48 protein-coding genes and 1 other annotated feature (2 of these 49 cut by a window edge) are annotated in these 57,671 nt (G+C 56.8%); of the genes, 34 read left to right on the top strand and 14 right to left on the bottom strand.

Annotated features, from left to right (window positions below; all coding sequences use genetic code 11):
- The 3 genes from radA to AC2AXP_RS16425 form a co-directional block, all read left to right on the top strand.
- A protein-coding gene (gene radA / locus AC2AXP_RS16435; protein ID WP_198773256.1) for a DNA repair protein RadA crosses the window boundary here: on the top strand, positions 1 to 594 show its 3' end. 786 nt of this gene lie to the left of the window's left edge; only the last 594 of its 1,380 coding nucleotides appear in the window; its start codon lies off the left edge, out of view; its stop codon occupies positions 592 to 594.
- A gap of 58 nt (positions 595 to 652) precedes the next feature.
- Positions 653 to 1,903 carry a multifunctional transcriptional regulator/nicotinamide-nucleotide adenylyltransferase/ribosylnicotinamide kinase NadR gene (gene nadR, locus AC2AXP_RS16430; RefSeq protein ID WP_004955524.1) on the top strand — a complete coding sequence of 417 codons (1,251 nt, stop codon included), beginning with the start codon at positions 653 to 655 and terminating at the stop codon, positions 1,901 to 1,903.
- A 147-nt stretch (positions 1,904 to 2,050) separates the two neighbouring features.
- Positions 2,051 to 3,490: a glycosyltransferase family 39 protein gene (locus AC2AXP_RS16425; RefSeq protein WP_484381809.1), complete on the top strand. Its 1,440-nt coding sequence runs from the start codon at positions 2,051 to 2,053 to the stop codon at positions 3,488 to 3,490.
- A 24-nt stretch (positions 3,491 to 3,514) separates the two neighbouring features.
- Here AC2AXP_RS16425 and AC2AXP_RS16420 read toward each other — a convergent pair whose 3' ends face one another.
- Positions 3,515 to 4,516, bottom strand: coding sequence for a zinc-binding alcohol dehydrogenase family protein (locus AC2AXP_RS16420; RefSeq protein ID WP_198773258.1), 1,002 nt, complete (start codon positions 4,514 to 4,516; stop codon positions 3,515 to 3,517).
- 101 nt (positions 4,517 to 4,617) lie between these two features.
- On the opposite strand from AC2AXP_RS16420, the gene AC2AXP_RS16415 reads away from it, so the two are divergent.
- Positions 4,618 to 5,523 (top strand): LysR family transcriptional regulator, encoded by a 906-nt coding sequence (locus AC2AXP_RS16415; RefSeq protein WP_198773259.1) that lies wholly within the window; start codon positions 4,618 to 4,620, stop codon positions 5,521 to 5,523.
- A 67-nt stretch (positions 5,524 to 5,590) separates the two neighbouring features.
- On the opposite strand, the gene ettA is transcribed toward AC2AXP_RS16415, so the two are convergent.
- The 4 genes from ettA to yfiR all read right to left on the bottom strand — a co-directional run bounded on the left by ettA (position 5,591) and on the right by yfiR (position 9,781).
- The gene (gene ettA / locus AC2AXP_RS16410) at positions 5,591 to 7,258 is read right to left on the bottom strand and encodes an energy-dependent translational throttle protein EttA (protein ID WP_039991193.1); all 1,668 of its coding nucleotides are present in this window, start codon (positions 7,256 to 7,258) and stop codon (positions 5,591 to 5,593) included.
- 141 nt (positions 7,259 to 7,399) lie between these two features.
- Positions 7,400 to 7,897 (bottom strand): outer membrane lipoprotein YfiB, encoded by a 498-nt coding sequence (gene yfiB, locus AC2AXP_RS16405; RefSeq protein WP_430299275.1) that lies wholly within the window; start codon positions 7,895 to 7,897, stop codon positions 7,400 to 7,402.
- A gap of 37 nt (positions 7,898 to 7,934) precedes the next feature.
- Complete coding sequence (gene dgcN, locus AC2AXP_RS16400) at positions 7,935 to 9,182, bottom strand: diguanylate cyclase DgcN/YfiN (protein ID WP_371901987.1); 1,248 nt, start codon at positions 9,180 to 9,182, stop codon at positions 7,935 to 7,937.
- Positions 9,179 to 9,781 carry a regulatory sequestration protein YfiR gene (yfiR, locus tag AC2AXP_RS16395; RefSeq protein ID WP_198773261.1) on the bottom strand — a complete coding sequence of 201 codons (603 nt, stop codon included), beginning with the start codon at positions 9,779 to 9,781 and terminating at the stop codon, positions 9,179 to 9,181. Before yfiR ends, dgcN begins: the two co-directional genes overlap by 4 nt.
- Before the next feature lie 524 nt (positions 9,782 to 10,305).
- On the opposite strand from yfiR, the gene sltY reads away from it, so the two are divergent.
- Positions 10,306 to 12,225, top strand: coding sequence for a murein transglycosylase (gene sltY, locus AC2AXP_RS16390; RefSeq protein WP_182646425.1), 1,920 nt, complete (start codon positions 10,306 to 10,308; stop codon positions 12,223 to 12,225).
- 54 nt (positions 12,226 to 12,279) lie between these two features.
- Entirely contained in the window at positions 12,280 to 12,609 is a 330-nt protein-coding gene (trpR, locus tag AC2AXP_RS16385) for a trp operon repressor (RefSeq protein ID WP_039991191.1), read from the top strand.
- Between the two features lie 17 nt (positions 12,610 to 12,626).
- Here trpR and yjjX read toward each other — a convergent pair whose 3' ends face one another.
- The gene (gene yjjX / locus AC2AXP_RS16380) at positions 12,627 to 13,169 is read right to left on the bottom strand and encodes an inosine/xanthosine triphosphatase (RefSeq protein ID WP_004955505.1); all 543 of its coding nucleotides are present in this window, start codon (positions 13,167 to 13,169) and stop codon (positions 12,627 to 12,629) included.
- A gap of 112 nt (positions 13,170 to 13,281) precedes the next feature.
- Here yjjX and gpmB point away from each other — a divergent pair, with 112 nt between their 5' ends.
- On the top strand, positions 13,282 to 13,929 hold the full coding sequence (gpmB, locus tag AC2AXP_RS16375; RefSeq protein WP_004955504.1) for a 2,3-diphosphoglycerate-dependent phosphoglycerate mutase GpmB: 648 nt from the start codon (positions 13,282 to 13,284) through the stop codon (positions 13,927 to 13,929).
- On the opposite strand, the gene robA is transcribed toward gpmB, so the two are convergent.
- Complete coding sequence (gene robA, locus AC2AXP_RS16370) at positions 13,926 to 14,795, bottom strand: MDR efflux pump AcrAB transcriptional activator RobA (protein ID WP_004955503.1); 870 nt, start codon at positions 14,793 to 14,795, stop codon at positions 13,926 to 13,928. The two genes, gpmB and robA, sit on opposite strands and share 4 nt — an antisense overlap.
- Before the next feature lie 343 nt (positions 14,796 to 15,138).
- Between robA and creA the strand changes: the two genes are divergently transcribed.
- Entirely contained in the window at positions 15,139 to 15,618 is a 480-nt protein-coding gene (creA, locus tag AC2AXP_RS16365) for a protein CreA (RefSeq protein WP_004955502.1), read from the top strand.
- 50 nt (positions 15,619 to 15,668) lie between these two features.
- On the opposite strand, the gene arcA is transcribed toward creA, so the two are convergent.
- Positions 15,669 to 16,385 carry a two-component system response regulator ArcA gene (gene arcA / locus AC2AXP_RS16360; RefSeq protein ID WP_004955501.1) on the bottom strand — a complete coding sequence of 239 codons (717 nt, stop codon included), beginning with the start codon at positions 16,383 to 16,385 and terminating at the stop codon, positions 15,669 to 15,671.
- Between the two features lie 628 nt (positions 16,386 to 17,013).
- Here arcA and AC2AXP_RS16355 point away from each other — a divergent pair.
- The 5 genes from AC2AXP_RS16355 (at position 17,014) to thrC (ending at position 22,748) form a co-directional block, all read left to right on the top strand.
- Entirely contained in the window at positions 17,014 to 17,700 is a 687-nt protein-coding gene (locus tag AC2AXP_RS16355) for a tRNA/rRNA methyltransferase (protein ID WP_088499865.1), read from the top strand.
- 194 nt (positions 17,701 to 17,894) lie between these two features.
- Positions 17,895 to 17,981, top strand: a complete 87-nt coding sequence (gene thrL / locus AC2AXP_RS16350; RefSeq protein WP_071586630.1) for a thr operon leader peptide — start codon at positions 17,895 to 17,897, stop codon at positions 17,979 to 17,981.
- Positions 17,920 to 18,039, top strand: a sequence feature (Thr leader region). It overlaps the preceding gene by 62 nt.
- Positions 18,040 to 18,064: 25 nt before the next feature.
- Positions 18,065 to 20,524, top strand: a complete 2,460-nt coding sequence (gene thrA, locus AC2AXP_RS16345; RefSeq protein ID WP_004955498.1) for a bifunctional aspartate kinase/homoserine dehydrogenase I — start codon at positions 18,065 to 18,067, stop codon at positions 20,522 to 20,524.
- Position 20,525: 1 nt separating this feature from the next.
- The gene (thrB, locus tag AC2AXP_RS16340; RefSeq protein ID WP_004955497.1) at positions 20,526 to 21,455 is read left to right on the top strand and encodes a homoserine kinase; all 930 of its coding nucleotides are present in this window, start codon (positions 20,526 to 20,528) and stop codon (positions 21,453 to 21,455) included.
- Between the two features lie 3 nt (positions 21,456 to 21,458).
- The gene (thrC, locus tag AC2AXP_RS16335) at positions 21,459 to 22,748 is read left to right on the top strand and encodes a threonine synthase (RefSeq protein ID WP_004955495.1); all 1,290 of its coding nucleotides are present in this window, start codon (positions 21,459 to 21,461) and stop codon (positions 22,746 to 22,748) included.
- A 45-nt stretch (positions 22,749 to 22,793) separates the two neighbouring features.
- Here thrC and yaaA read toward each other — a convergent pair whose 3' ends face one another.
- Together yaaA and AC2AXP_RS16325 are read right to left on the bottom strand one after the other, a co-directional pair.
- Positions 22,794 to 23,567, bottom strand: a complete 774-nt coding sequence (gene yaaA, locus AC2AXP_RS16330; protein WP_004955493.1) for a peroxide stress protein YaaA — start codon at positions 23,565 to 23,567, stop codon at positions 22,794 to 22,796.
- A gap of 107 nt (positions 23,568 to 23,674) precedes the next feature.
- Positions 23,675 to 25,108, bottom strand: a complete 1,434-nt coding sequence (locus tag AC2AXP_RS16325; RefSeq protein ID WP_371901988.1) for an alanine/glycine:cation symporter family protein — start codon at positions 25,106 to 25,108, stop codon at positions 23,675 to 23,677.
- Positions 25,109 to 25,492: 384 nt separating this feature from the next.
- Between AC2AXP_RS16325 and tal the strand changes: the two genes are divergently transcribed.
- From tal to AC2AXP_RS16310, 3 genes are all read left to right on the top strand, one after another.
- A complete protein-coding gene (gene tal / locus AC2AXP_RS16320; protein ID WP_004955487.1) occupies positions 25,493 to 26,446 on the top strand; it encodes a transaldolase in 954 nt (317 codons plus the stop codon).
- Positions 26,447 to 26,594: 148 nt separating this feature from the next.
- A complete protein-coding gene (mog, locus tag AC2AXP_RS16315) occupies positions 26,595 to 27,179 on the top strand; it encodes a molybdopterin adenylyltransferase (RefSeq protein WP_004955484.1) in 585 nt (194 codons plus the stop codon).
- Between the two features lie 125 nt (positions 27,180 to 27,304).
- Positions 27,305 to 28,612, top strand: coding sequence for an MFS transporter (locus tag AC2AXP_RS16310; RefSeq protein WP_004955483.1), 1,308 nt, complete (start codon positions 27,305 to 27,307; stop codon positions 28,610 to 28,612).
- Between the two features lie 44 nt (positions 28,613 to 28,656).
- On the opposite strand, the gene satP is transcribed toward AC2AXP_RS16310, so the two are convergent.
- The gene (gene satP, locus AC2AXP_RS16305; RefSeq protein WP_039992430.1) at positions 28,657 to 29,256 is read right to left on the bottom strand and encodes an acetate uptake transporter; all 600 of its coding nucleotides are present in this window, start codon (positions 29,254 to 29,256) and stop codon (positions 28,657 to 28,659) included.
- Between the two features lie 324 nt (positions 29,257 to 29,580).
- Here satP and dnaK point away from each other — a divergent pair, with 324 nt between their 5' ends.
- The 4 genes from dnaK (at position 29,581) to nhaR (ending at position 35,215) form a co-directional block, all read left to right on the top strand.
- Entirely contained in the window at positions 29,581 to 31,494 is a 1,914-nt protein-coding gene (gene dnaK, locus AC2AXP_RS16300; protein ID WP_004955479.1) for a molecular chaperone DnaK, read from the top strand.
- 107 nt (positions 31,495 to 31,601) lie between these two features.
- Positions 31,602 to 32,732 (top strand): molecular chaperone DnaJ, encoded by a 1,131-nt coding sequence (gene dnaJ / locus AC2AXP_RS16295; protein WP_039991184.1) that lies wholly within the window; start codon positions 31,602 to 31,604, stop codon positions 32,730 to 32,732.
- A 230-nt stretch (positions 32,733 to 32,962) separates the two neighbouring features.
- Positions 32,963 to 34,129, top strand: coding sequence for a Na+/H+ antiporter NhaA (nhaA, locus tag AC2AXP_RS16290; protein ID WP_039992429.1), 1,167 nt, complete (start codon positions 32,963 to 32,965; stop codon positions 34,127 to 34,129).
- Between the two features lie 189 nt (positions 34,130 to 34,318).
- Positions 34,319 to 35,215 carry a transcriptional activator NhaR gene (gene nhaR / locus AC2AXP_RS16285; RefSeq protein WP_039991182.1) on the top strand — a complete coding sequence of 299 codons (897 nt, stop codon included), beginning with the start codon at positions 34,319 to 34,321 and terminating at the stop codon, positions 35,213 to 35,215.
- A gap of 65 nt (positions 35,216 to 35,280) precedes the next feature.
- Here nhaR and rpsT read toward each other — a convergent pair whose 3' ends face one another.
- Positions 35,281 to 35,544 (bottom strand): 30S ribosomal protein S20, encoded by a 264-nt coding sequence (rpsT, locus tag AC2AXP_RS16280; protein ID WP_039991180.1) that lies wholly within the window; start codon positions 35,542 to 35,544, stop codon positions 35,281 to 35,283.
- 392 nt (positions 35,545 to 35,936) lie between these two features.
- Here rpsT and ribF point away from each other — a divergent pair, with 392 nt between their 5' ends.
- The 5 genes from ribF to ispH are packed head-to-tail and all read left to right on the top strand — an operon-like array spanning position 35,937 to position 41,665.
- Positions 35,937 to 36,875 carry a bifunctional riboflavin kinase/FAD synthetase gene (ribF, locus tag AC2AXP_RS16275; RefSeq protein WP_004955472.1) on the top strand — a complete coding sequence of 313 codons (939 nt, stop codon included), beginning with the start codon at positions 35,937 to 35,939 and terminating at the stop codon, positions 36,873 to 36,875.
- Positions 36,876 to 36,906: 31 nt separating this feature from the next.
- On the top strand, positions 36,907 to 39,723 hold the full coding sequence (gene ileS, locus AC2AXP_RS16270) for an isoleucine--tRNA ligase (RefSeq protein ID WP_004955470.1): 2,817 nt from the start codon (positions 36,907 to 36,909) through the stop codon (positions 39,721 to 39,723).
- A gap of 14 nt (positions 39,724 to 39,737) precedes the next feature.
- The gene (gene lspA, locus AC2AXP_RS16265) at positions 39,738 to 40,259 is read left to right on the top strand and encodes a signal peptidase II (protein ID WP_039992428.1); all 522 of its coding nucleotides are present in this window, start codon (positions 39,738 to 39,740) and stop codon (positions 40,257 to 40,259) included.
- A gap of 1 nt (position 40,260) precedes the next feature.
- The gene (gene fkpB, locus AC2AXP_RS16260; protein ID WP_004955466.1) at positions 40,261 to 40,731 is read left to right on the top strand and encodes an FKBP-type peptidyl-prolyl cis-trans isomerase; all 471 of its coding nucleotides are present in this window, start codon (positions 40,261 to 40,263) and stop codon (positions 40,729 to 40,731) included.
- A complete protein-coding gene (gene ispH, locus AC2AXP_RS16255) occupies positions 40,712 to 41,665 on the top strand; it encodes a 4-hydroxy-3-methylbut-2-enyl diphosphate reductase (RefSeq protein WP_004955463.1) in 954 nt (317 codons plus the stop codon). Before fkpB ends, ispH begins: the two co-directional genes overlap by 20 nt.
- Before the next feature lie 46 nt (positions 41,666 to 41,711).
- Here the strand turns inward: ispH and AC2AXP_RS16250 are convergent, their stop codons facing one another.
- Complete coding sequence (locus tag AC2AXP_RS16250) at positions 41,712 to 42,584, bottom strand: AraC family transcriptional regulator (RefSeq protein ID WP_004955461.1); 873 nt, start codon at positions 42,582 to 42,584, stop codon at positions 41,712 to 41,714.
- 221 nt (positions 42,585 to 42,805) lie between these two features.
- On the opposite strand from AC2AXP_RS16250, the gene melA reads away from it, so the two are divergent.
- The 8 genes from melA (at position 42,806) to kefC (ending at position 56,414) form a co-directional block, all read left to right on the top strand.
- Positions 42,806 to 44,113, top strand: a complete 1,308-nt coding sequence (melA, locus tag AC2AXP_RS16245) for an alpha-glucosidase/alpha-galactosidase (protein WP_004955459.1) — start codon at positions 42,806 to 42,808, stop codon at positions 44,111 to 44,113.
- Positions 44,114 to 44,191: 78 nt separating this feature from the next.
- Entirely contained in the window at positions 44,192 to 45,451 is a 1,260-nt protein-coding gene (locus tag AC2AXP_RS16240) for an MFS transporter (protein WP_088499867.1), read from the top strand.
- A 225-nt stretch (positions 45,452 to 45,676) separates the two neighbouring features.
- Positions 45,677 to 46,498, top strand: coding sequence for a 4-hydroxy-tetrahydrodipicolinate reductase (gene dapB / locus AC2AXP_RS16235; RefSeq protein WP_198773267.1), 822 nt, complete (start codon positions 45,677 to 45,679; stop codon positions 46,496 to 46,498).
- A 470-nt stretch (positions 46,499 to 46,968) separates the two neighbouring features.
- On the top strand, positions 46,969 to 48,117 hold the full coding sequence (gene carA, locus AC2AXP_RS16230) for a glutamine-hydrolyzing carbamoyl-phosphate synthase small subunit (protein ID WP_484381808.1): 1,149 nt from the start codon (positions 46,969 to 46,971) through the stop codon (positions 48,115 to 48,117).
- A 17-nt stretch (positions 48,118 to 48,134) separates the two neighbouring features.
- The gene (gene carB / locus AC2AXP_RS16225) at positions 48,135 to 51,356 is read left to right on the top strand and encodes a carbamoyl-phosphate synthase large subunit (RefSeq protein ID WP_484381807.1); all 3,222 of its coding nucleotides are present in this window, start codon (positions 48,135 to 48,137) and stop codon (positions 51,354 to 51,356) included.
- 295 nt (positions 51,357 to 51,651) lie between these two features.
- A complete protein-coding gene (fhuE, locus tag AC2AXP_RS16220; protein WP_039991175.1) occupies positions 51,652 to 53,823 on the top strand; it encodes a ferric-rhodotorulic acid/ferric-coprogen receptor FhuE in 2,172 nt (723 codons plus the stop codon).
- Positions 53,824 to 54,010: 187 nt separating this feature from the next.
- Positions 54,011 to 54,568, top strand: a complete 558-nt coding sequence (gene kefF, locus AC2AXP_RS16215) for a glutathione-regulated potassium-efflux system oxidoreductase KefF (protein ID WP_484381806.1) — start codon at positions 54,011 to 54,013, stop codon at positions 54,566 to 54,568.
- Entirely contained in the window at positions 54,561 to 56,414 is a 1,854-nt protein-coding gene (kefC, locus tag AC2AXP_RS16210) for a glutathione-regulated potassium-efflux system protein KefC (RefSeq protein ID WP_004955448.1), read from the top strand. Before kefF ends, kefC begins: the two co-directional genes overlap by 8 nt.
- Before the next feature lie 40 nt (positions 56,415 to 56,454).
- On the opposite strand, the gene AC2AXP_RS16205 is transcribed toward kefC, so the two are convergent.
- A complete protein-coding gene (locus AC2AXP_RS16205; RefSeq protein WP_039992427.1) occupies positions 56,455 to 57,069 on the bottom strand; it encodes a LysE family translocator in 615 nt (204 codons plus the stop codon).
- A 127-nt stretch (positions 57,070 to 57,196) separates the two neighbouring features.
- Between AC2AXP_RS16205 and AC2AXP_RS16200 the strand changes: the two genes are divergently transcribed.
- A protein-coding gene (locus AC2AXP_RS16200; RefSeq protein WP_004955446.1) for a threonine/serine exporter family protein crosses the window boundary here: on the top strand, positions 57,197 to 57,671 show its 5' portion. Its footprint extends 326 nt past the window's final position; the window shows 475 of its 801 coding nt (coding positions 1-475); it begins with the start codon at positions 57,197 to 57,199; its stop codon lies off the right edge, out of view.

The following is a 57,671-nucleotide window of genomic DNA, read 5'->3' as shown; positions in this document are numbered from 1 at the left end:
GCAGTGAACGAACTTGGTGTGTTTGCCATGACCGAACAGGGATTACGCGAAGTTAGCAACCCGTCGGCGATTTTCCTTAGCCGTGGCGAAGTCACCTCCGGCAGTTCGGTGATGGTGGTGTGGGAAGGTACCCGGCCGCTGCTGGTGGAGATCCAGGCGCTGGTGGATCATTCGATGATGTCCAACCCGCGTCGGGTGGCGGTCGGGCTGGAACAGAACCGACTGGCGATCCTGCTGGCGGTGCTGCACCGCCACGGCGGGTTGCAGATGGCGGATCAGGATGTGTTCGTTAACGTGGTCGGTGGCGTGAAGGTAACGGAAACCAGCGCCGATTTGGCGTTGCTGATGTCGCTGGTGTCCAGTTTACGCGATCGGCCGTTGCCGCAGGATCTGGTGGTGTTTGGCGAGGTGGGACTGGCCGGTGAGATCCGCCCGGTGCCGAGCGGCCAGGAGCGGATTTCCGAGGCGGCCAAGCACGGTTTCAAGCGCGCCATCGTGCCACATGCCAACGTGCCGAAAAAAATGCCGCCGAATATGCAGGTATTCGGCGTGAAGAAACTGGCGGACGCGCTGGCGGTGCTGGACGAGTTTTAATCTGCCATGGTTCGGCGAAATTATGCTATTTTGTTTAGCATATTAAACGGGAGGCGGTATGCCGCAATTTGATTACCTGAAAGCAGCGATCAAGCAAAAAGGCTGCACCCTGCAACAGGTGGCTGATGCCAGCAGCATGACCAAAGGCTATCTAAGCCAATTGCTCAACGACAAAATCAAAAGCCCGAGCGCGCAGAAACTGGAGGCGTTGCACCGTTATCTGGGGCTGGAATTCCCACGTCGGGTAAAAACGGTGGGGGTGGTGTTTGGTAAATTTTACCCACTGCATACCGGTCACATCTACCTGATCCAGCGCGCCTGCAGCCAGGTGGATGAGCTGCACGTCATTCTGTGCTACGACGAACCGCGCGACCGCGAGCTGTTCGAAAACAGTTCGATGTCGCAGCAACCGACGGTCAGCGACCGACTGCGCTGGCTGCTGCAAACCTTCAAGTACCAAAAGAACATCCGCATTCATGCGTTTGACGAACAGGGCATCGAGCCGTATCCGCACGGCTGGGGCGTGTGGAGCAACGGTATGAAGCAGTTTATGGATCAGCAGGGCATTGTGCCGAGTTTTATCTATTCCAGCGAAACGCAGGACGCACCGCGTTATCGCGAGTATCTTGATACCGAAACCATTCTGATCGATCCTCAGCGCTCATTTATGAACATCAGCGGCCGGCAGATTCGCCAGGATCCGTTCCGCTATTGGGAATATATTCCGACCGAGGTGAAGCCGTTTTTCGTGCGTACCGTGGCGATACTCGGCGGCGAGTCGAGCGGAAAATCGACTCTGGTCAACAAGTTGGCCAATATTTTCAATACCACCAGCGCCTGGGAGTATGGTCGCGATTACGTGTTTTCCCACCTGGGCGGCGATGAGATGGCGCTGCAATACTCCGACTACGACAAGATTGCGCTCGGCCAGGCTCAGTACGTTGATTTTGCGGTGAAATATGCTAACAAAGTGGCGTTTATCGATACCGATTTCGTCACTACCCAGGCGTTTTGCAAAAAATACGAGGGGCGCGAGCACCCGTTTGTTCAGGCGCTGATTGACGAATACCGTTTCGATTTGGTGATCCTGTTGGAAAACAACACGCCGTGGGTAGCCGACGGCTTGCGCAGTCTGGGGGCGCCGACCGACCGCAAGGCGTTCCAGCATCTGCTCGAAGAGATGCTGCACGCCAATAATATTGACTATGTGCACGTCGAATCCAGCGATTACGAAGAACGTTTCCTGCGTTGCGTCGAGCTGGTGCAACAACTGCTGGCCGCCGATGCCGAGCGCCTGCTGGCCTATTAGCCGCGCGCCGGGCCTAGCGGGTTAGCGGAAGTTGCCGTCTGGCTAACAGAAACGCCACGGCGCATGCATATTTGTCTTCTTGTTTAGCCAGGGTTCATTAAGCACTGATTAAGTTGGGCTTTTCGTCAAACTCAAGATCGTAACGCTATGACGTATCGCCCATTGATTCTCTGGCTGCTGTGCTATGCGACGGCATGGACGCTGCTGACCTACCTACTCGATCCCACCGTGCCTTATGACGCCGTCGAGGCGTTAAACTGGGGCACCAACGCCGAATGGGGTTCACCCAAAAACCCGTGGCTGGTGGGGGCGATGATGCAGCCGGTCGTTTGGCTGCCGTGGCTGTCGTTGCCGCTGTATTGGTATGCGGTGCATTTTATGGCAATCGCCATTGGCATGCTGGGAGTATGGTTGTTGGCGCTGCGTCTTGGCGGCAGTCAGCGACTGGCCTGGCTGGCGCTGCTGACGCTCAATGTCTCTGGCATTATCAATATCGATATCATCCCCTATAACGATAATTACCTGTTGGTGATGCTGTGGCCGTGGCTAATGCTGTGCTATTACCAGGCGATCACGCGCTCCGCCAACTGGTGGCCAGCGGTGGCCGTGGTGGCCGGTTTGGCGATGATGGCCAAATATTCTACCGCTGTTCTGGTTGGCGGGATGCTGCTGTCGACGCTGTGGGTAGCGCCTCTTCGCCGCTGCTATCGCCAGCCGCCATTTTACCTGGCGTTGGCTATCGGTCTGGCGTTGGTATTGCCGAATGCGCTGTGGCTATGGCAGCACGATTGGGTGGCATTCAGGTGGGTGGATTCACAGATAAAACGCCAGCTTAACCCTGGTATCCTGCTGACGCTGCTGCTGGTGTTTTACCCCGTTTCGCTCCTGTGGCTGATGCTGCGGCGGGCGGGGGCGGTTCTGTCCTGGCCCGATGAGATGGCAATGCGGGCGCTGCTGTGGATTTATCTGCTGCCGCTTTGCGCCATCATTGTATGGTTTTCGTTTAACGTCGGCGGCCGTTTGACCGAATGGCTGCAACCCTGGCTGATACTGGCTCCGCCGTTGCTGGTTGGCTGCGTGCGGCAACCGCCAAGCGGTTCATTGCGCGCGGCGATGCTGGGGTTGGGTTGTGCCGCGCTGGTGGTCTATCTGGGCTATGCGGCGGTAATGCTGGTCAACGTGCGCAACGCCGGTCAGAAGATGGTGGGTATCAAGGCGTTCAGCCTCGAGGTTGAGCAACGCTGGCGACAACGCTATCACAGTGAGCTGCGTTATGTCGGCGGCGATTATCTGTCCCAATGGCTGACGGTGTATGCCGATTCCCGACCGCAGATCGTGACGCGCTGGACGCTTGCTACGCGACCGAACATCTATAACGCCGATCTCAGCGCCACGCAGATTGCACGGCATGGCGTGGCGTTGATGGGGCGATTGGGCGAGCGCTGCGCGCAGAGTCGCTTTAACGGCGCGCTGGACAGCTGGCCGCAGCTGCGCATCGACTGGCAGCAGGAGCTGCCGTTCCAGGCCGATCCGCATGCTGAACGGCAGACGCTATGCGTGGCATTTGTCAGGCCGCAGCCGCGCTGACGCCGCCGCACCAGCCATCGTCACTCAGTAGGCGATCACCAACTTGCCCTGCATGTGGCCTTCCAGCAGTTTACGGTGTGCGGCATTCAGCGTTGCCACCGTCAGCCCTTGCAGCGTTTCGCTCAGTGTGCCGTTGAGTTTGCCTTCATCCAGCAGTTGGGCTACCTGTTGCAGGATCTCGCCCTGACGGGCAATATCCGGCGTGGTGAACATGCTGCGGGTAAACATGAACTCCCAGTGCAGTGCCGCGCTTTTTAATTTCAGCGCGTTTTGATCCAGCGGCCGTTCATTTTCGACGATCGTGCAAATGTGTCCCAATGGCGCAATCAATTCGCTCAGCGCCTGCCAATGGCCGTCGGTATCGTTCAGGCACAGGATATAGTCGACGCTTTCAATGCCTTCTTTTGCCAGGTTACCTTGCAGATCGTGATAATCCACCACCAGTTCGGCACCACGTTCACGGCACCAGGCGGCGGATTCCGGGCGCGAGGCGGTGGCGATCACCTTGAGCTTGCTGCGCAGCGCGGCCAGCGGGATCGCCAGCGAACCGACGCCGCCGGCGCCGCCGACGATCAGCAAGGTTTTACCGGCTTGCGCGTGCTGGATCTGCAAATGTTCGAACAGCGCTTCCCAGGCCGTCAGCGCGGTGAGCGGTATTGCGGCGGCTTCGGCCCAGTTCAGGCTGCGCGGCTTGTGGGCGCTGATGCGTGAATCAACCAACTGGTGGCTGGCGTTGCTGCCGGGGCGGGTGATATCACCGGCGTACCACACTTCATCGCCCGGTTTGAATCCGCTGACGCTGCTGCCTACCTCCAGCACTACGCCGCTGGCGTCCCAGCCGAGAATGCGCGGCTGTTGCAGACCGTTTTTTTGCAGGCCGGCATGCACCTTGGTATCTACCGGATTAACCGATGCGGCCTTCACCGCCACCAACAGGTCGTACTGACCCGGAACCGGTTTCTCGGTACTGATTTCGATAAAGTCGGCAGGGTTGGCGGGATCGACGGCAATTGCTTTAACAGACATGATAAGTCTCCTGTTGAATGAATAACCACAGTGTAGACCCGTGGCCGATGAATGATAATATGGACAATAACTAACTCAGAGTTCGTCTCAGGTGAACAATATTGTTTAAGCAATTGCAGGATATGGCGTTATTTGCACTGGTGGCAGAGTGCGGCAGCCTTACCGCTGCGGCGAAGCGAGCCGGACTGCCGAAATCCAGCGTCAGTCAGCGCATCAGCCAACTGGAAAGTACGCTGGGGCTACGGCTGCTCAACCGTACCACACGCCAGCTGAACCTGACATTCGCCGGCGAACGCTATCTGGTGCATTGTCAGGAGATGCTGAGCGCCGCCGAGCGCGCCGATCTGGCCTTGCAGCGGCTGCGGGATAATCCCAGCGGCCGTTTGCGCGTGTCTACCCCGGCCGGGCTTGGCGCAACCTTGCTGCCGTGGCTGGCGACCGATTTTCAGCGTCAATATCCGGACGTGTCGCTGGAAGTGTCGGTATCCGACGCCATGGTCGATCTGGTGCAAGAGGGGTTTGATGTCGCGCTGCGTACCGGCAAGCCGCAGGATTCCTCGCTTATTGGCCGCCGACTGGGCCATGCGCCACGCTATCTGCTGGCGTCACCGGCGTATCTGGCGCAGTTCCCGCCGATCGTGCATCCACAGCAGCTGTCGCTGCATCGCTGCATTGCCCATCGCGCCTGGACGGCGTTGATATTGCGACGTGAGGACGAGTATTTCCGCTGGCAGTTGCCGAGCGCACATACCACCGATAATTTGCTGTATGCGCGGGAATGTGCGCTGGCCGGAGCCGGTATTACCTTGCTGCCGGCGTTTCTCAGCCGCGAAGTGGTGGCCAGCCGGGGATTGGTGGAGGTGTTGCCGCAATGGCGGGCGGAAGGCAATGAACTGTATCTGGTGTATCCGAGTCGTAAATTGAACTCACCGGCGCTGGCCTGTTTTATCGACGTCGTCATGCAGCACCCGGCGTTTGCCGATTACGGTCAGGCGCTGTCGCCTTAACGCCACGACGCAAGCCAATAAAAAAGCCCGCACTCCAAGTTGCGGGCTTTTTGCTGCAGAAGACGGCTTATTTGGCGATCTTCTTGTACTTGATGCGGTGCGGTTCCAACGCCTCGGCGCCCAGCGTGCGCTTTTTGTATTCTTCGTATTCGGTGAAGTTACCTTCAAAGAATTCCACTTTGCCCTCATCCTGGTAGTCCAGAATGTGGGTGGCAATGCGGTCAAGGAACCAGCGGTCGTGCGAGATTACCATCGCGCAGCCCGGGAACTCCAACAGGGCGTTTTCCAGCGCGCGCAAGGTTTCGATGTCCAGGTCGTTGGTCGGTTCATCCAGCAGCAATACGTTGCCGCCCACTTGCAGCAGCTTGGCCAGATGCAGACGGCCACGTTCACCGCCGGACAGTTCGCCTACGCGCTTGCCCTGATCGACACCCTTGAAGTTGAAGCGGCCGACGTAGGCGCGGCTTGGCATTTCGGTGTTGCCGATGCGCATGATGTCCTGACCGCCGGACACTTCTTCCCATACCGTCTTGCCATTGTCCATGCTGTCGCGGAACTGATCGACGGAGGCCAGCTTGACGGTATCGCCCAGCACGATACTGCCCGAATCAGGCTGTTCCTGGCCCGACATCATGCGGAACAGGGTGGATTTACCCGCGCCGTTCGGGCCGATAATGCCGACGATGGCGCCTTTCGGTACCGAGAACGACAGATCGTCAATCAGCACGCGGTCGCCATAAGACTTGCGCAGGTTGCTGACTTCAACCACCTTGTCGCCGAGGCGTGCGCCAGGCGGAATAAACAGTTCGTTAGTTTCGTTGCGTTTTTGGTATTCGGTGCTGTTCAGTTCTTCAAAGCGAGCCAAACGGGCCTTGCCTTTGGACTGACGACCTTTGGCACCTTGACGCACCCACTCCAGCTCTTTTTCGATGGATTTGCGACGCGCCGCTTCGGCAGAGGCTTCCTGCGCCAGACGCGCATCCTTCTGCTCCAGCCAGGACGAATAGTTGCCTTCCCACGGGATGCCTTCGCCGCGGTCCAGTTCGAGGATCCAGCCGGCGACGTTATCCAGGAAGTAACGGTCGTGGGTAATCGCCACCACGGTGCCTTCGAAGTCATGCAGGAAACGCTCCAGCCAGGCCACGGATTCGGCATCCAGGTGGTTGGTCGGTTCGTCGAGCAGCAGCATGTCCGGTTTTTCCAGCAGCAGGCGGCACAGCGCGACGCGGCGGCGTTCACCACCGGAGAGGTTGGCGATTTTGGCATCCCATTCCGGCAGGCGCAGCGCATCGGCGGCACGCTCTAGCTGGGTGTTGAGGTTATGGCCGTCGTGAGCCTGAATGATCTCTTCCAGTCGGCCCTGTTCCGCGGCCAGCTTGTCAAAATCGGCGCCTTCTTCGGCATACAGCGCATACACTTCATCCAGGCGTTTCAGCGCGCCTACTACTTCTGCCAGCGCTTCTTCCACCGATTCGCGAACGGTGTGTTCCAGATTCAGCTGCGGTTCCTGCGGCAGATAGCCGATCTTGATGCCAGGCTGCGGGCGCGCTTCCCCTTCGATGTCGGTATCGATGCCGGCCATAATGCGCAGCAGGGTGGATTTACCCGCACCGTTCAGGCCCAGCACGCCGATTTTGGCGCCGGGGAAGAAGCTGAGGGAGATGTTTTTCAAAATATGACGCTTCGGCGGGACAATCTTGCCGACGCGATGCATGGTATAGACGTATTGAGCCACGGTGCTCGAGCCTCGCTATATCAGTTTTATAGGATGTCTGGGGCGGGAGTGTAGCCCGTTTTGCCGTTTGATCCCAGCCATCAGGTGACGATCGCCAAGTATAACGGGAAATGCGCCTTTGCAGGCGCATTTTGCGGTGATTTATGGGGTGACGATAATGGAAACGCGGCGGTTTTCGGCGCGGCCGCTGGCGGTGCGGTTGTCAGCCACCGGATCGCGTTTGCCGCGGCCACGGGTTTCGATGTTGGCGCGCGGAATGCCGACGCTGGCCAGCAGATCGGCCACCGCATTGGCGCGGCGCAGCGATAGCCGATCGTTATAGCTGTCTTCGCCGTAGTTATCGGTGTGGCCGTCCAGGCGGAATTTGACGATATCGACGCTGAGCAGGGCGCGGCCCATTTTCTGCACCGTTTCGGTGCTGGCAGGGTTCAGCTTGCCGATATTATTGCCAAACAGCACCTTGTCCGACATGCCGAATTCCCAGCCGTTATCGGTCAACTTGAACCCTTGCGCCTGCAGCAGTGCCACCTGCTCCGCCGTCAGTCCCTGTGGTTTGCTCTGGCAGCCCGCCAGAGCCAGCACGGCAATGAAGATCATGGCCAACAGTGCGAAAGGTGTTTTAGACAATTGCTGTTTCATAATTTTTCCCTGATTTTAATTATTTGGCTGCGGCGCTTTATTTGTGGATCGCGAGCCGCCAGCCTCCATTGTAACGATGCTTTGCCTGATACATCGCATCGTCGGCTTCATGCAATAAACCCTGAGGCGTTGCCGCATGCTCAGGATAAAGGGCAATACCAATGCTGAGCGAGAGCACCATCTGCTGCTCGTTCGGCAGCGTTACCGGCTGTGTCATGCAGTCGATAATATTGTCGGCTATCCGCGTGACGTCCTCGGTGCCGTGAACCGGAGCCAACAGCACCGCGAATTCATCGCCACCCAGGCGTGCCACCAGATCGCCATCGCGCAGCTGTGCGCGGATGCGTCCGGCGATAGTGGTCAGTACCGCGTCGCCTGCCGCATGTCCGTAACTGTCGTTCACCTCCTTAAAGCGGTCGCCGTCAATAAACAGCACCGCCAGTTTTGTTGTGGCGTCGCTGTCGCTCACTGCGCGGCTCAGCCGACCTTCGAAAAAGGCGCGGTTGGGCAAGCCGGTCAGGCTGTCGTGCGTGGCGCGATGGGTGAGGGAGTCGTTCTCCTGTTTGAGGTGCGCCTGCCAGGCTTCCAGCTCATCAAGCAAGCCATTGAAATCACTGCTCAATTCGTGTAGTTCAGCAATCGGCGCCGAGGGTACGCGCAGGCCAAAGGTACGATCGCGCCGCACCGCATGCGCCACATTGGCAATATCGTCCAGCGAGCTGACGATGCCGCGCAGCATGCGCCGCGACAGCACCAGGGCGCACAGGGTGCTGAGCGCCAGGCAGGCGAGCATGCCGATCAGGCCGCGTAACAAAAAGCGCAGCAGGCTGCCGCCGTGGCCGCTCAGCCACACGGTGCCGACCTGTTTGCCGCCGTGCACGATCGGCAGCACCACGGCTTCTGGCAGCGCCCAGCGGGCGACCATCTGCTCAAGGCCATGCAACGGCCCGTCTTTGGGGTGATGCCAACTGGCCAGCACTTTATTGTGGCTGTCGATGATACGCGCTTCCGACACTTCTTCATTGGAGGCGATCATCATCAGCGTATCGCGCACTGCGGTGCGGTCCTCGAACACCACTGCGGCCTCGACGGTATAGCTTATCGAACGGGCGATCAGGTGCAGGTTATGATCGGCATAGGCGCGCAGCGCAATCAGCGCCACCAGCGTCAGAAATACCCCGGCGGTGCCAACGGCAATCAGCGCCAATCCCAGATTCATGCGCTGCAATACCCGGCCTAGCGTCGGGCGTGACTGACCCGAACGGTTTTTGCGCAACAGGTTCATGGCGATGGCTCCTGTTTGCGCGCCAGTTGTAATACGTTCGGATGCACGCGCACGCCGCTGCGCGCCAATGCGTCCAGATTGACTTTAAACCCGACTCGATCGCTGTCCAGGTTTTGCAGACAGAAAGCGCTGCCGGCGGAACACTCGACGTCGTTTTCGCTGATGCTGAGAATCGAGTGGCCGGCGATACGGTGAATAAAGTCCTGCCGTTGTGCGTGGCTGACATCGCCAAGGTAGATCACATCGCAACTGCTGCTTAGCGCCGGGCTGTCAAACGGCAGACTGAGGGTTTTTATCGGGTGCGGCGCGCCGAGCAGCACCGGGTCGAACAGCCCGGCGGCATAACGCGTGGGGGCAGTGACACACAGGCGAATGGGGTTGGGCTCGCTCGGCCAACGCGCATAGCTGATGATACCGACCACTATGGTGGTAACGGCATGGGTGCGTGTCTGTAGCGGATCGACCGCGTTGGGGCGTGCATGGCTGCTGCATGCCATCAGCAGCAACAGAGCCACAAGATAGGGACGTGCGGCAATCAGGCTCATCAATGAACCTTGCGAACCTTTGGCCACTTTGTTGGCAAGTTGCAACATTGTCATCTGCCGATTCCGCCCATGCTTGCAGCCCCGCGACGGCAGCGAAATAATAAATAATCTGGCCCGGATGAAGGGGAAGAGATATTGCTGAAATCTATCAACTGCACAATTTAATGAACATTTTATAACCCACAATTTGCGCGGATTGTATTATAAGCCTTAGCTGATGTGCGCTTTATGTGCCGTTTTCTCGGAATTATCCTACCTGTTTTTGCACTAAAAAAAACGACAAACCGGTTTTACCCGGCTTTTTATTTGACGTTCGCACTGTAATTCAGCGTGTACGCGACGCGTTGTGCATTTTTCCGCTGTTTTTCATCTACAGTAATGAATGGATAGGCTTTTGTGCTGTCTATGATAAAGCGTCACTTCTGGCGCAACCTATTTGTTCTGGCGTGGTATCCCACGGCAGGGCGTGAGACACTCGTGGAGTGAACATCACGGCTCGTTGACTGCTGGCGCGGCGCGGCAACGGGGCGTCGGCTCCAGGCACCACAATCAGCGAGGATAGAATCAGTATGGTCAAGGTGGACAAATGGCGGTTTCTGGCGGTGGGTCTTTGCCTGACGGCCTTTTCGGGGATGGCTGCGGCGGATTCGCTGGATGCTCAACGCCAGCGCTACCAGCAAATCAAGCAGGCCTGGGACAATCAGCAAATGGATGTGGTGGCGCAATTGATGCCAACGCTGCGTGATTATCCGCTTTATCCGTATCTGGAGTACCGTCAGCTAACGCAGGATCTTGGCAGCGTCGGCTATTCGCAGGTCAGTACGTTTATTCAGCAGCACCCGACGTTACCGCCGGCCAAGTCGCTCTCCTCCCGTTTTGTCAACGAACTGGCGCGTCGCGAAGACTGGCGAACGCTGCTGACGTTCAGTCCACAGGCGCCAAAACCGGTCGCCGCCCGCTGTAATTATTACTATGCCAAATGGGCAACCGGCGATCGCCAGGCCGCCTGGGCCGGCACGGAAGAGATCTGGCTGTCTGGCAAGTCGTTGCCGGGCGCTTGCGACAAGCTGTTCAGCGTCTGGCAGGCCGCCGGCAGGCAAACGCCGCTGATCACGTTGGAACGCATGAAGCTGGCATTGAAAGAGGGTAACAGCGGGCTGGTGAACCATCTGGCGCGGCAATTGCCGTCGGATTACCAAACCATGGGTGATGCGCTGGTCAGCTTGCAAAACGATCCGGCCAGCGTCGAAGCGTTTGCCCGCAGCGTCGGCCCGACCGATTTCACCCGTGCGGCAACCGGCATCGCCTTTGCCCGTTTGGCGAGACAGGATGCCGAAAATGCCCGTCTGATGATCCCGACCCTGGCCCGTTTGCAAAAGATGAGCGAAAGCGAACGACTGGAGCTGGAGGAATCGGTCGCCTGGCGTCTGATGGGCAACGACGCCAGCGATGAACAGGCGCAGTGGCGCGACGCGGTGATCCTGCGCAGCCAGTCGCCGTCGCTGCTGGAGCGTCGGGTGCGTATGGCACTGGGCGCTGGCGATAAGACCGGGCTGAAAACCTGGCTGGCACGGTTGCCGGAGGCGTCGCGCAATAAAGATGAATGGCGCTACTGGCGCGCCAGCGTATTGATCGATCAAGGTCAGCGCAGCCAAGGCGAAGAGATGCTGCGTAACCTGATGAACGATCGCGGTTTCTACCCGATGGTGGCGGCGCAGAAACTGAACGTCACTTACCCGGTGATGGTGGCAGTGGCCGCTACGCCGCGCACCCCACTGGTCAGCGGCCCGGAAGTAGCCCGAGTGCGGGAACTGATGTACTGGAATATGGATAACCTGGCGCGCAGCGAGTGGAGCTCCTTTGTGGCCAGCCGCAGCCGTCCGGAACAGGAAGCGCTGGCGCGTTACGCCTTCGATCAGAAATGGGCCAACCTGAGCGTTCAGGCGACCATCGTCGGTAAAATGTGGGATCATCTGGAGGAGCGTTTCCCGATGGCCTGGCCGGACGAATTCCGCCGCGCCACCGATGACAAAGGTATTACCCCGAGTTATGCGATGGCGATCGCACGCCAGGAAAGCGCCTGGAACCCGAAAGCGCAATCGCCGGTGGGGGCCGCCGGCCTGATGCAGGTGATGCCACGCACCGCCCAGCACACGGTGCAGAAGTTCGGCATTCCTGGCTATTCAAGCCAGAGCCAGCTGTTTGATCCGCAAACCAACATTACCATTGGTACCCAGTATCTGGAGTCGGTCTATCAGCAGTTTGGCCGCAACCGTATTCTGGCTTCGGCGGCGTATAACGCGGGACCGTCGCGGGTCAATACCTGGCTAGGCAGCAGCGATGGCCGCATCGACGCGATCGCATTTGTCGAAAGCATTCCATTTTCGGAAACCCGCGGCTACGTGAAGAACGTGCTGGCCTATGACGCGTTTTATCGCTACTTCATGCACCAGCAGGCAAAAGTGTTAACCGATGCCGAATGGCAGAGGCGTTACTGATTTCAGTTTCGTTATGGTATGCTGCTGTACTAGTTAAATAGTATGGTGGCTGCCATGACGCAATTATCACTTAACGATCCCGCTCTTTCAGAACAAGGCAATGAAGATTGGCTGCGCTTCGTCGCGCTGTTGCAGAACGCCTTTGACCAGGATCTGCACCAGCCGTTGATGCAACTGCTGCTGACGCCGGACGAGCGCACCGCGTTGGGTACGCGCGTGCGTATTATTCAGGAACTGATGCGCGGCGAGATGAGCCAGCGTGAACTGAAGAACGAGCTGGGGGCCGGGATTGCCACGATAACCCGTGGCTCCAACAGCCTGAAGGCGGCACCGCCGGCGCTCAAGCAATGGCTGGAACAGCAACTGCTGGGCGAAGCACAGTAGCGCCGCGCCCAGGCGGTTTACTGATTCGGGGAACTGGCGATGTGGTTTTGGTAAATCGGATTAATGAAAGGCACCAGCGCCAGCATTAACGCCTGTTGATAGACGCTGGTGCGGCTTAAACGCCCGTCGGTGAAGAAGCCGATAGCCCCGCCCTGGCGCTTCACTTCGGCATTACCGGAAATATCCGCCATTTCGCTCCCCAGTTCGCGCCCTGCACGGATCCCCTGTAAAATCGTTTCCGGCAGCATCAGGCTGGCTGAGCGCGACTCGCCACGGGTGTGTGGATTCTCGATGGTCATCCAGGCGAATGTCATATTATCTTCAATGCCAGCCTCGACGCCGACCCAGAAGTCGGCTTCCGGCCGTACCTGCCGCGCTTCCATCACGCGCTGGCGCGCGCCGGTGCGGGTTTCGGCATTGCCGATGGGTTGCAGTGAGACGCCGCTTGCGACGTCAAGGGGTTCGATGCGGCATTGGCCGGCACCGAAGGTATCGTCAAAGGCCAATTGAATAGCCTTGATCTTTGCCGGGTTGGTGGTAGCAGCAACAACATGGTACATAACGGGTTTAGCATCCTTAAGCTAAGAGCCTATCCTGAATACCGGGCACGGGCGCATGCGCTTGACCTCGGAAGATAAACTCAAGTTTCACGCAGTATAACGGAAAAGAAAAATGTTACAGGTATACCTCGTTCGCCACGGCGAAACGGAATGGAACGCGGCTCGCCGCATCCAGGGCCAATCTGACAGCCCGTTAACCGCCACCGGCGAACACCAGGCCCATCTGGTTGCCAAACGTGTCAGTGGTGAAGGTATCACGCACGTGATCACCAGCGACCTGGGTCGAACCCGCCGCACCGCGCAAATCATCGCACAGGCCTGCGGTTGCGAGGTGATCGACGAGCCTCGCCTGCGTGAGCTGCACATGGGCGTTCTGGAAGAACGTCTGATCGACAGCCTGACGCCGCAGGAAGAGCAGTGGCGCAAGCAGATGGTCGATGGTACTGCCGACGGCCGTATCCCTCAAGGTGAATCGATGATCGAACTGGCGGAACGCATGCGTGGTGCGCTGGAAAGCTGCCTGATGTTGCCGGAAGGCAGCAAGCCGCTGATTGTCAGCCACGGTATTGCGCTGGGCTGCCTTATCAGTACGGTACTGGGTTTACCGCCGTATGCCGAACGCCGTCTGCGCCTGCGTAACTGCTCATTGTCACGGATCGATCACCAGCAGAGCCCGTGGCTGGCGTCGGGCTGGATCGTCGAAACCGCGGGCGATGTGTCGCATCTCGACATGCCCGCGCTGGACGAATTACAGCGTTAACGGCGAATCGGGATCAGGTATTCGCAACTGATCTCGGTTGGTGGCTGCGGTGGTCGGCGACTCCCCTTGGGGTAGAAGCGTTCGACATCGTGGCCTTTGCGACGCGTCAGCTTTAGCGCCGGCAAACAGGTGCCGTACAGCGTCAGGATAAAGTCCTGCAGGCCCGAGCTCGGTCCTTCGTAGCGGAACAGCGCGTATTCGCCGCCTTGTAGCATGATAGGCTGGCCTTCCGACACGTTGTCCGGCACGTGATGCGGTTCGAGCGCGGTGGTGTACAGCACTTCCTGCTCGTCGTCTTTTTCCTGGCTTGGGCGCGAGTGGTGCAGGCCGTACAGCACCGGTGGCAGCGTATCGCTGTCGCCGAGATATTGTCGCCAGAATTGCGCGCGCAGTTCGGTGCGGAAGTTGGAGATCTGTTCCAGCGTGCAGGAATAGCTTTGCGTCAGGCCAATCAGCTGCTGTTCCGGCAAGCTAATGAACTCCGGTTGCGGCAGGGTAAACGCCCCCAGACGGATCGGCGGGCAGATACCGAATGCGCTCCAGTCCTCGGAACGACGATACAATGCCGGCGTCTGCGCAAACTGTTTTTTGAATGCGCGCGTGAAGGTCTGCTGTGAGTCAAAGCGGTACTGCAGAGCGATATCCAGAATCGGTCGGCTGGTCAAACGCAGCGCCACCGCCGCTTTGGATAGTCGTCTGGCCCGGATGTATGCGCCGATGGCATGACCGGTAATATCTTTGAACATCCGTTGCAGATGCCATTTTGAGTAGCCCGCTTTTGCCGCCACGTTATCCAGTGACAAAGGTTGGTCCAAATGGCTTTCCAGCCAGCTAAGCAGATCACGAATGATACCGGCTTGATCCATAGATCTTCCTCGTAGAGCTTTTGGGGTCGGAACCCGAACTGTTTATTCAATGCGCGGGTGCCTGTCACGAACGCTTGTCCCAAGCGGTTCTGCGTTGCACTCTTTGCCACCTGATGCCTGCATGGCCAACGTGTGAAGGGGCAATTCTTCCTTCAGGCGCAAAGAAATAACGCCGCCGCATGATAGCAATTTTTTTCGTTTGAGACTTCCAAAGATTTTTTTCACTCGCTGTGCTAAAAAGAACGCCATGGGTCAGGGAGGTCACTATTTTATGCCTAAAAGCATTAATAAGATTAATAATAAACCTCGGTATTACCGCGCACTTTTAGCTGGAGTTAAGTGAATGAAAAAAGGATGGATATTTTTGTTGGGATTAGTTTGCGCCACGGTTACCAGCGCGCAGGCGGAACAGGTAGGCTCGGTAGATACCGTATTTAAACTGTTTGGTCCGGATCATAAAATTGTGGTCGAAGCCTTCGACGATCCGGATGTTAAAAATGTAACTTGTTATATCAGTCGCGCTAAAACCGGCGGTATCAAAGGCGGCCTGGGGCTGGCGGAAGACACTGCGGATGCGGCGATTTCCTGTTCGCAGGTCGGGCCGATTGATCTGAGCGACAAAATCAGGAACGGCAAGGACAAGGGCAGCGTGGTGTTCCAGAAACGCACCTCGTTGGTGTTCAAGAAACTGCAGGTGGTACGTTTCTACGACGCCAAACGCAACGCACTGGTGTACCTGACCTATTCGGACAAAGTGGTAGACGGTTCACCGAAGAACGCCTTGAGCGCGGTGCCGATCATCCCATGGAACGGCGCTCGCTAATGCAAAAGGGTTCAGCGTGCTGAACCCTTTTTAATCGCCGAGGCGGAAGATTACTCTTCCAGCTCGCCGCAGAAGCGGTAACCTTCGCCGTGGATGGTGGCAATGATTTCCGGCGTGTCCGGCGTGGATTCGAAGTGCTTGCGAATACGGCGGATGGTCACATCAACGGTGCGGTCATGCGGCTTCAGTTCGCGGCCGGTCATTTTCTTCAGCAGTTCTCCGCGGGACTGGATCTTGCCCGGGTTTTCGCAGAAGTGCAGCATGGCGCGGAATTCGCTACGCGGCAGCTTGTACTGTTCGCCAGCAGGGCTGATCAGTGAACGGCTATTGATGTCCAGCTCCCAACCGTTGAACTTGTAGCTTTCCACCAGCTTGCGCTCTTCGCCGATGCTGCCCAGATTCATGGTGCGAGACAGCAGATTGCGCGCGCGGATAGTCAGCTCACGCGGGTTGAACGGCTTGGTGATGTAGTCATCGGCACCGATTTCCAGGCCGAGGATTTTATCTACCTCATTATCGCGGCCGGTCAGGAACATCAGTGCTACGCTGGCCTGTTCACGCAGTTCGCGTGCCAACAGCAGGCCGTTTTTGCCCGGCAGGTTGATATCCATGATAACCAGGTTGATATCATTTTCAGACAGAATGTTGTGCATCTCTGCACCATCATTGGCTTCATGAACAACGTAGCCTTCCGCCTCGAAAATGCTCTTCAGGGTGTTACGAGTGACTAACTCGTCTTCGACAATCAGAATGTGCGGGGTCTGCATATTTGCTACCTAAAATTGCCAACAAAATAGAAAATAGGAAGTACAGAAGTCTTTGTTTTGTTAGACGAGGGCAGAGATATTGCTCACGTTCCCTCATTACCAAATGACTAAAGTACGTAAACTCGTTCTTGATGCACTTTCCATCTCATGTCAACAAGATCGCTAGCTTGGTGGGGATGCTATTCCCTACAACCCCAAAGGTGCCAAAACGGCGCATATCCTAACCCTATTAACAGCAATATAACAGTGCGTGCCGAATTCATCACCCAACAAAACTACGGTTTGTTGACATATATCAAATTCAATTGTAGCACGTTAACAGATTTGTGAAAAACACTTACCGGGCTGCCGGTTTATGTCTTGGAACCACAAAAAGTATTAACGATTCAGCATTAACGGGATTAATGCGTTACAATTCTCGATGGAGTGCCAAACTCTGTTGTCTAACTGGTTGATGAATAAAAAATAAAAAACGTAACTTATATTTATGGTTGTTTGGCGCAAATTGATGCATCAACCGCTTGTTTTGTTATTCATTCATCATACTAGTGAGTTTTTGTTACGCATTTGTAAATATAATCAGTCATCGCTGAACAGTCAAAAGCCAGCGCGCAGTAATGGAGCATCGATGCAGTTACATATTGTTTTAGTGGCGCCGGCTCGGCCGGAAAACGTCGGCGCAGCAGCGCGGGCGATGAAAACCATGGGATTCAGTTCGCTGCGCATCGTCGACAGTGACGCGCATTTGCAGCCGGCGGCACGTTGGGTTGCGCATGGCGCCGGTGAGATCCTCGATGCGGTTCAGACCTTTCCCACCCTGGAACAGGCGCTGGCAGACGTCGACTTCACCGTTGCCACCACCGCCCGCAGCCGCGCCCGCTTCCACTATTACTGCACGCCGCAGGCGCTGCTGGAACAATTAAGTGAACGCAGCCAGTGGATGTCGCAGGCGGCGCTGGTGTTTGGTCGCGAGGATTCGGGGCTGACCAACGAAGAGCTGGAGCTGGCCGATCTGCTGACCGGCGTGCCAATGCAGGCCGATTACCCGTCGCTCAACCTCGGTCAAGCGGTAATGGTCTACTGCTACCAGCTGTCTGCGTTGATGAGCGTGGCGGCACCGCCATCGCCGACCGCCGATGGCGGTCAGTTGCAGGCGCTGCGTCAGCGTGCCGATCGGTTATTGCAAAATCTGGAGGTGGGTGACGACCAGAAATTGCGTGATTGGCTACATCAACGGTTGGGCTCACTGCCGCAACGCGATACCGTGATGTTACATACTTTGTTGCACGACATAGAAAAAAAACTGACCAAGTGATGACGATACGCCAAAGGGAATCTGTGGTGTGATTGACTGCAATATTGTCGTATGGCCGTTTTATGTTCTGATTTATGGCTTTTGTGCTGGTCTCATTGCGCAACCTGGTCATTGGACAGTAAATACGCAAAAACAAGAAATAATTTGACTTGGGATCGCGATTGCTTTAACCAATAGAGGGGACAGAGATTCTAATGAGACAGACAGACAAAATGCGAACCATCAGCCTGAACACCACAATTATTACCACCACCGATACCACAGGTAACGGGGCGGGCTGACGCGTACAGGAAACAAGAAGAAAAAAGCCCGCACCTAACCAGTGCGGGCTTTTTTTTCGGCGTAAATTCGGGAGATAACAGAAATGCGAGTGCTGAAATTTGGCGGAACCTCGGTGGCGAACGCGGAACGTTTTTTACGCGTTGCCGATATCATGGAAAGTAACGCAGGTCAGGGACAGGTGGCCACAGTGTTGTCCGCGCCGGCTAAAATCACCAACCATCTGGTGGCGATGATTGAAAAAACGGTAGCGGGGCAAGACATTCTGCCCAATATGAGCGACGCGGAACGTATTTTTGCCGATCTGTTGAGCGGATTGGCACAATCGCTGCCGAACTTTGACTCCCCTCGGCTGAAAAGCGTAGTCGATCAGGAGTTCGCGCAGTTGAAACAGGTACTGCATGGCGTAGCGCTGCTCGGCCAGTGCCCGGACAGCGTTAATGCCTCGATCATCTGCCGCGGCGAAAAACTGTCGATCGCCATCATGGAAGAGGTGTTCAAGGCCAGAGGCTTCCCGGTGACGGTGATCAATCCGGTGGAAAAACTGCTGGCGCAGGGGCACTATCTGGAGTCTACCGTCGATATTGCCGAGTCCACGCTGCGCATTGCTTCGGCAGCGATCCCGGCCGACCATATCATCCTGATGGCCGGCTTTACCGCCGGCAACGACAAGGGCGAGCTGGTGGTGCTGGGGCGTAACGGCTCCGACTATTCCGCCGCGGTGCTGGCCGCCTGCCTGCGTGCCGACTGCTGCGAGATCTGGACCGACGTCGATGGGGTGTACACCTGCGATCCGCGCACCGTACCGGATGCCAGGCTGCTGAAGTCGATGTCCTATCAGGAAGCGATGGAACTGTCCTATTTCGGCGCCAAGGTACTTCACCCCCGCACCATCACGCCGATTGCTCAATTCCAGATCCCCTGCCTGATTAAAAATACTGCCAATCCGCAAGCGCCAGGCACCCTGATCGGCGGTGAAAGCGTGGTTGACGATACGCCGGTCAAAGGCATTACCAACCTGAACAACATGGCGATGATCAACGTTTCCGGCCCAGGCATGAAAGGCATGGTTGGCATGGCGGCGCGGGTGTTTGCCGTGATGTCGCGCGCCGGCATTTCGGTGGTGCTGATCACCCAGTCCTCTTCCGAATACAGCATCAGTTTCTGCGTACCGCAAAACGAGCTGCAACGCGCTCGCCGCGCGCTGGGCGATGAGTTCTATCTGGAACTGAAGGATGGCCTGCTGGAGCCGCTGGACGTGGTCGAAAACCTGGCGATCATTTCGGTGGTTGGCGATGGCATGCGCACGCTGCGCGGTATTTCGGCGCGCTTCTTTACCGCGCTGGCCCGCGCCAATATCAATATCGTGGCGATTGCGCAGGGCTCCTCCGAACGTTCGATCTCGGTGGTGGTCAGTAACGAAGACGCCACTACCGGCGTGCGGGTGTGTCACCAGATGCTGTTCAACACCGATCAGGTGATTGAGGTGTTCGTGATTGGCGTCGGCGGCGTTGGCGGCGCGCTGATCGAACAGATTTATCGTCAGCAGCCGTGGCTCAAGCAAAAACACATCGATTTGCGGGTGTGCGGCATTGCTAATTCCCGTGCCATGCTGACCGACGTCCATGGCATCGCGCTGGACAGCTGGAGCGAGGCGCTGGCCGGTGCGCAAGAGCCGTTCAATCTGGGGCGTCTGATTCGCCTGGTGAAAGAGTATCATCTGTTGAACCCGGTGATCGTCGACTGTACCTCCAGCCAGGCGGTGGCGGATCAATATGTCGACTTCCTGGCCGACGGCTTCCATGTGGTCACGCCGAATAAAAAAGCCAACACCTCGTCGATGAATTTCTACCAACAGCTGCGCGCCGCCGCTGCCGGATCGCGACGCAAATTCCTTTACGATACCAACGTCGGCGCCGGCTTGCCGGTGATCGAAAACCTGCAGAACCTGCTGAACGCCGGCGACGAACTGACCCGTTTTTCCGGCATCCTGTCCGGTTCGCTGTCATTTATCTTCGGCAAACTGGATGAAGGCATGTCGCTGTCCGCCGCCACCCTGCAGGCCAAGGCCAACGGCTATACCGAGCCGGATCCGCGCGACGACCTGTCCGGTATGGACGTGGCGCGCAAACTGTTGATTTTGGCACGCGAAGCCGGTTACAAATTGGAGTTGGCCGACATCGAGGTGGAATCGGTGCTGCCGCCAGGCTTTGATGCCAGCGGCGATGTAGACACCTTCCTGGCGCGTTTACCGGCGCTGGACGAGGCATTCACCCGTCGCGTGGCCGATGCCACAGAACAGGGCAAAGTGCTGCGCTATGTTGGCGTTATCGAAGAGGGGCGCTGTCAGGTGCGTATTGATGCTGTTGATGGCAACGATCCATTATATAAAGTCAAAAACGGCGAAAACGCGCTGGCTTTTTACAGTCGCTATTATCAGCCATTGCCGTTGGTGTTACGCGGTTATGGCGCTGGCAATGATGTGACCGCGGCGGGGGTATTTGCTGATCTGTTGCGCACACTGTCATGGAAGTTGGGAGTTTAATATGGTTAAGGTGTATGCACCGGCTTCAATCGGTAACGTCAGCGTCGGTTTTGACGTGCTCGGCGCGGCCGTTTCACCGATCGACGGCACATTGCTGGGGGATTGCGTCAGCGTTGAGGCAGCCGACGCGTTCAGCCTGGAAAATGCCGGGCGTTTCGTCAGCAAGCTGCCTGCCGATCCGCAAGACAACATCGTTTATCAGTGTTGGCAGCGTTTTTGTCAGGAAATCGGTCGCGAGGTTCCGGTGGCGATGCGGCTGGAAAAAAACATGCCGATCGGTTCCGGCCTCGGCTCCAGCGCTTGCTCGGTGGTCGCCGGGCTGATGGCGATGAACGAATTCTGCCATCGTCCGCTCAATGAAATGCAGTTACTGGCGCTGATGGGCGAATTGGAAGGGCGTATTTCCGGCAGCGTGCATTACGACAACGTCGCCCCCTGCTATCTCGGCGGCCTGCAGCTGATGCTGGAAGAAGAAGGCTTCATCAGCCAGCAAGTGCCATGCTTTAACGACTGGCTGTGGGTGATGGCGTATCCGGGCATCAAGGTATCCACCGCCGAAGCGCGCGCTATCTTGCCGGCTCAGTACCGCCGCCAGGATTGCATCAGCCACGGGCGTTATCTGGCAGGCTTTATTCATGCCTGCCACACCCAGCAGCCGAAACTGGCGGCCAAACTGATGCAGGACGTGATTGCCGAGCCGTATCGCACCCGTCTGTTGCCAGGATTCGCCGAAGCGCGCAAGGCCGCGCAGGATATCGGTGCGTTGGCTTGCGGTATTTCGGGTTCCGGCCCCACGCTGTTTGCCGTTTGTGACGACGGCGCAACCGCACAGCGCATGGCCGACTGGCTGAAGAATCACTATCTGCAAAACGACGAAGGTTTTGTTCATATTTGCCGTCTGGATACCGCAGGCGCACGACTATTGGGATAACGCATGAAACTGTACAATCTTAAGGATCACAACGAACAGGTCAGCTTCGCACAGGCGATCAAACAGGGCCTGGGCAAGCAGCAGGGGCTGTTCTTCCCGCTGGAACTGCCGGAGTTCGAACTGACCGAGATCGATCATCTGCTGGAGTTGGATTTCGTTACTCGCAGCACGCGTATTCTGTCTGCCTTTATCGGTGAGGAAGTCAGCGAAGAAGCGCTGCACAAGCGGGTCAAGGCGGCGTTCGAGTTCCCGGCACCGGTGAAGCAGGTGCAAGATGACATCGCCTGTCTGGAGCTGTTCCACGGCCCGACGCTGGCGTTCAAGGATTTCGGCGGCCGTTTTATGGCGCAGATGCTGGCGGAAGTGGCTGGCGATGAACCGGTGACCATTCTCACCGCCACCTCCGGTGATACTGGTGCCGCGGTGGCGCATGCGTTCTATGGCCTGAAAAACGTGCGCGTGGTGATCCTGTATCCGCAGGGCAAGATCAGCCCGCTGCAGGAAAAACTGTTCTGCACGCTGGGCGGCAATATCCATACCGTGGCTGTCGACGGTGATTTCGACGCCTGTCAGGCTCTGGTAAAACAGGCGTTTGACGATCGGGAGTTGAAACAGGCGCTGCATCTCAATTCCGCCAACTCGATCAACATCAGCCGCCTGCTGGCGCAGATTTGCTATTACTTCGAAGCGGTGGCGCAACTGCCACAGGAAGCCCGTAACCAGCTGGTGGTTTCGGTGCCCAGCGGCAACTTTGGTGATTTGACGGCGGGTTTGCTGGCCAAGTCGCTCGGCCTGCCGGTGAAGCGTTTTATCGCCGCCACCAATGCCAACGACACGGTGCCGCGTTTCCTGGTGAACGGTCAATGGCAGCCTAATGCCACCGTTGCTACCCTGTCCAACGCCATGGACGTCAGCCAGCCAAACAACTGGCCGCGGGTGGAAGAGCTGTTCCGTCGCAAAATCTGGCAGTTGAAGGATCTGGGCTATGGCGCGGTGAGTGATGAAACCACCAAAGAAACCATGAAGGAGCTGGCGGCGCTGGGCTACATTTCCGAGCCGCATGCGGCGATTGCCTATCGACTGCTGCGCGACCAACTGAAGGAAGGGGAGTTCGGGCTGTTCCTGGGTACCGCGCATCCGGCCAAGTTCAAGGAGAGCGTTGAAGCGATCCTGGAGCAGCAACTGGCGTTGCCCAAGGCGCTGGCGCTGCGTGCCGAACTGCCGCTGCTGTCGCATTCGCTGAGCGCCGACTTTGCCGAATTGCGCAAGTTCCTGATGGCATTGCCGGCCTGACGGTCGCGCAACCAGCGTTGAAAAGCCGTCATCTGACGGCTTTTTTTACTGTTCCGGGCGCTTGAACACCAGTTCGTTACCGCTGGATGCCGCCCGATCGAAGGCGTAGCCTTCCAGATTAAAATCGGCCAGCTGTTCGGCGTTGGTCAGACGATTTTTGATGATAAAGCGGCTCATCAGGCCACGGGCCTTCTTGGCATAGAAGCTGATGACCTTGTACTTGCCGTTCTTCTCGTCGAGGAACACCGGTTTGATCAGCGTGGCGTGCAGCTTGGCGGTTTTGACCGACTTGAAGTATTCGTCTGACGCCAGGTTCACCACTACGTTATCGCCTTGCTGCTCCAGCGCTTCGTTCAGCTTTTTGGTGATGTGCTCACCCCAGAAACTGTACAGATCCTTGCCCTTGGGGTTTTCCAGCCGGATGCCCATCTCCAGACGGTACGGCATCATCAGATCCAGCGGACGCAATACGCCGTACAGGCCGGACAGCATGCGCAAATGCCGTTGTGCAAAGTCAAAGTCCTGCTCGCTGAAGTCGTGCGCCTGCAAGCCGGTATAAACGTCGCCCTTGAACGCCAGCAGCGCCTGGCGGGCGTTGTCCGGGGTAAAGCTCGGTTGCCAGTCGCTAAAACGTGCGGCGTTCAGCCCGGCCAGCTTGTCGCTAATGCCCATCAGGCTGGAAATTTGCGCCGGCGTCAGTTCACGACAGATCTTGATAAGCTGCCGGGATTTATCCAGCAGTTCAGGTTGCGTGAAGCGTTCAGTTGCCAGCGGGCTTTGGTAGTCGAGGGTTTTAGCAGGGGAAATAATAACGAGCATGGCCACATCCTGTTTATCAAAGTGTGGATACTGTAGCAAAAAGCGCGGGGAAAAGGGGCAATTGGTCTGATAGGGCGCACTTTAGGTGCGCCCTGAATCGTTGCTGGTTACTGCGGCTTGTCATTATCCCAGACGCCGGGCTCCAGTTGGGATTTCAGCTCCGGATAATGCTGCGGATCGAAGGTCGGCAATTTGCCCAGTGCGCGCTGTTGGTTGTAATCGCGCGCCAGCTTCAATGCCACGCGGGAAAGCAGCAGGATTGCCGTCAGGTTGGTGATCGCCATCAGCGCCATCGCGGTATCGGCCATTTTCCACACCATCGGCAGCTCCGCCAACGCGCCGAACATCACCATTCCCAGGGCCACGCAGCGGAAGACCAGCAAGCGCGCGGGGTGATTGTGCTCCAGGAAGATCAGATTGTTTTCGGCATAGGCGTAGTTGGCAATAATCGACGTAAAGGCAAAAAAGAAGATGGCGATGGCGACAAACGGCGATCCCCAACTGCCGACCGCGCTGGACAACGCACGCTGCGTCAGTTCGATACCGCTGATGCCGGCGGTCGGGTTATCCAGCGCGCCGGAAGCCAGAATAATCGCCGCGGTGGCGCTACAGATGACGATGGTGTCGATAAATACCCCGAGCATTTGTACGTAACCTTGCGAAGCGGGGTGCGGCGGATAGGGCGCTGCAGATGCCGCGGCATTCGGCGCCGACCCCATGCCGGCCTCGTTGGAGAACAGGCCGCGCTGTACGCCGTGGGTCATGGCCTGAGAAATCCCGTAGCCCACCGCCCCGGCCGCGGCTTCTTGCAGACCGAAGGCGCTTTTGACCACCAGGGTGAAAATGGCCGGGATTTGCTCAATATGCTGGGCAATAATCCAAAAGGCCAGCAGCAGATAGGCGATAGCCATGATCGGCACCACCAGTTCCGCCACGCGGGCGATGGAGCGAATGCCGCCGAAGATCACGATGCCACTGAGTATCACCAGACCGATACCGACATACAGCGGGTTAAAGTCGAAGGCGACTGCGCTGGCCTGGGCAATGGAGTTGGCCTGAACCGCGTTGAATACCAGACCGAAGGCGATGATCAGGAAGATGGAAAACAGCACCCCCATCCAGCGCATTCCAAGGCCCTTTTCCATGTAATACGCCGGGCCGCCACGGTAGTTGCCGCGATCGTCGCGGGTTTTATACAGCTGGGCCAGGGTGCTTTCAATGAACGAGGTGCCCATGCCGATGAAGGCCACCACCCACATCCAGAAAATGGCACCCGGGCCGCCGGCGGTCAGGGCAATGGCAACGCCGGTCAGGTTGCCGGTGCCAACGCGAGCGGCCAGCGTAGTACACAGCGCCTGAAAGGAAGAGATCCCTGAACTGTCGCTTTTATTGCTGTTCTTTAGCACCGAGAACATGTGGCCGAAGTGGCGTAACTGAATAAAACGGGTGCGCAGGGTGAAGTAAATGCCGGTACCAAGCAGCAGATAGATCAGTACCGAACCCCATAAGATATTGTTAATGAAATTAATCAGATCCGTCACGGATCCCTCCTTGTTAGCGACGTAAGGCGCACAGCGCGGCATTCACCGGGGGTGAAAATGCATGGGTCTGGTTTTTTTACTCGCGTTCAGCCGAAAGCGGGCGCGTTTTGGCGAGCCGAGGTTTTTCTCAGGTTTTTCTGTCAATTGCACACAATTTTGGAAATTTAACATAATTTTTTCAACCCAAAGCACGTTATTGTCTTTTAAACCTGTAGGAAATGGCGAAAGATATCGGCGTAAACGGTTGCTCGCCCAAGGATAAAACACCTGCTGTCTGGCCACGATTTTCCAGCCTTGCGCCGGGCCTCGCGCATGTTATTATCAGGAAAGGGCATGGTTGAACGATGCCAAAAGTTCATGCACAAACGATGAGATAATGCCAACATGACCGATAAATTGACTTCCCTACGTCAGCTCACTACGGTGGTTGCGGACACGGGTGATATTGCTGCAATGAAGCTGTATCAACCGCAAGACGCCACAACCAACCCTTCGCTGATCCTCAATGCAGCCCAAATTCCTGAATACCGCAAACTGATCGACGAAGCCATTGCCTGGGCGCGTGAGCAGAGCAGCGATCGCGAGCAGCAAATCGCCGACGCCGCCGACAAACTGGCGGTTAACATTGGTCTGGAAATCCTGAAGCTGGTACCAGGTCGCATCTCTACCGAAGTGGACGCGCGTCTGTCTTATGACACCGAAGCCAGCGTTGCCAAGGCCAAGCGTCTGATCACACTGTATAACGAAGCCGGTATCAGCAACGATCGCATTCTGATCAAACTGGCTTCGACCTGGCAGGGGATCCGTGCGGCGGAGCGTCTGGAAAAAGACGGCATCAACTGTAACCTGACGCTGCTGTTCTCCTTCGCTCAGGCTCGCGCCTGCGCCGAAGCCGGCGTCTACCTGATTTCTCCGTTTGTTGGCCGTATCCTCGACTGGTACAAGGCGAACGGCGACAAGAAAGAGTTCGCGCCACACGAAGATCCGGGCGTGGTTTCGGTTACCGAGATTTACCAGTATTACAAACAGCACGGCTACGACACCGTCGTGATGGGCGCCAGCTTCCGTAACGTTGGTGAAATCATCGAGCTGGCCGGTTGTGACCGTCTGACCATCGCGCCTGCATTGCTGAAAGAGCTGGCAGAAAGCGAAGGCGCGCTGGAGCGCAAACTGTCCTACACTGGTGAAGTCAAAGCGCGTCCGGCGCCGCTGACCGAGCCTGAATTCTACTGGCAGCACAACCAGGACCCAATGGCAGTTGAAAAACTGACCGACGGTATCCGCAAGTTTGCCGTAGACCAGGGCAAACTGGAAAAAATGATCGCCGATCTGCTGTAATAACCGCAGACAACCTGGAAAAAGGTGGCTTAGGCCGCCTTTTTTTATGTGCGCGGCTCCCGCCGACGGCCAGACGCCGTATACTCTGCGCATTGATAACAGGAGGGGAAACAACCCGTCCGACTCCATCAGGCAGTAGAGGTTAAGCATGGATACATTACGCATTGGTTTGGTTTCAATTTCTGACCGCGCTTCCGGCGGCGTTTATCAGGACAAAGGCATTCCGGCGTTGACCGAATGGCTGGCTGGCGCGCTGGCGACGCCGTTCAAACTGGAAACCCGTCTGATCCCCGATGAACAGACGCTGATTGAACACACGCTGTGTGAGCTGGTGGACGAGATGGGTTGCCATCTGGTGCTGACTACCGGCGGTACCGGCCCGGCGCGACGCGATGTGACCCCGGACGCCACGCTGGCGATTGCCGACCGCGTGATGCCGGGGTTCGGTGAGCAAATGCGGCAAATCAGCCTACACTATGTGCCGACGGCAATTCTTTCACGCCAGGTGGGGGTGATCCGTAAGCAGGCGTTGATCATCAACCTGCCGGGGCAGCCGAAGTCGATCAAGGAAACGCTGGAAGGCGTCAAGGATCCGCAGGGCGGCGTGGTGGTGCATGGCATTTTCGCCAGCGTGCCGTACTGTATCCAACTGCTGGAAGGCCCGTACGTGGAAACCCATGATACGGTGGTCGCCGCTTTTCGCCCTAAAAACGCGCGCCGGGAATCCAACTGATAACGGCGGCGGCAAAAGGTTAAAGAGTAGGGTGGTGTGAAAATATTTTGCCGTTATAGTAAGCATACGTTTACAGCGTGTCTGCGGATACGCGCGATTCCATCTGCTTCCTCTGACGGTACCCTATGCATGACGATAATAATCGCCGGTTGAACCGGCAAGACTATAAAACTCTGACGTTGGCGGCGCTGGGCGGGGCGTTGGAGTTTTACGATTTCATCATCTTCGTTTTCTTCGCCGCAGTCATGGGTGAACTGTTCTTCCCGGCAGACATGCCTGAATGGCTGCGCCTGGTGCAGACCTTCGGTATCTTTGCCGCCGGCTATCTGGCCCGGCCGCTGGGCGGCATCATCATGGCGCATTTTGGCGATCTGGTGGGCCGTAAAAAGATGTTCAGTTTGAGCATTTTATTGATGGCGTTGCCGACGCTGGGTATGGGCCTGTTGCCCACCTACGCCAATATTGGCATCGCTGCGCCGTTATTGCTGCTGTTGTTGCGCATGCTGCAAGGTGCCGCGATCGGCGGCGAGGTGCCGGGCGCCTGGGTCTTTGTGGCCGAACACGTACCGCGCCAGCGCATTGGCTTCGCCTGCGGGACCTTGACCGCCGGGCTTACCGTCGGCATCTTGCTGGGGTCGTTGGTGGCGACCATTATCAATACCACGCTCAGCCCGGCAAGCATTGTCGCCGGCGGTTGGCGTATTCCGTTCCTGCTGGGCGGTGTGTTTGGTTTGGTAGCCATGTATCTGCGCCGCTGGTTGCGGGAAACGCCGATCTTTATCGAAATGCAGGCGCGCAAGGCGCTGGCGGAAGAGTTGCCGCTAAAATCGGTGGTGGTAAACCATAAGAAAGAAGTGGTGGTGTCGATGCTGCTGACCTGGCTGTTGTCGGCCGGTATCGTGGTGGTGATTCTGATGACGCCCACCTACCTGCAAAAACAGTTCGGTATCGCACCGGCGCTAACCTTGCAGGCCAACAGTATTGCCACCATCATGCTGATTTTCGGTTGTATCAGCGCCGGGCTGGCGGCGGATCGTTTTGGCGCCAGTAAAACCTTTATGGTGGGGAGCGTGCTGTTGGCGGCATGCAGCTGGTGGTTCTATCAGACGGTGGGCGTTCGCCCTGAAATGCTGTTTGCCTGCTACGCGCTGGTGGGGTTTAGCGTGGGCGTGGTGGGAGCGGTACCTTATGTGATGGTGCGTGCTTTCCCTGCGGAAGTGCGATTTAGCGGCATTTCGTTTTCATATAACGTTGCGTACGCCATTTTTGGTGGTTTAACCCCAATATTTGTGACCTTGATCATGAAGTTAACCCCGTTAGCACCCGCTTACTATGTGTTGGCGCTGTCGGCGATTGGGCTGGCGTTGGGGATTTACCTGCATCGCGACCTGAACAGTGAACATCAGGCACAGCGTAGCGGATCGCTGGTATGAAAAAAGCCCTGCGTTTAACCCGCAGGGCCTGATATTGATACAGTTTATGCTTGTGTTGCCAGCCTGGCTTCTGCCGTCGGCTTGACTTCGCCGATCGGCAGCACCTTGCGGCCCAACTGTTCGTTAAGCACTTCTGCCATAGCCAGATAAATGGCGCTGGCGCCGCACAGCATCCCTTCGTAACCGGCAAAGCGCAAAATAGCCGCGTTGCCGGTGATGTTGCCGATCGCCAGCAAGGCAAACAGCAGCGTCAGACTGGCGAACACCAACTGTAATGCCCGGTTGGCGCGCAGCGTGCCGAAGTACATGAACAGCGTGAAGATGCCCCACAGGGCCAGATAGACGCCGAGGAAGGGGGCGTCGGTTGGCTCAGCCAGCCCCAGGCGTGGTAGCAGCAGCATGCCGACCAGGCTCAGCCAGAAACTGCCGTAGGCGGTGAAGGCGGTCAAGCCAAAGGTATTGCCTTTCTTGTATTCGAGCAGCCCGGCGAGAATCTGTGCCAGCCCGCCGAAGAAAATCCCCATGCTGAGAATAACGGACGTCAGTGGAAAAAAGCCCGCATTGTGCAGGTTCAGCAAGACGGTGGTCATCCCGAAGCCCATCAGACCCAAAGGGCCAGGATTCGCCAACTTGTTGGTGTGCATATGTCCTCTGTAATAACAGAAAATTAATGAAAACAGCTTATTTAAAAAAGAAATGGCCTGAGTGGCGGAAAAAAGGCTAATTTCCATCAGAGCGCGCGGCATCATAATGATCCGCCGAGCAGGAAACAATGATCTGACAGGGCATAAAAAAGAAATTTTTTTCGCCTTGCCCCTTGATGCCGCTCTGGATGACCCCATCTTATTCTCAACCGCAGTTGCTAACCGCGTTGAGGCGTGAACTTTCGGGCAGTTGAAAAGCAAAAAAACGCCCGCATATTGGTTAGCAACCTGACCGAACATGAATTTATTAGTGGAGACGTTTAGATGGGCAAAATTATTGGTATCGACCTGGGTACTACCAACTCTTGTGTAGCAATTATGGATGGCAACAAGGCACGCGTGCTGGAAAACGCCGAGGGCGACCGCACAACTCCTTCGATCATTGCATATACCCAGGATGGTGAAACTCTGGTTGGCCAGCCGGCTAAGCGTCAGGCTGTTACTAACCCGCAGAATACCCTGTTTGCGATCAAGCGCCTGATTGGCCGTCGCTTCCAGGACGAAGAAGCACAGCGTGACAAAGACATCATGCCGTACAAAATCATCGGGGCTGATAACGGCGACGCATGGCTGGAAGTGAAAGGCCAGAAAATGGCACCGCCGCAGATCTCTGCCGAAGTGCTGAAGAAAATGAAAAAGACGGCGGAAGATTACCTGGGTGAACCGGTAACTGAAGCGGTTATTACCGTTCCGGCCTACTTCAACGATGCGCAGCGTCAGGCGACCAAAGACGCCGGCCGTATCGCGGGCCTGGAAGTAAAACGTATCATCAACGAACCAACCGCAGCGGCTCTGGCCTATGGCCTGGATAAAGAAGTCGGCAACCGCACCATCGCGGTTTATGACCTGGGTGGCGGTACCTTCGATATTTCGATCATCGAAATCGACGACGTTGACGGCGAAAAAACGTTTGAAGTGCTGGCGACCAACGGTGATACCCACCTGGGCGGCGAAGACTTCGACAGCCGTCTGATCAACTATCTGGTTGATGAATTCAAGAAAGACCAGGGCATCGATCTGCGTAACGATCCGCTGGCGATGCAGCGTTTGAAGGAAGCGGCGGAAAAAGCGAAGATCGAACTGTCTTCTGCTCAGCAGACCGACGTAAACCTGCCGTACGTGACGGCAGACGCCACCGGTCCTAAACACATGAACATCAAAGTGACCCGTGCAAAACTGGAGTCACTGGTAGAAGATCTGGTTGCACGCTCGATTGAACCGCTGAAAGTTGCGCTGAAGGACGCCGGCCTGTCGGTTTCCGACATTCAGGACGTGATCCTGGTGGGCGGCCAGACCCGTATGCCAATGGTACAGAAGAAAGTTGCCGATTTCTTCGGTAAAGAGCCGCGTAAAGACGTTAACCCGGACGAAGCGGTAGCAATCGGTGCTGCGGTACAGGGCGGCGTGTTGGCCGGTGATGTGAAGGACGTGCTGCTGCTGGACGTTACCCCGCTGTCGCTGGGTATCGAAACCATGGGCGGTGTGATGACGCCACTGATCACCAAAAACACCACCATCCCGACCAAGCACAGCCAGGTATTCTCGACCGCTGAAGACAACCAGTCTGCAGTTACCATCCATGTGCTGCAGGGTGAGCGTAAACGCGCCAACGATAACAAGTCGCTGGGTCAGTTCAACCTGGACGGCATTCAGGCAGCACCGCGTGGCATGGCGCAGATCGAAGTGACTTTCGACATTGATGCCGACGGCATTCTGCACGTTTCTGCCAAAGACAAGAACACCGGTCGCGAGCAGAAAATCACCATCAAGGCTTCTTCTGGTCTGAACGAAGAAGAAATCCAGAAAATGGTGCGTGATGCCGAAGCCAACGCCGAGTCTGACCGTAAGTTCGAAGAGCTGGTACAAACGCGTAACCAGGCGGATCACCTGATCCACGGCACTCGTAAGCAACTGGAAGAAGCAGGTGAGCAATTGCCGGCTGAAGACAAAACGGCTATCGAAAGCGCACTGAAAGATCTGGAAGCCGCAGCGAAGGGCGAAGACAAAGCCGACATCGAAGCGAAAACCCAGGCGTTGGTGCAGGTTTCCGGCAAACTGCTGGAAATGGCACAGGCTCAGGCGCAGGCACAGGGTGCTGACGCCGGTGCAGACAACGCGGCGAAGAAAGACGACGACGTGGTCGATGCCGAGTTTGAAGAAGTTAAAGATAAAAAATAATCGCCCTTAAGCGGGCACGGTAACGCCGACGGTGGCGTTACCGGAAACCAGCACGGGCGTCGAGGCAACTCTACGCCCGTGCACGCATGTTAAGGGTTTGCAAAATAATGGCGAAAAGAGACTATTACGAGGTTCTTGGCGTCGCCAAAACGGCGGATGAGCGCGAAATCAAAAAGGCCTACAAGCGCCTGGCGATGAAATACCATCCGGACCGTAACCAGGAAACAGACGCCGAAGCCAAGTTTAAAGAGATCAAGGAAGCGTACGAGATCCTGACCGACGACCAAAAACGTGCCGCTTATGACCAATACGGTCACGCCGCGTTTGAGCAGGGCGGGATGGGCGGTGGCGCCGGCGGTTTTGGCGGCGGTGCCGACTTTAGCGATATTTTCGGCGACGTGTTTGGCGATATCTTTGGCGGCGGTCGCCGTCAGCGCGCCAGCCGCGGTTCCGATCTGCGTTACAACATGGAACTGACCCTCGAAGAGGCGGTGCGTGGCGTAACCAAAGAGATCCGTATTCCAACGCTGGAAGAGTGTGACGTCTGCCATGGCAGCGGCGCCAAGCCGGGCAGTTCACCGGTGACCTGTCCAACCTGTCACGGCCAGGGCCAGGTGCAAATGCGCCAGGGCTTCTTCACCGTGCAGCAGGCATGTCCACATTGCCATGGCCGCGGCCAGATCATTAAAGATCCTTGCAATAAATGCCACGGTCACGGCCGGGTGGAAAAATCCAAAACGCTGTCGGTGAAAATTCCTGCCGGCGTGGATACCGGTGACCGAATCCGTCTGGCGGGCGAGGGCGAAGCTGGCGAACATGGTGCGCCAGCTGGCGACCTGTACGTTCAGGTTCAGGTGAAGGCTCACCCGATCTTCGAACGTGAAGGCAACAACCTGTATTGCGAAGTGCCGATCAACTTTGCCATGGCAGCGTTAGGCGGTGAAATTGAAGTGCCGACGCTCGATGGACGCGTCAACCTGAAGGTGCCAGCGGAAACTCAGACCGGCAAGCTGTTCCGCATGCGCGGCAAAGGGGTTAAATCCGTACGTGGCGGCAGCCAGGGCGATCTGCTGTGCCGCGTAGTGGTGGAAACCCCGGTCAAACTCAATGATCGGCAGAAACAGCTGCTCAAAGAGCTGGAAGAGAGCCTGGGTGGCCCGTCAGGTGACAAGAACAGCCCGCGTTCGAAGAGCTTCTTCGATGGGGTGAAAAAGTTCTTTGACGATCTGACACGTTAAGCGTTGCCGTTATTCTTCTATGAAAAACCCCGGTTTTAGCCGGGGTTTTTATTTGCCGCAAGACCTGCGATAACCCTATTAAAAGTGTGACTTAAGGCCTTCATTGATCGGAAATTACGATCTTTACAGCATTAATAAACTTATTTTTTCGAATCATTATGCGGGCTATACTCAGTTTATCGTTTGGAAAGCGAAGCGGAAACGCGATGCTGATACCGGGAGTAAACCGAGTGACCAATATTATTCGTCAATTTTTACGTCAGGAAGCCGCTGGCGGCGTAATACTGATCGTGGCGGCCATTATTGCATTGATCATGGCCAACACGCCGGCCCAGGGGATTTATCAGGCCTTCCTGAATTTACCGGTGATGGTGAAGATTTCCTCGCTGGAAATTGCCAAGCCGCTGCTGCTGTGGATCAACGATGGCCTGATGGCGATCTTCTTCCTGGTGGTCGGGCTGGAAGTCAAACGCGAGCTGATGCAAGGCTCGCTGGCCGGGCGGGATAAAGCCGTTTTCCCGGCCATTGCCGCGTTGGGCGGCATGCTGGCGCCGGCGCTGATTTACCTGCTGTTCAACGGCGCCGATGAAGTGACGCGTCAGGGCTGGGCGATCCCGGCGGCGACGGACATTGCCTTTGCGCTTGGCGTGATGGCGCTGCTGGGCAACCGCGTGCCGACCAGTCTGAAAGTCTTTTTGCTGGCGCTTGCCATCATTGACGACCTGGGCGTCATTATCATTATTGCGCTGTTCTATACCCATGAGGTGTCGATGACGGCACTGGGAGTGGCGGCGGCGGCGGTAGCGCTGTTGGCGATCATGAACTGGCGCGGGGTGGGCAAAACCTCCATTTATATGATTGTCGGGCTGGTGCTATGGGTGGCGATCCTGAAGTCTGGAGTGCATGCAACCCTGGCCGGTGTTATTGTCGGCTTTATGATCCCGTTGAACGTCAAGAAGGGCCCGTCGCCTTCGGAGACCCTCGAGCATGAGCTGCATCCGTGGGTGGCGTTTCTGATCCTGCCATTGTTTGCCTTTGCCAATGCCGGCGTATCACTGCAAGGCGTCACGCTCGACGGGCTGACCTCGTTGCTGCCAGTAGGCATTGCCGCCGGGTTGTTTATCGGCAAGCCGTTGGGCATCTTCCTCTTCAGCTGGCTGGCGGTGAAGATGGGTATCGCGCGTCTGCCGGAGGGGATCGGATTTAAACAGGTATTTGCCGTTTCGGTGCTGTGCGGTATTGGTTTCACCATGTCGATCTTTATCGCTTCGCTGGCCTTCAGCGAAACCATGGTTACTTTGAGCACCTATTCACGTCTGGGTATCCTGTTGGGGTCGACGACGGCGGCGATAGTTGGCTATAGTCTGCTGCGCCTTTCGTTGCCAAAAGTAAGGTAGTTCGATTAGGTTATCCATTCATCTATTCGATGCACTACACTATCTGGTCGGAGCTGTAGGGGGTTTTTCCTGTAGCTTCGGCCACGTTGTTTGGAGCAAGCGTTGTAATTCGTGGTCCGAATAACAAAAGGAGTTTGTCGCTTAACCCGGCAGACCGTTTGCCGCAGCGAAACGTAAGGAGAACACCGCGTGAGAATGTCGCATATCAACTTTAATCATCTCTATTACTTCTGGCAGGTTTGCAAAGAAGGATCGGTGGTTGGCGCTGCTGAAGCGCTGTTCCTGACACCGCAGACCATCACCGGCCAGATCAAGGCGCTGGAAGAGCGGCTGGATGGCAAGTTGTTCAAACGCCAGGGGCGGGGGCTGGTGCCTTCCGAACTGGGTCAGTTGGTATTCCGCTACGCGGACAAGATGTTTATGCTCAGCCAGGAAATGCTGGATATCGTCAACTACCGTAAAGAGTCCAATCTGCTGTTCGACGTTGGCGTGGCAGATGCCCTGTCCAAACGGCTGGTTAGCCAGGTGCTGGAAACCGCCGTGGTCGATCACGAACAGATTCACCTGCGCTGCTTTGAATCGACGCACGAGATGCTGCTGGAACAGCTAAGCCAGCACAAACTGGACATGATTATTTCAGACTGCCCGGTGGACTCCAGCCAGCAGGAAGGGCTGTTTTCGTTGAAGCTGGGCGAATGCGGCATCAGTTTCTTCTGTCGTCAGCCGGTACCGGATCTGCCGTTCCCCGCCTGTCTGGAGCAGCGTAAACTGTTGATTCCCGGTCGTCGTTCCATGCTCGGGCGCCAACTGCTCAACTGGTTCAATACTCAGGGCATTCAGGTGGAAATTCTTGGCGAGTTTGACGATGCGGCACTGATGAAGGCGTTCGGCATGTATCACAATGCCATCTTCGTGGCGCCAACGCTGTATGCGCAAGATACCTATAATGATGACGCGGTGGTGGAGATCGGCCGTATCGATAACGTGCAGGAAGAATATTACATCATCTTTGCCGAGCGAATGATCCAGCATCCGGCGGTGCAGCGGGTGTGTAACAAGGATTTTTCGGCGTTGTTCAACTTCTGACGCTGACGACAGGCGTAAAAAAACCGGCCAAGGCCGGTTTTTTTAACAAGCAGACAACGTAATGCTTATTGCATTGCGTTGATGCGCGCGGACAAGTTTGACTTATGACGCGCTGCTTTGTTTTTGTGGATCAGGCCTTTAGCTGCCTGGCGATCCACAAGTGGTTGCATTACGGTGAATGCGTTTTGTGCTGCTTCTTTATCGCCAGCTGCGATAGCTGCGTCTACCTTCTTGATGAAGGTACGCACCATTGAGCGACGGCTAGCGTTATGCTTGCGGCGTTTCTCAGACTGTACGGCGCGTTTCTTAGCTGATTTGATATTAGCCAAGGTCCAACTCCCAAATATATTCTATTGAGGACAATTCAAAGGCCGAGGAATATGCCCTTTTAGCCTTCGTTTGTCAATGGATTTGTGCAAATAAGCGCCGTTTGTACGGGCGGCACTTGCTACGTTGTGATGGCGCAGGATTTTACCAGCTTCGGCCATGGGAATACAGTGTTTCGCGAGAAAATTCGCCACTGTTTACTGCATGATGATGCCAAGCCATTGCCGCCGGGCGTAAAACCGGCATTCGCCGTCGGAGAAACTGTGGTTTAGGCGTTTCTCCGGCCGCGTATCTCCGGTATGGTGTGACTATTACATTCAAGGAAGCAATCGCGGGTTAACCTTAACCGCTGTACAAGGTATAATCCGCCGATTTCCACTGTTTTGAGCCAGCTATGGAGCTAATTCGCGGCATTCACAATATCCGGGCACGCCACCGTGGTTGCGTGCTCACCATCGGCAACTTTGACGGCGTTCATCGCGGTCACAAGGCGCTGCTGGAGCAGCTGGAGCAAGAGGGCAAACGCCTTGGGCTGCCGGTGATAGTCATGATTTTTGAGCCGCAACCGCTGGAACTGTTCGCAGCGGACAAGGCGCCGGCCCGGCTTACGCGCCTGCGTGACAAGGCCAAATATCTGGCGCAGGCCGGGGTAGATACCCTGCTGTGCGTCAAGTTCGATCCCCGTTTTGCCGCCAATACCGCGCAGGCGTTCATTGCCGAGCTGCTGGTGGAGAAACTGGGCGTCAGGTTCCTGATGGTGGGAGATGACTTCCGCTTCGGTGCCAATCGCATTGGCGATTTCCCGCTGTTGCAAAAAGCCGGCGAGGAATACGGCTTTGAGGTGGTTAGCACGCCCACCTTCCGTGAAGGCGACCGGCGCATCAGCAGCACGGCGATTCGCAATGCGCTGCGTGATGACGACCTGCCGCTGGCGGAAAAGCTGCTCGGGCATCCGTACAGCATCTCCGGGCGCGTGGTGCACGGCGACGAACTGGGGCGCACCATCGGTTTTCCCACCGCCAACCTGCCGCTCAAGCGTCTGGTTGCTCCGGTAAAAGGGGTTTACGCGGTAGAGGTGTACGGCCTGGGGCCGCAGCCGCTGCCGGGCGTGGCCAATATCGGCACCCGCCCGACCGTTGCCGGCGTGCGTCAGCAGCTGGAAGTGCATCTGCTGGATGTCACAATGGATCTTTATGGGCGCCACCTTGACGTGGTGCTCCGCGCAAAATTGCGCAACGAACAGCGTTTTGCTTCGCTCGATGCGCTGAAGCAGCAAATCGCCAATGATGTGGTGACGGCCCGGAGTTTCTTCGGGCTAAAGACACCGGTTTAATCTCACAAACCGAAACGAGATCGAGAATCTAATGAGTGACTACAAGAACACCCTGAACTTGCCGGAAACAGGGTTCCCGATGCGCGGCGATCTCGCCAAGCGCGAACCTGGCATGCTGCAACGTTGGTATGAACAGGATCTGTACGGGATTATTCGTGCTGCCAAAAAGGGCAAAAAATCCTTCATTCTGCATGACGGCCCTCCGTATGCGAACGGCAGCATTCACATTGGTCACTCGGTTAACAAAATTCTCAAAGACATTATTATCAAGTCGAAAGGGATGTCCGGCTTCGACTCGCCGTACGTGCCGGGCTGGGACTGCCATGGTCTGCCGATCGAACTGAAAGTGGAACAGCTGTACGGCAAGCCGGGCGAAAAGCTCTCGGCGGCGGAATTCCGCCAGAAATGCCGCGAGTATGCCGCCGAGCAGGTTGAAGGCCAGAAAAAAGACTTCATCCGTCTGGGCGTGCTGGGCGACTGGGATCGCCCGTACCTGACCATGGACTTCAAAACCGAAGCCAATATCATCCGCGCGCTGGGTAAAATCATCAGCAACGGCCATCTGCTGAAAGGCGCCAAGCCGGTGCACTGGTGTACTGATTGTGGCTCGTCGCTGGCTGAAGCGGAAGTGGAATATTACGACAAGACCTCGCCGTCGATCGACGTGGCGTTCCACGCGGTCGATCCGGCTGCGGTGGCTGCCAAATTCGGCGTCAGTAACGTCAACGGCCCGGTTTCGCTGGTTATCTGGACCACCACGCCGTGGACTCTGCCGGCTAACCGTGCCATCTCGCTGCACCCTGAGTTCGCCTATCAGCTGGTACAGATTGACGGCCAATGCCTGATCCTGGCGGCGGAGCTGGTGGAGAGCGTGATGAAACGCGCCGGCATCGCCGATTGGCAGGTACTGGGCAGCTGCAAGGGCGCCGATCTGGAGCTGCTGCGCTTCCAGCATCCGTTCATGGGCTTCGACGTGCCGGCGATCATGGGCGAGCACGTTACGCTGGACGCCGGTACCGGTGCGGTGCATACCGCCGGCGGCCACGGCCCGGACGACTTTGTGATCAGCCAGAAATACGGCCTGGAAATCGCCAATCCGGTAGGGCCGAACGGCTGTTACCTGACCGGCACTCATCCGCTGCTGGACGGTAAATTTGTCTTCAAGGCCAACGATCTGATCGTTGAGATGCTGCGTGACGCGGGCGCGTTGCTGCACGTTGAAAAACTGGTGCACAGCTACCCATGCTGCTGGCGTCACAAAACGCCGATCATCTTCCGCGCCACGCCACAATGGTTCATCAGCATGGATCAAAAAGGCCTGCGTCAGCAGTCGCTGGAAGAGATCAAGGGCGTGCAATGGATCCCTGACTGGGGCCAGGCGCGCATTGAAATGATGGTGGCGAACCGCCCGGACTGGTGTATCTCGCGTCAGCGTACCTGGGGCGTGCCGATGTCGCTGTTCGTGCATAAAGACACCGAACAGCTGCATCCGCGCAGCGTCGAGCTGATGGAAGAGGTTGCCAAACGCGTAGAGCAGGACGGCATCCAGGCATGGTGGGATCTGCAACCGGCCGATATCCTCGGTGCGGAAGCGGCCGACTACGTCAAGGTGCCGGATACGCTGGACGTCTGGTTCGACTCCGGTTCGACCCACGCGTCGGTGGTTGACGTGCGTCCCGAATTCCATGGCCATGGTGCGGACATGTATCTGGAAGGCTCCGACCAACATCGCGGCTGGTTTATGTCATCGTTGATGATCTCCACCGCCATGAAGGGCAAGGCGCCTTATAAAGAAGTGCTGACCCACGGCTTCACCGTCGACGGTCAGGGCCGCAAAATGTCCAAGTCGATCGGCAATACCATCAGTCCGCAGGACGTGATGAACAAGCTGGGCGGCGATATTCTGCGTCTGTGGGTCGCCTCGACCGATTATACCGGCGAGATCGCGGTGTCTGACGAAATCCTGAAACGTGCAGCGGATTCCTATCGCCGTATCCGCAACACCGCGCGCTTCCTGCTGGCCAACCTCAATGGTTTCGATCCGAGCCGCGACTGTGTGGCGCCGGACGAGATGGTGGTACTGGATCGCTGGGCAGTCGGTCGTGCACAGGCGGCACAGCTGGATATCGAGCAGGCATACGCCAATTACGATTTCCACGAAGTGGTACAGCGTCTGATGCAGTTCTGTTCGGTCGAGATGGGGTCGTTCTATCTGGATATTATCAAGGATCGCCAGTACACCGCGAAGAGCGACAGCGTCGCTCGCCGCAGTTGCCAGACCGCACTGTTCCATATTGCGGAGGCGCTGGTGCGCTGGATGGCGCCGATCATGTCCTTTACCGCAGACGAAATCTGGGGCTTCCTGCCGGGTAAACGTGCGCAATACGTCTTTACCGAAGAGTGGTATGACGGTCTGTTCGGCCTGGCCGAGGGCGAAAGCATGAACGACGCCTTCTGGGCCGAGCTGCTGAAGGTACGTGGCGAAGTGAACAAGGTGCTGGAACAGGCGCGGGCGGACAAACGCCTCGGCGGTTCATTGGAGGCAGCGGTGACGTTGTATGCCGATGACGCGCTGGCAGCCCGCTTGAACAGCCTGCAGGATGAGCTGCGCTTTGTGCTGCTGACTTCCGCTGCGCGCGTTGCGCCGCTGACGGACGCTCCGGCGGATGCCCAGCAGAGCGAATTGCTGAAAGGCCTGAAAATCGCCTTCGGTACCGCTGAAGGTGAGAAGTGCCCGCGCTGCTGGCATTTCACCACCGACATCGGCAAGGTGGCGGAGCACGCAGATCTCTGCGGCCGCTGTGTAACCAACGTTGCCGGCGACGGCGAAAAGCGTAACTTTGCCTAATGAACAAGCGCCTGATGAGAAAACCGATCTGTACGACCGGCCTGCGTTGGCTGTGGCTGGTGTTGGTAGTGCTGGTGCTGGATTTCGCCAGCAAGCAGTGGATCCTGAGCCATTTTGTGCTGGGCCAGTCCCAGCCCTTGATCCCTTCGTTTAACCTGTACTATGCACGCAACTACGGCGCGGCGTTCAGCTTCCTGGCTGACCATGGCGGTTGGCAGCGCTGGTTCTTTGCCGGCATTGCCATCGCCATTGTGGTGGTATTGCTGGTGATGATGTATCGCAGCCAGGCGACGCAGAAGCTGAACAATATCGCCTACGCTTTTATTATCGGTGGCGCGCTGGGTAATTTGTTCGATCGTCTGTGGCACGGCTTCGTGGTCGACTTTATCGATTTTTACGTCGGCAACTGGCATTACCCGACCTTTAACCTGGCAGACAGTTTCATCTGCGTAGGGGCAGCGATGATCGTACTGGAAGGTTTCTTGCCGGCCAGCAAGCGCGCAAGCGACAGCCAGAACAAGCAACAAGGTGAGTAACATGACGGCCCAAGTACAATCCGACAGCGCGGTGCTGGTGCACTTTACGCTGAAACTGGAAGACGGCTCCACTGCGGAATCCACGCGCGGTAACGGTAAGCCGGCGCTGTTTCGACTGGGCGACGGCAGTTTGTCGGCGCCGTTGGAGCAGCAACTGGTTGGCCTGCGTGCCGGCGACAAATGCGCGTTCACGCTACAACCGGAAGACGCGTTTGGCGACAATAACCCGGATCTGATTCAGTTCTTCTTGCGCCGTGACTTTGCGCAAACCGGCGTACCGGAGGTGGGCACCATTATGCTGTTCACCGCCATCGACGGCAGCGAAATGCCGGGCGTGGTGCGTGAAGTCGCAGAAGACTCGGTGACCGTTGATTTTAACCATCCGCTGGCGGGACACCCGGTGACCTTCGATATCGAGGTACTGGAAATCGATCCGCAGCAGGAGGAGACGCATGCAAATATTGCTGGCTAACCCCCGCGGCTTTTGTGCCGGGGTTGATCGTGCGATCAGCATCGTGGAACGCGCGCTGGAGCTTTACGGCGCGCCGATCTACGTGCGTCACGAAGTGGTGCACAACCGCTACGTGGTGGACAGCCTGCGCGCACGTGGGGCGGTGTTTATTGAAGAGATTGCCGAAGTGCCGGACGGCTCGATTCTGATCTTCTCGGCACACGGCGTTTCGCAGGCGGTGCGCGCCGAAGCCAAAGCGCGCGATCTGACTATGCTGTTCGACGCTACCTGTCCGCTGGTGACCAAAGTGCATATGGAGGTGGCGCGCGCCAGCCGCAAGGGCACCGAGGCGATCCTGATTGGTCACGCCGGTCATCCGGAAGTTGAAGGCACCATGGGCCAATACAGCAATCCGCAAGGAGGCATGTACCTGGTTGAGTCGCCGCAAGACGTCTGGAAACTGCAGGTGAAGAACGAAGACAACCTGTGCTTTATGACGCAGACCACGTTGTCGGTCGATGATACCTCGGACGTGATTGACGCCTTGCGTCAACGCTTCCCGAAAATCATCGGTCCGCGCAAGGACGATATCTGCTACGCGACCACCAACCGGCAGGAAGCGGTACGCAATCTGGCGGGCGACGCGGACGTGGTGCTGGTGGTTGGCTCAAAGAACTCCTCCAACTCCAACCGCCTGGCCGAGCTGGCGCAGCGGGTGGGTAAACCAGCATATCTGATTGATTCGGCGGCAGATATTCAGGAGCAATGGCTGAAAAACGCCAGCAACATCGGCGTTACCGCCGGCGCTTCTGCGCCGGACGTGCTGGTGCAGGATGTGATCGGTCGCCTGAAGGCGCTGGGCGGCAAGGAGGTGCATGAAATCACCGGCCGTGAAGAGAATATCGTGTTCGAGGTGCCGAAAGAGCTGCGGGTAGACATCAAGCAGGTCGATTGAGCCAATAACGATAAAATAACGGGGAGCTTCGGCTCCCCGTTTTGCGTTACAGCGTCGGTGCAATCAGCCGAGGTGCGATGCGCGCATCAAGGCTCTGGCTGTCTGCGCCGTGGCGCCAGGCGCTCGGCGTCAGGCCATGTACCTGCTTGAACGCCTTGGAGAAATGCAGTTGGTTGGCGTAACCCACCGACAGAGCCACCACCTTGATGGCCGCACTGCCGTGGCGCAGCAGGCCGGCGGCGATGTTCATACGATACTGCAACAGATATTCTTTTGGCCCGAGGCCAAACTCGGCCTTGAACAGTCGGCTCATATAACTGCGATTAATACTGCAATAATTGGCCAACTGGGCGATAGAGATATTCTCGTGGTAACGACTCTCGATATATTTTATCGCTTTTGCCAGGTGACGCTGCTTTTCCGGCGGTTTTTCTTTTGGTTGCGCATGCGCATTGGCAATCAGCGCGGAAAAAAACAGGTAACTCAAGCCGATAATCTTCAGCCAGGCTTCGTTTTGTTGATGCGCGACGATCTCTGTCAGATAACCTCGCTCAGCAGCGTCCGGCGTATAACGTTGCGGGCGATAAATCGGCATTTGGCGGCTGAGGCGACATTGTTGAAAGATATTGGCCGCCATCAGTCCGTCAACTTCGATCCACATGTAGTGCCAGGGGTGCTGTTGGTCGGCGCTGTAGGTGGTGACATCGTGCGGGTAAATCAGAAAGCCCTCGCCGGGATGCACGCTAAAAGCGCCATGGTCGGTATGCAGGGTGCCGGTGCCGGATATCACATAATGAAATAGGTAATGCTGGCGCACCGCTGGACCAAAACAGTGGCCTGGCGCGCAATCCTCGACGCCAAACTGGAACACGTTCAGTTCGATGTTCGAGGTGTTTGCCAGGACAAAACTCTTATGCATCAATTGCTCCCTTGCTATCGGCACGCTGTGACATTAACGGTAGCAGCTTGTTGTCATGACGTATGTTGTTGGTTAAGTACAGCAAGACTCAGCTCACACTTTTTTCCTGGCGTCATTTTTACCCATAATCAGGTCACTTTCCTCCATATACAACCCTTCGCTTGACCACTACTTTCAACACACACCAACGGTAATTCGCCTCGCAACAGTGGAGAAATGAGATGATTAAAGTGACGTTTATGGGCGCGGGTAGCACTATTTTCGCCAAGAATGTGTTGGGGGATATCATGTGCACCCCGGTGTTACAGGAAGTGGAAATCGCGCTGTACGATATCGATAGCGGCCGCTTGAATGAATCGCTGACCATGCTCAACAACATCAATCAAAACGTCAACGGCGGTAAAGCGATCATCACGCCTTACCTCGGCGTCGAGCAGCGCCGTGCGGCGCTGAAAAATGCCGATTACGTGGTAAACGCCATCCAGGTCGGCGGCTACGATCCCTGTACCATCACCGACTTTGAGGTGGCGAACCGATTTGGCCTGCGCCAGACCATCGCCGATACGCTGGGCATTGGCGGCATCTTCCGTGCCCTGCGCACCATCCCGGTGCTGTTCTCCTTTGCGCGCGATATGGAAGAGGTTTGCCCGGACGCCTGGTTGCTGAACTACACCAATCCGATGGCCTCGCTGACCGGCGCGATGCTGCGTTATACCGGCGTGAAAACCGTAGGGCTGTGTCACAGCGTCCAGGTATGCGCAGAGACGCTGTTGAAAAGTGTTGATATGCCGAGCGATGACGTGCAGTTCCATATCGCGGGCATCAACCACATGGCCTGGCTGTTGGATATCCGTCGCCACGGTCAGGATCTCTATCCGGAAATCAAGCGTCGCGCCGCCGCGCTGCACGGCAAGCACGATGATATGGTGCGGCATGAGATCATGAAAACCTTCGGTTATTACGTGACCGAGTCTTCCGAACATAACGCCGAATATATGCCTTACTGGATCAAGCGCAACTACCCGGAACTGATAGAGCGGTTCAATATTCCGCTGGATGAATATCCGCGTCGCTGCGTCGAGCAAATTGCCCAATGGGAGCAGCAAAAGCAGGCATTGACCCATGATAGCCACCTTAGCCACACGCGGACCCATGAATACGCCTCATACATCATCGAGGCGATGGAAACCGATCGGCCGTACAAGATCGGCGGCAACGTGCTCAATAGCGGGGTGATCACCAACCTGCCCAATGAGGCCTGCGTGGAGGTGCCTTGCCTGGTGGATGGGCAGGGTGTCACACCGTGTCACGTCGGTAACTTGCCGGAGCAACTGGCGGCGCTTAACCGCACCAACATCAATACGCAATTGCTGACCATCGAAGCGGCGGTTAGCCAGAAACGCGAGGCGATTTACCATGCCGCGTTGCTTGATCCACATACTTCGGCCGAATTATCCATCGATGACATTCGCAAGCTGTGCGATGCCTTGATCGAAGCTCACGGCGACTGGCTGCCGGCATACCACTAACCGTTCTCTCCTGCGCATCACTTCCTCCAATAACATCACAGGCGCGGATCCCGCGCCTGCAAAAAGGGATGGCGAGCTATGTTCTATCTAAAAAACAAGAATTTCTGGATATTCAGCGGTTTTTGCTTCTTCTACTTTTTCATTCTTGGTTCGATTCTGCCCTTCTTTCCCATCTGGTTGCATGACGTCAATCATCTCGACCAACAGCAAACCGGCCTGGTGTTTTCGATCACTGCGTTCTTTGCCCTGGTTTGCCAACCGGTATTTGGTGTGATCACCGATAAATTTGGACTGAAAAAACATCTGTTGTGGATGATTATCATATTGCTGATGTTTTTGGCGCCGTTGTTTATCTATGTGATATCACCACTGCTGCAAACGCATTTTTGGCTTGGCGCATTGCTGTGCGGCCTCTATTTAGGACTGGTTGCCAGCGGCGGTTCGCCGGCGATCGAAGCCTATGTTGAAAAAGTCAGCCGCCGCAGCCATTTCGAATATGGCCGGGTGCGGCTGTTTGGCTGTATCGGCTGGGCGATTTGCGCTTCCATCGTCGGCTACATGTTTACCATCAATAACCAATTTTCGTTTTGGCTGGCGTCGGGCTGCACGCTGATCCTGGCGCTGCTGCTGTTTCTGTTCCGGCCAGAAAAAAGCCATACCGTGACGGTGGCAGACCAGTTGGCGTTGAACAAGAACCCGGTCAGCCTGCGATCCGCTTTGCAGTTGCTGAAGATGCGCAAGTTTTGGTATCTGGTGCTGTATATCGTCGGCGTGGCCTGCGTCTATGACGTATTCGATCAGCAGTTCGCCAACTTCTTCACCTCGTTCTTCGCGGATCGTCATGCCGGCACCCAGGCGTTTGGCTATGTCACCACCCTCGGGGAGTTTCTCAACGCCTTCATCATGTTTTTCGCACCGCTGATTATCAACCGCATTGGCGGCAAGAATGCCTTGTTGATCGCTGGAGTCATCATGTCGCTACGGATCATCGGATCGTCCTTTGCGGATTCGGTGCCGGCAGTGATCGTGCTGAAAACCTTGCATATGTTTGAAGTGCCGTTTTTGCTGGTCGGTATTTTCAAGTACATCACCACGCAATTCGACGTCAAGCTGTCGGCCTCGATCTACCTGTTCGGTTTCTGTTTTTTCAAGCAGCTTTCGGCGATCGTCATGTCATACGCGGCCGGTATGATGTATGCGGCGTATGGCTTTAAGACGGCCTATCTGATCCTGGGCTGCATTGCGCTGTTGTTCACCTGTATTTCGGCTTTTACGCTCAGTGGCAAAGCGCCGGCAGCCTTTGCCGACAAAAGCCGTCTGGCCACGCCGGCCCCCTGAGGATCGGTGCGTGATGCCCTGCGACAAAATTGCATGATTATGTACAATCAGCGGTTGACGCCGTGCGAGCTGAGTTATCAGCCATTGATAGCGTTACTGATAAAAAACCGGGGATAACATAATTTTCTAATCATGATTTAAATCCTCTGGCAGTGGTAAGGTGGGGCGGTTACCCTGAATCGATAGCCTATGGAATAGGCATCAAATCAAAAAGAGAGATAAAGCATGACTGATTCACAGATTCGCATTGCGATTGCGGGTTCCGGTGGCCGGATGGGACGTCAATTGATCCAGGCCGTACAGCAGGCACAGGGTGTGGTGCTGGGGGCGGCATTGGAGCGTCCAGGCTCCAGCCTGCTGGGCACCGATGCTGGCGAACTGGCCGGTATCGGCGCGCTGGGCGTGACCGTGAGCGAGAGTTTGCAAAAGGTGGCGGATGACTTCGACATTCTGATCGATTTCACCCGCCCGGAAGGCACGCTGGCGCATCTGGCGTTTTGCGTCGAGCATCACAAGGCGATGGTGATTGGCACCACCGGTTTTGACGATGCTGGCAAAGCGGCTATTCGCGATGCCGCGCAGCAGATTGGCATCGTGTTTGCCGCCAACTTCAGCGTCGGCGTCAATGTGGTGCTGAAACTGCTCGAGAAGGCCGCCAAAGTAATGGGCGACTATACCGACATCGAAATTGTTGAAGCACATCACCGCCATAAGGTGGATGCACCCTCGGGCACCGCCCTGGCGATGGGCGAAGCCATCGCCGATGCGCTGGGCCGCGATCTGAAAGACTGTGCGGTGTACGCCCGTGAAGGGCATACCGGCGAACGCGATCCGCACAGCATCGGTTTTGCCACTATTCGCGCCGGGGATATCGTCGGTGAGCACACTGCCATGTTTGCCGACATCGGGGAACGGGTAGAAATTACCCATAAGGCTTCCAGTCGCATGACATTTGCCAATGGTGCGGTTCGTGCGGCAAGTTGGCTGTCAGATCGGCAAAATGGTCTATTTGATATGCGTGACGTGCTGGGTTTGCACCAGTTATAATTTATCGAACATCATCGTGATGTGTGTGAGTTAATCATAACGATATGATAATAGGGCAATATTTTTATTGTCCTTTTTTTTAACATGAAAAATAGCGATTTCGACGTGATAGGTTGATTTTTTTTATGTTTTTAATGGTTAACTCGGATTTTTACTGGCTTGTTAACCTTTTTGACGCCCGGTTATCGTCCGTCAGGTGGCGATGCGCCGGATTTTCTGTCATTGTGGCTCGCAACCGTTTACCCATTGCGGGTTTCCATGTGTTTTTATGACTGAGATAGCAAGAAATGCGTGAAATATGCAAAAATAACTAGAAAAATGCCACTTGGAGTAGACAAACCGAGCACCCATCATTAAAATGCGCCCAATTTGCCAAAAATTAGCCTTGAGGCCGGTTTTTGCATTGATTTAGATCGCGATATCTGAATTAATATGCAAATATTGTGATTGATTATTCCTCGGAGGGTGTTTTGATTAAGTCAGCGCTATTGGTTCTGGAAGACGGAACCCAATTCCACGGTCGGGCCATCGGGGCAGAAGGTACGGCAGTGGGGGAAGTGGTCTTCAATACGTCGATGACCGGCTATCAAGAAATCCTCACCGATCCTTCCTACTCCCGCCAGATCGTTACTCTTACTTATCCCCATATCGGCAATGTCGGCACCAATGCTTCCGACGCAGAATCCTCCGCTGTTCACGCTCAAGGCCTTGTTATTCGCGACCTCCCGTTGATTGCCAGCAACTACCGCTGTGAAGAAGGGCTGTCGGAATACCTGAAGCGCAACAACATTGTGGCGATTGCCGATATCGATACCCGCAAGTTGACGCGTCTGCTGCGTGAAAAGGGGGCGCAAAACGGCTGCATCATTGCCGGCGACGCGCCGGACGCAGCGCTGGCGCTGGAAAAGGCCAAGGCCTTCCCAGGGCTGAAAGGAATGGATCTGGCAAAAGAAGTGACCACCCAGGAAGCTTACGCCTGGCAACAGGGCAGTTGGACGCTTGAGGGCGAGCTGCCGGAAGCCAAAGACGCGGCCGCGCTGCCGTTCCACGTGGTGGCCTATGACTACGGCGTCAAGCGCAATATCCTGCGCATGCTGGTGGATCGCGGCTGCCGCCTGACGGTAGTGCCAGCGCAGACCCCGGCGGCAGAGGTGCTGAAAATGGCGCCAGACGGCATTTTCCTCTCTAACGGTCCGGGCGATCCGGAACCATGTGATTACGCCATCGACGCCATCAAGCAATTCCTCGACACCGACATCCCGGTGTTCGGCATCTGCCTTGGCCACCAGTTGCTGGCGCTGGCCAGCGGTGCGCAAACGGTGAAGATGAAACTCGGCCACCACGGCGGCAACCATCCGGTGAAAGATCTGGATAACCATACGGTGATGATCACCGCGCAGAACCACGGCTTTGCAGTTGACGAGAACAACCTGCCAGCCAATCTGCGCGTGACGCACAAATCGCTGTTCGACCACACCGTGCAGGGCATTCATCATACCGACAAAGCGGCGTTCAGCTTCCAGGGGCACCCGGAAGCCAGCCCGGGCCCGCACGATGCCGCCCCGCTGTTCGATCACTTTATCGAACTGATTGAGACTTACCGTTCCAACGCCAAATAATCAGGAGCCTTGATAAAATGCCAAAACGTACTGATATAAAAAGCATCCTGATCCTCGGCGCTGGCCCGATCGTTATCGGCCAGGCGTGCGAATTCGACTATTCGGGCGCTCAGGCCTGCAAGGCGCTGCGTGAAGAGGGTTACCGCGTTATTCTGGTTAACTCCAACCCGGCCACCATCATGACCGACCCGGAAATGGCCGATGCGACCTACATTGAGCCGATCCACTGGGAGGTGGTACGTAAAATCATCGAAAAAGAGCGTCCGGACGCAGTACTGCCGACCATGGGCGGCCAGACGGCGCTGAACTGCGCGCTGGAACTGGAGCGTCAGGGCGTGCTGGCGGAATTTGGCGTGACCATGATTGGCGCCACCGCCGATGCTATCGATAAGGCCGAAGACCGTCGCCGCTTTGACGTGGCAATGAAGAAAATCGGCCTGGACACCGCGCGTTCTGGTATTGCCCATACCATGGAAGAAGCGCTGGCAGTGGCCGCCGACGTCGGCTTCCCGTGCATTATTCGTCCGTCCTTCACCATGGGCGGCACCGGCGGCGGCATTGCCTACAACCGCGAAGAATTCGAGGAAATCTGCGAACGCGGCCTGGATCTGTCGCCGACCAAAGAGTTGCTGATCGATGAGTCGCTGATCGGTTGGAAAGAGTATGAAATGGAAGTGGTGCGCGACAAGAATGACAACTGCATCATCGTCTGTTCTATCGAAAACTTCGACGCCATGGGCATCCACACCGGCGACTCGATCACCGTCGCGCCGGCGCAAACCCTGACCGACAAAGAATACCAGATCATGCGTAACGCCTCGATGGCGGTACTGCGTGAAATCGGCGTGGAAACCGGCGGTTCCAACGTGCAGTTCTCGGTGAACCCGAAGACCGGACGCCTGATCGTGATCGAAATGAACCCGCGTGTGTCACGCTCCTCGGCGCTGGCGTCGAAGGCGACCGGTTTCCCGATTGCCAAAATCGCCGCCAAGCTGGCGGTGGGTTACACCCTCGACGAGCTGATGAACGACATCACCGGTGGTCGCACTCCGGCCTCCTTTGAGCCGTCGATCGACTACGTGGTCACCAAAATCCCACGTTTCAACTTCGAAAAATTCGCCGGCGCCAACGACCGCTTGACCACCCAGATGAAGTCGGTCGGCGAAGTCATGGCGATTGGCCGTACCCAGCAGGAATCATTGCAGAAGGCGCTGCGCGGGCTGGAAGTGGGTGCTACCGGTTTCGATCCGAAAGTCAGCCTGGACGATCCGGAAGCGCTGACCAAAATACGCCGCGAACTGAAAGACGCCGGCGCCGAGCGCATCTGGTACATCGCCGATGCCTTCCGCGCAGGCCTGTCTGTCGATGGCGTGTTCAACCTGACCAACATCGACCGTTGGTTCCTGGTGCAGATTGAAGAGCTGGTACGTCTGGAAGAGCAGGTGGCAGCGTCCGGCATCAACGGGCTGACGCCGGAGTTCCTGCGCACCCTGAAGCGTAAGGGCTTCGCCGATGCGCGCCTGGCCAAACTGGCCGGCGTAGCGGAGAGCGCCGTGCGCAAACTGCGTCATGGTTACGGTCTGCACCCGGTTTACAAGCGCGTGGATACCTGTGCGGCGGAGTTTTCTACCGACACAGCTTACATGTATTCCACCTATGAAGAAGAGTGCGAATCCAACCCGACCCATGACCGACTGAAGGTGATGGTGCTGGGCGGTGGCCCGAACCGCATCGGTCAGGGCATCGAATTCGATTACTGCTGCGTGCACGCCTCGCTGGCGCTGCGCGAAGACGGTTACGAAACCATTATGGTCAACTGTAACCCGGAAACCGTTTCCACCGATTACGACACGTCCGACCGCCTGTACTTCGAGCCGGTCACGCTGGAAGACGTGCTGGAAATCGTGCGCATCGAGCAGCCCAAGGGCGTTATCGTGCAATACGGCGGCCAGACTCCGCTGAAGCTGGCGCGTGAGCTGGAAGCGGCCGGCGTACCGATTATCGGTACCAGTCCGGACGCGATTGACCGCGCCGAAGACCGCGAGCGTTTCCAGCAGGCGGTAAACCGTCTCGGTCTGAAACAGCCGGCCAACGCCACCGTTACCGCTATCGACCAGGCGGTAGAAAAGGCGGCCGGCATCGGCTATCCGCTGGTGGTGCGCCCTTCCTATGTTCTGGGCGGCCGCGCGATGGAAATCGTCTACGACGAGGTCGATCTGCGTCGCTACTTCCAGAATGCGGTCAGCGTCTCCAACGACGCGCCGGTATTGCTGGACCGTTTCCTGGACGACGCGGTGGAAGTGGACGTCGACGCCATCTGCGACGGCGAACGCGTGCTGATTGGCGGTATTATGGAGCACATCGAGCAGGCGGGCGTTCACTCCGGCGACTCGGCCTGTTCACTGCCGGCCTATACGCTGAGCAAGGAAATCCAGGACGTGATGCGCCAACAGGTGGAAAAACTGGCGTTTGAACTGCAGGTGCGTGGTTTGATGAACGTGCAGTTTGCGGTCAAGGATAATGAAGTCTACCTGATTGAAGTCAACCCGCGAGCGGCGCGTACCGTGCCATTCGTCTCGAAAGCCACCGGCGTGCCGTTGGCGAAAGTGGCGGCGCGCGTGATGGCTGGCAAAACCCTGGCCGAACAGGGCGTGACGGAAGAAGTGATCCCGCCGTACTACTCGGTGAAGGAAGTGGTGCTGCCGTTCAACAAATTCCCAGGCGTTGACCCGATTCTCGGGCCGGAAATGCGCTCCACCGGCGAAGTCATGGGCGTTGGCCGCACCTTTGCAGAAGCGTTTTCCAAAGCGATGCTTGGCAGCAACTCCGGCATGAAAAAACAGGGCCGTGCGCTGCTGTCAGTGCGCGAAGGCGACAAGGCGCGAGTGGTCGATCTGGCCGCCAGCCTGCTGAAGCAGGGCTTTGAGCTGGATGCGACCCACGGCACCGCGGTGGTGTTGGGTGAGGCGGGGATTAACCCGCGCCTGGTCAACAAGGTGCATGAGGGCCGTCCGCACATTCAGGATCGCATCAAGAATGGCGAGTACACCTATATCGTCAACACCACCGCAGGCCGCCAGGCGATTGAGGATTCCAAACTGATCCGCCGCAGCGCCCTGCAATATAAAGTGCATTACGACACCACGCTGAACGGCGGTTTTGCCACCGCCATGGCGCTGAAGGCCGATCCAACCGAGCAGGTGACCTCGGTGCAGGAAATGCACGCCCGTATCAAGTAAATACCGCATTAGCGTTCGCCGGGGGATTGCCTGGCGAACGCTGGCGGAGAGTGCCGCTCGGTCATCTCCGCCTTTTTTTCCGCCTTTTCGTCATCTGCCGTTACCTTCTCCCGCCTTGACCCACGCTCAATTAAGAAATTTCTTGGAACTTTTTGAAACAGCGGTTTACCCCATTAAAGCTAATGCGTATAGTTCTCATTTGTTTTTGCATGTCTGCGCCGTCAAATAAACGTATTCGTGGCCTGCCTGGGGTGCGAGCACCTTGGCACAATAAAAACTATATTGAGGAATTATCATGTCCTTCGTTGCTTCTCGTCTCAGGGGAAACCATGCCTGCGGCTTCCGGCCGTCTGCCGTCGGCGGTTTTACACGTTCCAGTCTGGCGTTACTGGTGGCAGCGTGTTGTTCCACGCCGGTAGTCATGGCAGCGGAAAGTGAAGACACCATTACCGTCGACGCTACAGCCAACGGCAGTATGCTGCCGGAGCAGGACTATGCGGTGCCGGTAACTCGCGCCGGTACCAAAATGGCGCTGACGCCACGCGATATTCCACAATCAGTCAGCGTGATCACTCAGCAGCGCATGCAGGATCAGGATCTGCAAACCATCGGCGACGTGCTGAGCAACACCACCGGCATCAGCGCCAACAATATCGATTCCGATCGCTCGACCTATTTTTCGCGCGGCTTCTTTATCAACAATTATCTGTACGACGATATTCCGACCACCGTCGATGAAGTGTGGAACTTTGGCGACGCCGCCGGTGATACGGCAATTTATCAGCGCATCGAGGTGGTGCGTGGCGCCAACGGCCTGATGACCGGCTCGGGCAACCCGTCTGCGGCGATTAATATGGTGCGCAAACATGCCGACAGCCGTGAGCTGACCGGCAATCTGTCCGCCAGCTACGGTCGCTGGAACAAGCAGCGTTACGTCGGTGACGTCAGCACGCCGCTCAACGCCGACGGTAGCGTGCGTGGGCGGGCGGTGGCTGGTTATCAGGATGGCGATGGTTGGCTGGACCGTTACGGCAACCGCAAAAAATTTCTGTATACCGTACTGGATGCCGATCTGACCGACTCGACCAAATTATCGCTGGGATGGGAATACCAGCAGAGCCACACCAGCAACCCGACCTGGGGCGGTTTGCCGACCTGGTACAGCGACGGCAGCCGGACTCACTACGATCGCAGTTTCAACCCGGCGCCGGACTGGGCGTATTCGGACAAGGAGTCGAACAAGATTTTTGCCGATCTGACGCAGCGTTTTGACAACGGCTGGCAGGCGCGCGTGAATGCAACCCACGCCAAAACCACCTTTGATTCCAAACTGATGTATGCCTCGGGTTACCCGGATAAAATCACCGGCGACGGGGTGATGGCCTACGGTGGCTGGAACAAGGGCACGCGCAAACTCGACTCGCTGGACGCTTATGCCAGCGGACCGTTTGAGCTGTTCGGCCGCCAGCATGAATTGGTGGCCGGCGGCAGCTACAGCAAGCAGAACAACTATTACTTCAACTCACAGTCGATGCTGTCCACGGCCGACGTCGGCAACTATAACAACTGGGACGGCAACGTCACGCAAGGCAGTTGGTCACCGTGGGTGGTGTATGCCGATGATACGCTGCGACAAAAGTCATTCTACGGTGCGGTGCGTTTCTCGCTGGCCGATCCGCTGTCGCTGATTGTTGGCGCGCGTTATACCGACTGGCGCGCCAACGGTACCACCGCCACCAGCAGCAAAGACGCGGTGACGCCCTATGCCGGGCTGATCTACGACATTAACGACACCTATTCGGCCTATATCAGCTACACCGAAATCTTCCAGCCGCAAACGGTTCGCGATGCCAACCGCAACTATCTTGACCCGACCACCGGCAAGAACTACGAAGCGGGGATTAAGGGCGATTGGCATAACAGTCGCCTGACGGCCTCACTGTCGGTGTTCCGTACCGAGCAGGACAACCTGGGTGTCAGCACCGGTGCCTATATTCCCGGCACTGCCGAAATGGCGTATGAATCGATCAGCGGTACGGTGAGCCGCGGGGTTGAGTTTGAAGTCAACGGCGCGTTGACCGACAACTGGCAGATGACCTTCGGCGCGTCGCGTTTTGTCGCCGAAGACAAGGATGGCGAGGCGGTGAACCCGTTTATGCCGCGCACCACGCTGAAGCTGTTTTCCAGCTACCGAGTGCCGGCACTACAGGCGCTGACCATCGGCGGCGGCGTCAACTGGCAAAACCATACCTGGCGTGACGACGCCGGCCCGGCGGGGGCATCGCGTCCCGAACAGGGCAGCTATGCGTTAGTTAACCTGTTGGCGCGTTATCAGGTTAACCAGCAGTTTTCGCTACAGGCCAACGTGAATAACCTGCTCGATAAAGAGTATTACGACTACCTCGGCAGTTATGCGGTCTACGGTGCGCCACGCAGCGTTTCTGTCACTGCCAATTATCAGTTCTGATGCCAGACGGGAGCCTGCTTTGCAGGCTCCTGCAACCGCTCCGACGGTTTTTCATCTGCTGGTTAAATTCATTCAGCAAATTTGTTGGCTCGCGTTAAAAATTTCCGCTATCAATCAAACAACAACCTGTCAGGCTGTGTGATTGGTATATATGCTTGATGTATTGGCAAGGAACGACGAGAACAGCATGATTCTAATCATTTACGCACACCCGTATCCCCGGCATTCCCATGCCAATCAGCGCTTATTGCAGGCGGTAAAGGACATTCCCGACGTGGAAGTCCGTTCGCTGTATGAGCTTTATCCTGATTTTAATATTGATATCAACGCCGAACAGCAGGCGCTGCAGCGTGCCGATCTGGTGGTGTTACAGCATCCGATCCAGTGGTACAGCCTGCCGCCGTTACTGAAACTGTGGATCGACAAAGTGCTGGAACACGGCTGGGCCTATGGTCATGAAGGCAATGCGCTGGTGGGTAAAGACTGTCTGTGGGCGGTGACCAGCGGCGGCGATGAACACCACTTCGAACTGGGTAACTACCCCAACTTTGCGGTGCTGGGGCAACCGTTGCAGGCAACGGCGATATATTGCGGCATGCACTGGCAGCCGTACTTTGCCGTACATAACACTTTCACCTGCAACGAGCCGGCGTTGATATCCGCCGGTGAGGCTTACCGCCAGCGTTTGATGCAATATCTGCTGGATCGTCAACAACCGCTGGCACTGGGAGCCGAAAATGGATAATCACGGCATGATGCTTGAAGGGCTGATCTATCTGGGATCGGCAGGTCTGTTGGTGCCGATCGCGGTGCGACTGGGATTGGGATCGGTACTGGGGTACCTGATTGCCGGCTGTATCATCGGCCCATGGGGGCTGAAGCTGGTATCAGATGCCGAATCGATCCTGACCTTTGCGGAAATCGGCGTGGTGCTGATGCTGTTCATTATCGGATTGGAGCTGGATCCGAAACGGTTATGGACGCTGCGCGCGTCGGTGTTTGGCGGTGGCGGATTACAGATGGCCGGCTGCGGGCTGGTGCTCAGTGCATTCTGTTATTTCTTGGGACTGGACTGGAAAGTGGCGCTGCTGATTGGCCTGGCGCTGGCGCTGTCTTCTACCGCCATTGCCATGCAGGCGATGAGCGAACGTAACCTGACGCCGTCGCCGATTGGCCGCGGTGCTTTTGCGGTGCTGTTGTTCCAGGACATCGCAGCAATTCCGCTGGTGGCGATGATCCCGCTGTTGGCCAATAGCGGCGCGGCTACCACGCTGGAAGCCTTTGCGCTGTCAGCGGCAAAGGTGGTCGGAGCGCTGGCGCTGGTAGTGTTGCTGGGCCGTTATGTGACGCGGCCGCTGCTGCATTTTGTCGCACGTTCCGGCATGCGTGAAGTGTTCAGCGCCGTGGCGTTGTTCCTGGTTTTCGGCTTCGGCATTTTGCTGGAAATGGCCGGTTTGTCGATGGCGATGGGGGCGTTCCTTGCCGGGGTACTGCTGGCAAGCTCGGAATACCGCCATGCGCTAGAAAGCGACATTCAGCCGTTCAAAGGCCTGCTGCTTGGCCTGTTCTTTATCGGCGTGGGCATGTCGATCGACTTTGGCACGCTGTTCAGTCATCCGCTGTTGATCGCCACGCTGCTGTTGGGTTTTATGTTGCTGAAGGCCGCCATGCTGTGGCTGATTGCGCCGCTGCTGGGCGTGCCGAAGCGTCAGCGCGGGCTGTTCGCCATTCTGCTTGGCCAGGGCAGTGAATTTGCCTTTGTGATTTTCGGCGCAGCGCAAATGGCCGGCGTGCTGCCGGTGGAGTGGGCGAAAGCGCTGACGCTGGCGGTGGCACTGTCAATGGCGGCAACGCCACTGCTGCTGGTTATCGCCGCCCGACGGGAGAACAATGCGCCGAAGGACGATCGTCCGGCGGATGTGATCGATGAAGAGAACGCCAGCGTCATCATCGCCGGTTTTGGCCGGTTTGGCCAGATCGCCGGTCGCTTGCTGTTGGCCAACGGGGTACACACCGTGGTACTGGATCACGATCCGGATCATATCGAAACGCTGCGCAAGTTCGGCACCAAAGTGTTTTATGGCGATGCCACGCGCGCCGATCTGCTGGAGGCCGCTGGCGCAGAGCACGCCAAAGTGCTGATTAACGCCATCGATGACGTGGAGGCCAACCTGCAACTGACCGAGCTGGCCAAGCGCCATTTCCCGCACTTGAAGGTGGTGGCGCGCGCGCGCGACGTCGACCACTGGTATCAGCTGCGACAGTTGGGCGTGGAAAACCCGGAACGCGAGACGTTCGAAAGCTCGCTGCGCATTGGCCGCGAAACCCTGGAATTGCTGGGGCTGGATGCCTACGAGGCGCGTGAGAAAGCGGACACTTTCCGCCGTTACAATCTGCAAATGCTGGAAGCGATGATGGAGAATTACGAAGATACCGAATTCCGCATCGCCACCTTGCAGCGGGCGAAGGAGATGCTCAGTACCGCCATCGAACAGGATCGGTCGCGTCTGGTACGGGTTCAGCAAACCGGCTGGCGCGGCAGCATCGACGGCAAGGCGCCGGAAGACGAGGTGGTGGAAGCCAAAGGGTAAGTCAGATGCGCTCTCCGCTGGAGAGCGCGTTTTTAGCGGCTTAGCTCAGTGCGACCTTAATCCCAAGCGCAATCAACATGCCGCCCAGCAGTTTATCGACCACCTTCTGCACTTTTTCCAACCCGCGGCGTACCGGCCCGCTTTGAATCAGATATACCAGCAGCGGCCACCACAGCGCCGACAGGCCAAGGATTATCCCCGCATACCACAATTTTTCACCGATGCCGGAGTCGATCTGCAACACCTGGGTGAACACCGCCAGGAAGAACAGCGTAGCCTTTGGGTTCAGCAGATTGCACAGATAACCCTGCATAAAGGCATTTTTCAGGCTGACCTGCTGCTGTGGCAGATTACTGACGTTCATTTTACCGCCGCCGCGTGACAGCAACGCCTGGATGCCAACCCAGATAAGGTAGGCCGCACCGGCATATTTCAGCAGGTTAAACAGCCACGGCGTGGTGGTAATCACCACCGCCAGCCCGGCGACGCAGTACGACATATGGGTCGCGACGCCGAAAATCACGCCGCAGGCGGTCATCATCGCCGCCAGCCGTGGATAACGTGCGGCGTTCTTGATCACCAGGAAAAAATCCGGCCCCGGCGACAACATGCCCAGCGTGGCGATCCCGGCGACGAACAGTGTGGTTTCAAGCATGGTCACAGTCTCGGTAAAAAATGTCATTGCATTGATAATAACGCTGAGCACCCTGACGCGCATCAACCCATTGTGGGCAGAATAAGCAATATGATGAACATTCATTCAGCGTGAATCACGGGGCAGTATGAAGCAGCAAGCCATCATCAGCATGCCGGAGCCTAACCGGCAACAACGAGACATCACCCGACTGTGCATCCAATGCGCACTGATGCTGTTGCAGCACGGTGCCGAAAGCATGGTGGTTGAACAACTCTCCACCCGCCTCGGGCTGGCGTTGGGCATGGACAGCGTAGAAAGCTCGATTTCCGCCAACGCGGTGGTGCTGACGACCATCAGCAACGGAGCCTGTCTGACCACGACGCGCAAGAACATCGATCGCGGTATCAACATGCAGATGGTCACCGAGGTGCAGCACGTGGTGATTCTGGCGGAACATCGGCTGGCGGACGTCGGCGAGGTGGCAAAGCGCCTCGACAAGATCCGCCCGCTGCGTTACCCACGCGGTCTGGTGGTATTGATGGTGGCACTCTCCTGCGGTTGCTTCAGCATGCTTAACGGCGGCGGTAGCGATGCGTTCGCCGTGACCTTTATCGCCAGTG

The organism is Serratia sp. Sp408 (assembly GCF_057180665.1).
The sequence above is the reverse complement of the archived record's forward strand: the minus strand, read 5'-3'. Positions and strand labels throughout refer to the sequence as shown.

Excerpts from the sequence above, each read along its gene's own strand:
- nadR (WP_004955524.1), top strand. The coding sequence starts at position 653 with ATGCCGCAATTTGATTACCTGAAAGCAGCGATCAAGCAAAAAGGCTGC.
- AC2AXP_RS16425 (WP_484381809.1), top strand. The coding sequence starts at position 2,051 with ATGACGTATCGCCCATTGATTCTCTGGCTGCTGTGCTATGCGACGGCA.
- AC2AXP_RS16420 (WP_198773258.1), bottom strand. The coding sequence starts at position 4,516 with ATGTCTGTTAAAGCAATTGCCGTCGATCCCGCCAACCCTGCCGACTTT.
- yfiB (WP_430299275.1), bottom strand. The coding sequence starts at position 7,897 with ATGAAACAGCAATTGTCTAAAACACCTTTCGCACTGTTGGCCATGATC.
- dgcN (WP_371901987.1), bottom strand. The coding sequence starts at position 9,182 with ATGAACCTGTTGCGCAAAAACCGTTCGGGTCAGTCACGCCCGACGCTA.
- yfiR (WP_198773261.1), bottom strand. The coding sequence starts at position 9,781 with ATGACAATGTTGCAACTTGCCAACAAAGTGGCCAAAGGTTCGCAAGGT.
- trpR (WP_039991191.1), top strand. The coding sequence starts at position 12,280 with ATGACGCAATTATCACTTAACGATCCCGCTCTTTCAGAACAAGGCAAT.
- yjjX (WP_004955505.1), bottom strand. The coding sequence starts at position 13,169 with ATGTACCATGTTGTTGCTGCTACCACCAACCCGGCAAAGATCAAGGCT.
- gpmB (WP_004955504.1), top strand. The coding sequence starts at position 13,282 with ATGTTACAGGTATACCTCGTTCGCCACGGCGAAACGGAATGGAACGCG.
- robA (WP_004955503.1), bottom strand. The coding sequence starts at position 14,795 with ATGGATCAAGCCGGTATCATTCGTGATCTGCTTAGCTGGCTGGAAAGC.
- creA (WP_004955502.1), top strand. The coding sequence starts at position 15,139 with ATGAAAAAAGGATGGATATTTTTGTTGGGATTAGTTTGCGCCACGGTT.
- arcA (WP_004955501.1), bottom strand. The coding sequence starts at position 16,385 with ATGCAGACCCCGCACATTCTGATTGTCGAAGACGAGTTAGTCACTCGT.
- AC2AXP_RS16355 (WP_088499865.1), top strand. The coding sequence starts at position 17,014 with ATGCAGTTACATATTGTTTTAGTGGCGCCGGCTCGGCCGGAAAACGTC.
- thrL (WP_071586630.1), top strand. The coding sequence starts at position 17,895 with ATGAGACAGACAGACAAAATGCGAACCATCAGCCTGAACACCACAATT.
- thrA (WP_004955498.1), top strand. The coding sequence starts at position 18,065 with ATGCGAGTGCTGAAATTTGGCGGAACCTCGGTGGCGAACGCGGAACGT.
- thrB (WP_004955497.1), top strand. The coding sequence starts at position 20,526 with ATGGTTAAGGTGTATGCACCGGCTTCAATCGGTAACGTCAGCGTCGGT.
- thrC (WP_004955495.1), top strand. The coding sequence starts at position 21,459 with ATGAAACTGTACAATCTTAAGGATCACAACGAACAGGTCAGCTTCGCA.
- yaaA (WP_004955493.1), bottom strand. The coding sequence starts at position 23,567 with ATGCTCGTTATTATTTCCCCTGCTAAAACCCTCGACTACCAAAGCCCG.
- tal (WP_004955487.1), top strand. The coding sequence starts at position 25,493 with ATGACCGATAAATTGACTTCCCTACGTCAGCTCACTACGGTGGTTGCG.
- mog (WP_004955484.1), top strand. The coding sequence starts at position 26,595 with ATGGATACATTACGCATTGGTTTGGTTTCAATTTCTGACCGCGCTTCC.
- AC2AXP_RS16310 (WP_004955483.1), top strand. The coding sequence starts at position 27,305 with ATGCATGACGATAATAATCGCCGGTTGAACCGGCAAGACTATAAAACT.
- satP (WP_039992430.1), bottom strand. The coding sequence starts at position 29,256 with ATGCACACCAACAAGTTGGCGAATCCTGGCCCTTTGGGTCTGATGGGC.
- dnaK (WP_004955479.1), top strand. The coding sequence starts at position 29,581 with ATGGGCAAAATTATTGGTATCGACCTGGGTACTACCAACTCTTGTGTA.
- dnaJ (WP_039991184.1), top strand. The coding sequence starts at position 31,602 with ATGGCGAAAAGAGACTATTACGAGGTTCTTGGCGTCGCCAAAACGGCG.
- ribF (WP_004955472.1), top strand. The coding sequence starts at position 35,937 with ATGGAGCTAATTCGCGGCATTCACAATATCCGGGCACGCCACCGTGGT.
- ileS (WP_004955470.1), top strand. The coding sequence starts at position 36,907 with ATGAGTGACTACAAGAACACCCTGAACTTGCCGGAAACAGGGTTCCCG.
- lspA (WP_039992428.1), top strand. The coding sequence starts at position 39,738 with ATGAGAAAACCGATCTGTACGACCGGCCTGCGTTGGCTGTGGCTGGTG.
- fkpB (WP_004955466.1), top strand. The coding sequence starts at position 40,261 with ATGACGGCCCAAGTACAATCCGACAGCGCGGTGCTGGTGCACTTTACG.
- ispH (WP_004955463.1), top strand. The coding sequence starts at position 40,712 with ATGCAAATATTGCTGGCTAACCCCCGCGGCTTTTGTGCCGGGGTTGAT.
- AC2AXP_RS16250 (WP_004955461.1), bottom strand. The coding sequence starts at position 42,584 with ATGCATAAGAGTTTTGTCCTGGCAAACACCTCGAACATCGAACTGAAC.
- melA (WP_004955459.1), top strand. The coding sequence starts at position 42,806 with ATGATTAAAGTGACGTTTATGGGCGCGGGTAGCACTATTTTCGCCAAG.
- AC2AXP_RS16240 (WP_088499867.1), top strand. The coding sequence starts at position 44,192 with ATGTTCTATCTAAAAAACAAGAATTTCTGGATATTCAGCGGTTTTTGC.
- dapB (WP_198773267.1), top strand. The coding sequence starts at position 45,677 with ATGACTGATTCACAGATTCGCATTGCGATTGCGGGTTCCGGTGGCCGG.
- carB (WP_484381807.1), top strand. The coding sequence starts at position 48,135 with ATGCCAAAACGTACTGATATAAAAAGCATCCTGATCCTCGGCGCTGGC.
- fhuE (WP_039991175.1), top strand. The coding sequence starts at position 51,652 with ATGTCCTTCGTTGCTTCTCGTCTCAGGGGAAACCATGCCTGCGGCTTC.
- kefF (WP_484381806.1), top strand. The coding sequence starts at position 54,011 with ATGATTCTAATCATTTACGCACACCCGTATCCCCGGCATTCCCATGCC.
- kefC (WP_004955448.1), top strand. The coding sequence starts at position 54,561 with ATGGATAATCACGGCATGATGCTTGAAGGGCTGATCTATCTGGGATCG.
- AC2AXP_RS16205 (WP_039992427.1), bottom strand. The coding sequence starts at position 57,069 with ATGCTTGAAACCACACTGTTCGTCGCCGGGATCGCCACGCTGGGCATG.